Below are 50,384 nucleotides of genomic sequence, written 5' to 3' on the forward strand. Positions count from 1 at the left end.
CAGGTGCTGATGAGTGCAACTCTTTGATGAGTTTGCCGACACTCTCCTTCGCATCGCCTAGCATCATGGTCACCTTCTCCTTGTTTTCGTAGAGTGGGTTNGGNACNTTGGCATAACCTGGTTTGAGNTCGTAGTTACAGATGATGATCTTCTTTGCTTGGTCTACATTGAGTACCGGCATACCATAAATAGGGGTGCCCTCAGCCTCACGAGCCGCTGGATTGATCACGTCATTAGCTCCTACCACTACTACGAGGTCGGTGTTGCTGAAGTCATCATTGATCTGCTCCATCTCAAAAAGCTCCTCGTAGTCTACATCGGCCTCTGCAAGTAGCACATTCATATGCCCTGGCATACGACCAGCTACTGGGTGGATTGCATAGCGTACCTTAGCTCCATTCTCTTCAAAGGCTTGTCCAAGTTGCTTAACCTGATGCTGAGCTTGAGCCAAGGCCATACCATACCCTGGTACGATGATCACGCTCTTAGCAGCCTTCATCTCCTCACTTAGAGTGCTCTCTTTTGAAGCTTGAGGCTCTGCCTTAGGTGTTGGAGGTGGAGTAGAACTCTTTTTTGCTTGAGTTGGTGCAGATGTTTTGCCCAATAGAATATCAAGTAAGCTCCTATTCATCGCTTTGCACATCACTTGCGTGAGAAGCAATCCAGAAGCCCCCACTATACCACCTATCGCTACCAGCATTACATTGCCAATTGCCATACCTGCTATACCACCAGCTACACCGCTCAGAGAGTTGAGAAGTGAAATGGTTATAGGCATATCAGCACCACCTACTCGAAGAGTGAAAATCCATCCAAAGAGGCCTGAAACCACCACAGTAAGGAGTGCAATCCAAATGAAGTTATCGGTGTTAAGGAACCATCCACCCCATATAAGCATAACTAAGGATAGCACAAGTAATCCTAACATTATCAAACTATGAAAGGGTAATATGACAGGTTGTTGCTTTAACACTCGATGCAACTTTCCAGCTGCTACGAGGCTCCCAGTAAGTGTTACCATACCGATAACAATGGCAAGTACAGCAGTAAAAGCCTCAAAATGGAAGGTGGGTTGCTGAAAAAAACCAACAATACTAGCTGATACAGAAGTAACACCAAGTGTTACGATACCGACGAGTGCTGATGCAGCACCACCTAGACCATTAAGTAGCCCCACAGTTTGTGGCATCTGAATCATAGTCACTTTGCGTGCTAGCACAAGTCCGATAGCACCACCCAATAGCAAGAATAGACATGCAACCAAGATGGCTGTAAGACTACCACCAGAAAAAGCAACTAATATCGCAAGTATCATCGCAATGATACTCAATCGGTTGCCTTGTACTGCAGTGGGAACTCGACTCATCATCCATAGTCCCACAACAACGAGAATAGGAATAAGATAGCTTAGAAACACACTCATGACTTACCTCCTTTCTCTTTGCCTTTTTTAGACTTGAACATCCGGAGCATACGCTCTGTAACCCCAAAACCACCTACAATATTGATCATGGCCAAGAGAATGGCAATGCCAGAGATAATTATTGCTGTATTGATGATTCCAGCACCTCCAAACCACCTAGTCAGCTCTGTGAAGCCAACAAACTGAAGTAGGCTGATTATGGCACCAACTACTGTAATTCCAGAGAGAGCATTCATTCCCGACATAAGTGGGGTGTGGAGCAAACTTGGTATTTTCTTAATCACAAAGTACCCAACAACAGAGGATACTATGAATACCAGTACTAATAATATAGGACTCATATATAATAATAACAAAGTTAAAGGAGGTATACGGGCGGACATAGGTCCGTAGTATACCTCCTTTAGCGTGCATTAATTACTTATTCATTGCCTCAAGTGTGCCTTGATGTACGATCTCATGGTCACGAGTTACGAGGATCTTCTGACAAATCTCATCACTCATATCTAGAGCAATCTTGCCATCCTTGGTAAGGTACTTCACGAGGTTGTAAACATTTTGGGCAAACATCCATGTGGAGCTATTAGGCAGTAGACCAGGAATGTTTTTGATACCGATAAGAGTTACATTGTGCTTCCTCTCTGTCTCTCCTGGGGGGGTGATTTCGCAGTTTCCGCCTTGGTCGATAGAGATATCCACGATCACAGAGCCAGGCTTCATCTGCTTAACCATCTCTTCTGTGATAAGCGTTGGGGCAATCTTACCAGGAACAAGTGCAGAGCAAAATACGATGTCCATCTCCTTGATAGTAGGGAATAGCATCTCACGCTCCTTAGCTAGTACATCCGCTGGTAAACTATTGGCATATCCTCCTTCGGCAATTGCCAATTCAGCAGGTACGCCCGTTTCAATTGGCTTAGCTCCCAAACTAGTGGCTTGCTCCAGAGCCATAGGACGAATATCTGCAGCGTAGGTGATAGCACCAAGACGTCGTGCAGTGGCTAGTGCCTGAAGACCAGCAACTCCCACTCCTATAACCATTGCCTTAGCAGGTTTGATTTGACCTACAGCAGTAAACATCTGAGGCATAAAGTAGGCCAATTCATTAGCGGCTAATAAGATGCCCTTATACCCTGCACAGGTACTCATAGAGGTGAGCGCATCTAAGTTTTGAGCTCTGGATATGCGTGGAATGCCATCAAGCGTCAAAGCAATAACGCCCTGCTTAGCCAGCTTGCGTACCATGTCGTGATTTACAGGTGATGCAGGGTGTATGAAGGTAATCAACACCTGACCTTCATGCATCATATCTACTTCATGCTTTCCAAGTCTCTCATTGAATAGAGGCTCTTTGACTTTAAGAATAACATCTGCCTTTTGGTACAGCTCTTCAGTATCAGTCAAAAGCTGAGCACCAGCAGTTACATAGTCATTGTCGTGGTGAAATGAAGGCTCACCAGCACCAGCCTCTACATAGACTGTAGCACCATCGGCTACAAACTTCTCTACAGTTTCAGGAGTTGCAGATACTCGGCTCTCACCGTGCATTATCTCCTTTGGAATGCAAATAATCATAGTGGTCTTTTAATAGGTTTTGCTCATCGGAGAAGTATCAAAAGAGACCCGCTCCTAAGAGTTAGTTATTACTACAATGCTTTTCTCCACAAATGTAGGGAAAAGCCGACTATTTGCCAAGTACAATATGTTGTTTTTTTGCAATAACTATTTTGATATGCACATTGCAATACTCTTGATACCACATCAATCAAAAGAGTATTGTTTAGCCATTATTCCCGCTTTAATTAGATATTATCTACGGCAACCTTATCACAAAAAAATAAGGAAATGCTTGTCTGCACTCCCTTATAACCATATGCTTTTCTCTATATACTTTGAGCCGAAGACGGGACTCGAACCCGTGACCTACGCATTACGAATGCGTTGCTCTACCAACTGAGCCACTTCGGCAAACTGTTATGGTTTGTCTTTGACGTCGCAAAGATAATAAATTAATTAGAATTCATAATAATAATTGGTGATTATTCCTGGGTGAATAGATTTGATTGTAGGGGTATATGTTGGTGAAAATAGGTACATTTGCATCACAATTTGTAACATGTATGAAATCTAAGCGTAATCACTATATCTGTCTGACCTTTTCATCCAATGGGATAAGTGGTTTGTTGCAGTTCAAAAAAATACTATTTTGTTTGAACAGCACTCCACAGAGTCTTATTGTTTAGCACGGTAGATTAAAGTCGCAAAACAATGCAAAACTCAACTTTTTCGCCTTTTCGCACTTTTACTCGTAATGAATGGAGCCGGCTTGATAGCCATCCCGACTTTCCTTTTTCACAGATTGACTTGAGTAAATTAAGAGCTCTCAATGAACCACTAACTGAGTCTGAAATTAGTGATATATATCTGCCACTTTGCAGGTTGCTTCAAATTCATATCACTCACTTTAAGAGACTACACAATGAATATGATGAATTTTTCCATAAGCCGTCTCATAATGTCCCTTTCGTAATTGGGATTGCTGGAAGTGTCGCTGTGGGAAAGAGTACTACGGCACGAGTGCTTCAGAAACTACTCTCAATGGATCAGTCGTGCCCTAAGGTGGACCTCCTGACTACCGATGGTTTTCTCTTGCCCAATGCTGAGCTGGCGAAAAGAGGAATCTTGGATCGCAAAGGTTTCCCTGAAAGCTATGATGCAAAGCGATTGATCAACTTCCTTTTTTCAGTAAAAAGTGGTAAAAGATACTTGGAAGTGCCAGTGTACTCACATCTATTCTACGATATTATCCCAGATGAAGTACAGGTCATTGACCAACCAGATATATTGATCGTGGAGGGAATTAATGTATTGCAGGTAGATCCGGATAGAATGGAAGCCACGCAGCAAGTATTTGTTTCGGACTTTTTTGACTTTTCTATCTACGTGGATGCAGATGTGGAAAATATTAGAAGGTGGTATGTGGATCGATTTATCAAGCTTCAGCAAACAGCCTTCAATAATCCTGATTCATTTTTCACAAGATTTGCTGACTTGCCATTAGAGGAGGCAAAAGCAATAGCTAACCAGATCTGGGAAGAGATTAACCTTAAAAACCTATATGAAAATATTCTACCGACTAAGTTTAGGTCAAGCTTAATCCTTGAAAAAGGAACGGACCATGCTATGCGATCGGTTCGTCTTCGAAAAGTATAAGCCTACTCTCTGAACCTATACATAGTAGCATATCTAGGGCTGATAAATTTGGTTGAAACCCAAATTTGTATTCAAATACCTGCCAGTATCTTCTTGAAAAAAGATGATGCTGAGGTGTATAAAACTCCGTCAAAAAAATTGGTGAACCATCTTGAGTATGGACCAAAGGAGGGGTGTCAATACCAATTAACTTACAAAGTAAAGCTAACCAATCGTGATTGTAATCTACTAAGCGATGAGCTGGGTTGAAGACGTGCTCCCCGATTGATTCACAATAATGCTCCCAATATGGTGTGGAGCAATAGTTACTTCTAAGCATTTGCCACAATTTATTCCTCCATTGACCATGCTCGGAAATACAAACTTCGTATGTAGATGGTGATGGGTATCCAATCTTCTCTACTGGTATAGTGAAGGTTACCTTTCCGTTGGGGCCCATAAGGTTAGTCCTATTTCGAAAGGTTTGTTTCTCATACTGTTCACCCACATATATTCCACTGACCTTATTGTGAGCGAGAAGATATAAATAGGGTATGTTGGGCAAAAAGGCAGTTGGCAAAGTCATCATAGTCTAAATGATTTTATCATCTTGCCCTTAATCATCTTTGTCTTGATCCATTTCTCTTCACCTCCTATACGGACTTTGCACTTCTCCTTTGTGTGAGAGATGTATTCGGCAGGTGCTAGCTCCCCATTTGTGAGCTCAATGAGAATAATATCTCCCTCAACCTTTGGTTTTGACTGGATAGAGACGATTATCAAACTCTTTTGTGTCGTGCTATCACCTTCAATGTAATAGGTGCCAATGAAGAAAAACTTTATCAGGATAAGTAGGAACGCAAGGAAAATCAACCATAACCAAACTATGCCTGATGACCTATAGCTCTTATTTTTTTCTCTCCCCATCAATGTAGAGTGGTAAAAAATCTATTCCACCTCACACCACCTTTATCCTTATCCCAAGAGAGCCATACAAACATCGGTTTCCCGACTATGTGATCCTCTGGAACAAAACCCCAGCTACGAGAGTCTAGTGAATTGTGCCTATTATCGCCCATCATCCAGTAATAATCCATCTCAAATGTATAAGTGTCAGATGCAATGCCATCAATATAGATAATGCTATCTTTTACGACTAAATCGTGACCTTCATAATTTGTGATGCAGCGTTTATACAGCTGTAGGTTGTCGGGAGTGAGGTATATAGTAGCACCTTTCTTCGGAATCCATAGGGGTCCATAATTATCTCGAGTCCAACCTGTTTCCATGTCTATTGGGAAAGTGTAAAATTGATCCGCTGATGGAGAAGGTTCTACAATAATCTTGGTAACTATAGAGTGTCGCTCTAGCTTTTCTTTCATTTCCTTAGTTAAAGGGAAATGATACAATGCCCCAGAAGTGCCTAGAGTATCATTATCGAATACAAAGGTTTGATTTGCTAATAACACAATATCATCTTCATTAATACCCAAGTCTTGAAGTTCTTTTGCTGAGAAGTGATTACCATTAGTCTCAACGAAATAATTATACTGGAGTTTTTCAGGCTCTTTCATCAATTGCCCATTGATGTACAGCGAATTATTTATGATCTGAAGCGAGTCGCCAGGCATTCCTACAGCTCTTTTGACATAGTGGTCGCGCATGTCAACAGGCCTATACACCACCTCTCCAAACGTTTGTTTATCGCTCCATATTCGGTCTCTCCCATACTGCTTTTTAAGGGTATAGTAGTCGGGGTTCGTGACATTTAGAGCTACAGTATCTCCTACCGGGAAATTGAACACAACGATATCATTCATCTTTACCTTTCCAAAGCCTTTGACTCTATGATATTTCCATTGTGGTTTATCCAAATATGCTTTACCACCCCCAGGAAATTGATTGTGAAATAGAGGAAATGCCAAGGGAGTCATCGGAACCCTAGGACCATAACTTAACTTGCTTACAAAAAGATGATCACCGATTAAAGCTGTTTTCTCAAGGGAGCCTGAAGGTATCTTAAACTGCTGAAACACAAAAAGGTTTAGAAAGTGCACAATGATTAATACAACGATTAAATCCTCAACAAGTCCCATAATTCCCCTCACTACAGAACTTGAAGACTTCTCCCACCACCGCCACGGAATAATGCGAGTAACGTAAATATCAAAAATGAAAGGATAAACAATTAGGAAAAACCAAGCACTACTCACCCAGATCGAAAACAAAAGGATAATGACGCCCCAAATCGCAGCTTTAATCCATTGTTTCTTGGAAACTCCCTTCCAATCTATTCTTTTCTTCTCTTCCATAACAACTTAGTCTAATCGAATTAAATCCTCCATTCCATAAATACCCTTTTTGTCAACCACAAATTCGGCAGCTAATACGGCGCCAAGTGCTAGACCTTTTCTACCCTTTGCTTCGTGAGAAAGGGTTAAAACATCCTCTTCGCTCTCATACTTAACTACATGGGTGCCAGGGACACTATCTTTACGTATCGAGGTGATCAAAAGTTGGTCATCCCTATGAGTAGGGACTTTATTAGGTTCTAGATACGCTAAAGTCTCCGACTTCGAATCTAGATACTCAAGCATCTCATTGGCAATGGTGAGTGCAGTGCCGCTCGGATAATCTAGCTTATGGATATGATGTGTCTCTTCAACAGTTGGTAGGTAGTTGGGATAATGGTTCATCAACCTTGCCATATAGGTATTAATCAGTCGGAAAAGATAAACCCCTACACTAAAATTGGATGCGTAAAAAAGTGTGCCGTTATTCTGCTTCACGCAATCAACTGCTTTGCCCCACTGCTCTAGCCATCCAGTGGTTCCCGACACGATAGGAAGCCCTTGTTGGATACACTTAGTTATATTATTAAATGCAGCTTCAGGACGACTAAATTCAATCACAATATCGCAACTAGGGAGAGTATCCCAATCGGAGTCAACTGTAGCTACAATCTTATGCCCACGAGATAGTGCAACTTGTTCCACCTCGTGCCCCATTCTTCCATATCCTAATAAACAAATTCTCATATATCGGCACTAATCTAGTTTACATATAGGCAAAGATACAACTTTTACTATACTTCTATTCACTTCACAATCTATAAATCAGTCGGAAACGCCCTTTAATGCTTAGACTTGCTATAAAAACGCATTTGAATAGAAGATGCATAATCTACCAAGGCGCATCACTCCTATTATATAGATCCAAAAGCAAAATATTTTCGTAAACACTTGCCTGAGAAAACTATTATTGCTATCTTTGCAAACACGAAAAACGAGAGGATGCGGAGATTTCGTGTAATGCACGCAAAGCATCTATTTGATTGGTCCTGTAGCTCAGTTGGTTAGAGCACCTGACTCATAATCAGGGCGTCCTTGGTTCAAGTCCAAGCTGGACCACGTTAAAGGTATACATTTGGTAGCGACAAAAAATAATGGTACCTTTGCAATCGTTACGGGTAAGTCCTGCACGGCCAGCTCCTGGTGAACTCCCCCAGGGCTTGATCGCAGCAAGGGTAGCTGGTTGTAGCGGCGCGATGTAGATAGCTTACCCACCCGCCTCTTTAGCTCAGTTGGTAGAGCTCCTGATTTGTAATCAGACGGTCGCTGGTTCGAGTCCGGCAAGAGGCTCAAAGGGTGTTAAGGTGTGGATTTCAGCACTTTAACACCCTTTTTCTATTGTGAAATGAAGCCTATTTTGGAGGAGAGATATATGTGGTCTTTGTAGAGAGTCTTGGAAAAGATGCAGTGACTGCCAAAAACAAAAAGCTCTTTAATTTACCGATGAAAGAGGTAGATTGAAGAGCTTTAATATTGTCTCCTTCTGAAGGAGGACTGAAAACAAACTGTGATCTGCTTGGGGCTCGAACCCAAGACCCCAACATTAAAAGTGTTGTGCTCTACCTACTGAGCTAGCAGATCCCGCTTTCAAAGCTTTGCAAAGGTACATAAATATTTCAAGTATACAAAGAAATTACATTGGTTTCTCCTAATCCAACCTATTTCATAACCATTTTGCCATTAAAATGATATGCTTATAAGACTATTCTATAAATAACAGACGCTATCCAGATGAAAACGGAGACCCTATCTCGACGAAGTGACAACAATCAATAGAGGGGATAGGAATGACGTTCTTGGCGAACCTCTCTCTATTGGCTGAAAAAATGGGTATATTTACAAAATGAAATTAAGGAGGGTAGTGAATAGGGATAGAAGGATCATTTTTTGAAAGTGGCTTATGAGCGAGCAATTGGCACCATTGGCTGAGAGAATGCGCCCTACACAGCTGTCGGAGTATGTTGGGCAGGAGCATCTTGTGGCGAAAGGTGCTCCCCTGTACGAGATGCTGGAGAGTGGCCTGTTGAGGAGTTTTATCCTTTGGGGTCCTCCTGGAGTAGGGAAAACGACCTTAGCTCATATTATCAGTGAGCAGATGGGGCTTCCCTTCTTCACGCTTAGTGCGGTCTCGGCTGGGGTGAAGGAGGTTCGGGAGGTGATTCAGAAAGCCGACGAACGGCGGAGTGGCCTCTTTGGTGGTGGTAAGACACCGATCCTATTTATTGATGAGATACATCGGTTTAGTAAGTCGCAGCAAGATTCTCTGCTTCACGCTGTGGAGCGGGGAAGCATCACTCTTATTGGTGCCACAACGGAAAACCCCTCCTTTGAGGTGATTAGGCCGCTGCTCTCTCGCTGTCGGGTCTTTGTGCTGAAGTCGCTTGACGCCCATGCGTTGCAACAGCTTTTGGAGCGGGTGACGAAGGAGGATGTGGTGCTGAAGGAGTACCAGTTTGATATTCAGGAGACAGATGCCCTCTTTGCCGCTTCGGGTGGGGACGCACGGAAGCTCCTGAATATCCTTGAGCTACTAACCACTATGCCCGATGCATCCCAAAATAAGCGGGTATTGATCAATAACCAGTTGGTCGCCCATTATCTTCAGCAAAATCCAGCCGTCTATGATAAGGGTGGGGAGATGCACTACGATATTATCTCCGCATTCATTAAGAGTGTCAGAGGGAGTGATCCAGATGCAGCACTCTACTGGTTGGCAAGAATGATAGAGGGTGGGGAGGAACCCCGCTTTATTGCCCGACGGTTGGTGATATTGGCGGCTGAAGATATAGGCTTGGCCAACCCCAATGCCCTCCTGATTGCCCAGAGTGCTTTTGATGCTGTGGACAAGATTGGGTGGCCCGAGGGACGAATTCCTTTGGCCGAGGCGACCATTTACCTCGCTTGTAGCCCAAAGAGCAATAGTGCATACCTAGCTATAGACCAAGCACTGGCCTATGTGCGGAATCATACTGCCCACCCGGTACCTATGCACCTACGTAATGCACCTACAGAGCTGATGCAGGAGCTAGGGTATGGCAAGGATTATATCTACCCTCACGATTACCCTGGTCATTTCGTGGCCCAGCAATACCTACCTGATGCTCTGCTAGGAAGTAGTTTTTGGCAACCTGCCGATAACCCACACGAAGCGAGACTTGCGGAGGTGAGAAATAAGAATAAAAATCATTAGAATAAATATCATGCAGATACACAAAGGCTTTGAATTAAAGGGGCTCAACACCTTTGCAATGGCTTGCAAAGCGAGTTTTTACATTGAGCTCGAATCAAAAGAAGATATCCAGAAGCTATATCGCGACGAGTATTTCCGTACCTTGCCCATGATGATTAAGGGTGGGGGAAGCAATTTGCTCTTTATTGGCGACTTTAGGGGAGCGGTGCTGCACTACTCGGGGCAAAAGGTGGAGCTCTTGGAGGAAAATGAAGAGACCCTCCTCCTGAGGGTAGAGGCGGGTAAAAACTGGCACCAGTTGGTCCTCGAAACCACCGGAAAAGGGCTATGGGGCTTGGAAAATCTAGCCCTGATCCCTGGCGAAGTAGGGGCTTCGGCAGTCCAAAATATTGGAGCTTATGGGGCAGAAGCCTCTCAGGTGATAGAGGCGGTTCATAGCATCAATCTAGAGACAGGGGAAGAGCGTATATGGACTAATGAAGCGTGCCAATATGGTTATCGATACTCTGTTTTCAAGGAAAAGGCACAGCAGTTTGAGGTGATTTATGCGGTAGATTATCGGCTTTCAAGGTTGCCAAAGCCCGATCTTCATTATGCAGGTCTGCAGGCTCTTCGTGAGCTACCTTCTATCACTCCGAAAAGGGTTGTGGAGGAGGTGATTCGTATCCGAGAAAGCAAGTTGCCTGATCCTGAGGTGCTCCCCAATGGAGGTAGTTTCTTCATGAACCCAATTATTGATAAACCTCACTTCATTCACTTGATGCTTAAGTACCCAGAGATGCCACACTACGCTTTGCCCGAGGAGAAGTTCAAAATACCAGCCGCATGGTTGATTGAGCAGGTGGGGCTCAAGGGGGTAAGGGATGGAAAGGTAGGTACCTACCCACAGCAACCCCTCGTGATTGTCAATTATGGCGATGCCTATAGCTACGAGGTAGTAGACTTTGCCCAGCGGATCATTGAGGCAGTACGTAAGCAATTTGATATAGAGCTACACCCCGAGGTACGAATGGTGCGGAGCGGTGCACAGGAGAGCATTGGAAATATAGGAAGATAAAATGATGGGAAAGCTCACCTTTTTAGGAACCGGAACTAGTACAGGGATACCAGAAATCGGCTGCGATTGCCGCACCTGTACCTCACAAGACCCACGGGATCAGCGATATAGAGCCTCGGCACTGATTCAGTATGGGGGCGAGGATATCCTGATCGATTGCGGTCCAGATGTCCGTAGCCAGTTACTCAGCGTACAGTGCCACAATCTTGATCGTATCCTTCTCACCCACGAGCATTACGATCATACCGGTGGTATTGACGATATGCGTCCGCTCTTTAGGGATAAGCCTGAAGTGCCTGTCTATGCGGAGACCAATGTTATTCAGGCGGTCATGCGCCGACTTCCCTACGCTTTTGTAGATCACCGCTACCCCGGTGTGCCCCATATTGTGATGCACGAGGTCTCGGTGGGCACCCCTTTGGTGCTTAAGGATGGGAGTCGTGTGGAGCCCATCCGAGTGATGCATGGTAAGCTCCCAATAGTAGGTTACCTATTCGATAAATTGGCTTATGTCACCGATTGTAAAACCTTACCAGAGGAGACGATGGAGCGACTCAAAGGCATTCCTACCCTCGTGATCAATGCCCTGCGGCTCTATGAACACCCTGCGCACATCACCCTCCAAGAAGCGCTCCATTTCATTGAGGAGATAAAGCCCCAAAGAGCCTATCTTACTCACTTTGCTCATACCTTTGGCACGCACCAAGAGATCGAGAAGATGTGCCCCGAGGGGGTCTTCCCAGCCTACGACCGCTTGGAGCTGACCTTCTAAAGCAATATGAAGTCGCTCAACAGCCAAATAAATAGCCAAATACGCACTATCGCTATGGAGATGGGGGCCGATGCGGTCGGGTTTGCCCCTATTGCCCAGGTGGCAGATAGCGAAATAGCAAGGTACAAAAATTGGCTATCGCACGGCAACCACGCTAGTATGTCCTACCTAGAGCGATATATGGAGCAACGACAGCACCCCCAGTTGCTTTTACCCCAAGCCTCCTCGGTCATCATCTTGGCAGTTAGTTATTACCCCCCACAGAGGCAAGATGCAACGGCACCAAAAGTGGCTAAATATGCCCTCGGTCGAGACTATCATAAGGTGATGAAACGATTGCTCTTGGGGCTTGCCGATCGAATCCATTCTGAGGTTGCACCCCATACCTATCGGGCAATGGTAGACACCGCTCCCTTCCTGGAGCGGTATTGGGCTGAGCAGTCGGGGATCGGCTTTATCGGCCATCATCGCAACCTCATTGTACCGGAGGTGGGGAGCTTCCTATTCCTTGGGGAGTTGCTGACCTCCCTTAGGTTGGAAAGCGACCAAAGTTGCTCCCACTCCTGTCACGATTGCCAAAGGTGCCTCAAGGCATGCCCCACAGGAGCCCTCACCGAGGAGGGGCTGAATGCCCACCGATGCATCAACTATCTTACCATAGAGGATCGAGGTGCTATTCCATCAGAGCTGGCACAGCAGTTCGGACGTCGATTTTACGGTTGTGATACCTGTCAAGATGTCTGCCCCTACAACCAATCTCCTAAGCCCGCCTCACTATTCACCCCCTTCCCACAGCTCCTCCACCTCGATCGGAAGGACCTTGAGGAGCTCGATGAAAAGCATTACGCTACCCTATTCTATGGTACCTCAATGACGAGGGCAAAGCTCCCTGAGATGCAACGAAATACAGAAGTATATTTATCCAATAACCCAGAATGAAGAAAATACTATTCATACTGCCCCGAACTCTTCGCCTCCCCTTAGACCCATTAAAGAAGGCACCGTCATGACTTCTGAGCATCTGTAATTTAATAGTATTAGTGAATAATAAAGGCTACACTCAATTTTGGGTGTAGCCTTTAATCTATCTGTAGAACAAAACTGTACTGCTTAGTGGTCGTGCTCTTGTCCCTCTTCCATAGTGACGTGTATGGTTCCCTTTGGATGCTCTATAGGAGCATAGATGCTGTACAGTTTCATCGGCTTGTCACCGATGTTTTTCAAAAAGAACAAGCTAGCAATGATAACTATTTTAATATGAAGCAAATGCTTAAAAGACTTTGGGCTCAACCATTGTAAAATATGCCTGTAGTGATTTGCCCTTGAAATAATCGGTGAATTGGCTACACATAGTTTTTACCTTATTTTTGGAGAAGTCCAGCAAATCTATCGGGCAATCCTTTTCTGTTGGGAGATAATCTCTTTTTATCCGTATGCCTAAATTCGGCATAAGAGAGTATTATCTTTGCAAAAAGATAGACGTGGAATGAGGCTTCCCACATAGTGTAAGCCTCGAAAGTCAGATTCTTGATTACGATGAGAGTACTAGCGATAAGCGACACGCATGGGATGCATTGGAGAAGTGAAACACCTCCAGATGCTGATTTACTTATTCACGCAGGTGATTTTTCTATGATTGGAGCAAAGGAGGAAGCACTAGACTTCTTAGAGTGGTTTACCAACCTACCTCATAAGCACAAAGTATTCATTTGTGGAAATCATGATGAAGCACTGCTACGAGGTAATATAAATGGGTTGCCTTCAAATTGCCACTTTCTCAACTATTCAAGTGTGATTATCGAGGGAATAAAGATCTGTGGCATTCCATTTTATGTGGAGCCCTATGGTAGTAAAGAGCTCCCTCCTAGGCTAAAAGCTATTTGTGAGAATGATATTGATGTATTGGTCTCGCATCAACCACCTTATGGAATGCAAGATGTCTCAGAGTTATATGGTCATTATGGAAGCCATACCTTATTAAATATAGTAAAGAAGGTAAAACCGAAATTCCACATCTTTGGTCATATGCACGAAGATTATGGTGTGAAAGAGGAGGATGGTACTACCTTTATTAATTGTGCTTTGATGGGGGAGAGCTATGAGAGATGGACCAAATCCCCAATTCAATTTGAAGTAGGTAAATAGAGACTATTATGAAAAACTAACGGATAAGTTGCAGTGCTGTGTCTTTATTTTTAACCTTCTGATTTTCTGGTGTATATACAAGTGTTAGGATTAGTTGCATCTCGGTGATTGCTTTGTTGCAACTAAGTGATTGCTTTGTTGCATCTCGGCATTTGCTTAGTTGCAACTAAACTTTTGCTTTGATGCAACTCAATTTTATGAGCCTTCGTGCAAGAGTTTTTATTCACTCTATTACACCTTTGAAAGACACCCCCTAGGACAATTTCATTCACATAATAAAAAGGTCTCAAACATTAGCGTTTGAGACCTTTTTATTGGCTTTCTACTTTGGTCCGATAATGCAACTCCTATTATGGTGCTAGTCTTACGAGGGACCAGGTGCCATCTTGTTGGAGTTCGTATAGGAACCTATCGTGAAGTCGGCTCTCTCTCCCTTGCCAAAACTCGATTCTGTTAGGCGTGACTTCAAAACCTCCCCACGTATCTGGTCTGGGGACTCTTCTTAGAGTGCCAGTGTACTTTAGGCTCTCCTTGGCAAACTCTGCTACGATATAGGCACGGCTGGGGATCGGGTGGCTCTGAGGGGAGATCCGGGCTCCTACTCGGCTCATATAAGGTCGCTTGCTGAAGTAGGCATCACTCACCTCTGGGGCAACATGTTGGCAGATCCCTTCTACGTGAATCTGTCGCTCAAGCTGGTGCCAGAGGAAGGTGACCGATACGTGTGGGTTGTCGAGGATCTGTTGGCCTTTACGGCTCTCGTAGTTGCTGTAGAAAATAACCTTCCCATCCTTTAGCTCTTTGAGCAATACGGTTCGGGTGGAGGGGTGCCCATCGGGGGTAGAAGTAGCTACAATGATAGCTGTAGGCTCAATTACTTTTTGATGGATCGCCTCTTCCAGCCATTCCTCCATTTTCTTAATAGGGTCGGCGGGCATATCTTTTTTGGATAAGCTCCCTACTTTATAATCCCTTCTAATGTCTTCTACATGTAAGTCCATAGTAAAGTATTTCTTTAAAAGATCTCTATTTAGTTTCTCCAAAAGCTACGGTGTAGTAGCGTGATTACGGTGAATATCTCCAAGCGTCCGACCAGCATTAGGAATGAAAGTAAAAACGTATTGAAGTCGCCTAAGCTAGCATAATTGGAGAAAGGTCCGAAGGCACTGAGCCCTGGGCCTGAACTGGATATGCAGGCGATGGAGGCGGATACGGCATCGGTAAAGGAGTAGCCCTCTAGTGAAATGGAAAAGGTGGCGATAATGGATAGGGTGAGGTAGGCGTAGAAGAAGTTGTACACCTGTGTGATCACTTTATCCTTGACCACTGTGCCGTTATACCTTAATGGTACAATGGCTTGGGGGTGGGTGCGTCGGGTAAATTCATTGAGGAGATTGCGGGTGAGGATGCTGAACCTGATGGTCTTGAGCCCTCCACTAGTGGAGCCTGAACACCCTGCCACAAACATGAGGAATAGAGCAATGATCCAAAATGGTGCCCCCCAAAAGTTGTAGTCTTGAATCACATATCCCGTGGTGGAGAACAAGCTGACTACTTGAAATGTAGCGTGCTCCAATGCTTGAGGAAAAGAGGTGTAGTATTCACCGAAGTAGAGCCAAAGGGCTGAGGCAATAGAGATGACTACGATGATGGAAATGAACCAGCGGAACTCTGAATCTCGGAACAGCTTCTTGGGCTCTTTGCGAACGGTAGCGAAGTAGATCAGGGTGAAGCTGGTGGCACCAAAGAGCATAAAGATAGTAAGGACGATAATGATATAGTCGGAATTAACCTCGGCAATAGATTGATTGTAAATCGAGAATCCTCCGGTGCTGATGCAAGTGGCAGCGTGACAAACTGCTTCGTACAATGTAAAGGGACCAGCCCACAATAGGAGTACACAAAGGATGGATAGAATGATGTAGATAAACATGATCCACTTCGCCATGACGCCGATGCGGGGCACAAAACGGTCGTGGGTAATGCCGGTGGTCTCGTGGTCGTAAACTACGGAGGCACTTTCTCCTGCGAAGGGGACTAGGGCTACAATAAATACGATAATCCCGATGCCCCCGATCCACTGTGTGATACTTCTCCAAAGCAAGATGCTACGTGGGAGTGCTTCGATATCGGTGAGGATGCTGGCTCCAGTGGTCGAGAAGCCCGACATGGACTCAAAGAAGGCTTCTGAAACGTTGGGGATAAAGCCGCCTAATAGGTAGGGCATCATACCCAATAGAGATGTCAATACCCAGCTAAGGGTTACGGTGACCATACCCTCTCTTCGCCCTGTATCATAGCTATTCTGTCCTTTTCCATAGAGTGCTAGAGGCAATCCGACCACGAAATTAAGGCCAATGGTGGTGAGGAGTGCTTTGAATCCATCATCATGATAGTGCAAGGAGACGCCCAGGCATATCAGTAAGAAGATGGTTTGGAATAGGCTGAGTAGCCCTAGCACGAGGGCGACAAACTTGTAGTTGAAGCCTCGCTTGGTTTCGTATTCGTTGTGATCTATGAATGGCATATCGTATGAACTATCCAAAAAGCTTATTCAGATCCTTTGGAGAGGCGTTTTGGGAGAAAACCATCACCATATCGCCAGCTAGAATCTGAGTTTTACCTTCTACGAGTATTACTTGATCATCCCTCACCAAGCCGCCTATGGTAATTTCTTGTGGTAAATTAAGTTCCATCACCGGCTTGGTGGTGACTAATGACTTTTCACGTACGTTTATTTCGAGCACCTCACCTTGCCCTATGGATAGGGTTTTGGCATTGGAGATATCAATATTGAGTAGGTATCTGAATATGACGGAAGCGGCAATCAGCTTTTTATTGATGAGGTTGCCTATCTTCATCTCATTGGCTATGTCGAGGTAGTCGAGATTCTCTATTTGGCAAACAGAGATGGGCACCCCAAGCCTTTTGGCATTGAGGGTGGCGAGCATATTGCTCTCCGATGAACTGGTGAGGGACAAGAAGGCATCGGTTTTCTTGATCCCTTCATTGACCAATAGGTCGGGGTCCCTGCCATCTCCATGAATGACGAGGGTATGATCGGCGACCACTTCGGAGATTTTCATACACTTATCATAGTCTCGCTCTATAATCTTGATGTTCAGATCATCAGGGAGTAGCTGAGCCGTTTTGAGGGCGATTCTACTACCGCCCATGATGATGACTCTATGCACTTCTAGCTTATCCTGCCCGCAGAAGTTCCTCACCTGATCGAGGTACTTGGGCATAGAAGTGATGTAAAGGACATCATTGACCTCAATGCCATCCTGACCACGTGGTATGATGGTATGGCCATTCCGTACAATGGCCAAAATATGCATCACCTTATCCTCAAAGTCTGAGAGATTGATCAGCTTTTTCCCAACGAGAGGGGAGGAGGGAGTCACTCGAGCTGCAACGAGGTCTAGTTTCTTATCAAAGATGGTCCAATATTGCTTGGCCCACGGTAGACTAAGACTACTAACAATCTCTTGGGCGGCTAGCTGTTCGGGATAGATCATATCATCCACCCCAAGGTTGGTAAAGTGCTCTTTATAATTAGGGAGCAGGTATTCGCTATTATTAATTCTGGCTAAGGTCTTTTTGGCGCCCATAGTTTTAGCCATGTGGCAAGCAACTAAGTTGTCGCACTCCTCTGGGGTTACAGCTATGAATAGGTCGGTCCTTTCGGCACCTGCTGACTTTAGATCCTTGAAGGAAATCGGAGACCCTACGAATGGCATAATCTCCAACCTGTTATTGTAGACAAAGTCTAGATTGGTAGGCTCTGAATCGAGGAGCACAATATCATGATCCTCGTGTGATAGCATCTCAGCTAGGTGAGTGCCTACTTCTCCGGCTCCAACAATTAATATTTTCATAAGTTATTACTTAAACATCTGGATAGCTGTATCAATAAGTGATGAAGCATCCAAGCCGACATATTGATACTGAAGAGCCACAGCTCCTTGCTTAATAAACTGATCTGGTATGCCTATTCTTTTAATACGGATAGGAGTTCCCTTATCTGCATAATATTCTAGTAGGGCACTACCTACGCCACCTGCCAATGAGCCATCTTCGACCGTGATAATGGTGTCGTATTTCTCGGCTAAGTAGTCAAGCATCTCTGTATCTAGAGGTTTTACAAAACGGAGATTGACATGTCCTGGGTGATATCCGAGAGAATTTAGCTCTTTTACAGCGTGTTTGGCTTCATTGCCTACTGGCCCATAGGATACAAATGCTACCTTTTCTCCAGTTATGAGCTCTATGGACTTGCCAAGAGGTAGTTCCGAAAATGGCACTTTCCAATCTTTGCAAGCACCCTTTCCTCTTGGAAAACGTATCACAAATGGTCCTTCCTTATGATGCTTGTAGGCTGTGAACATCATCTGGCGGAGCTCTTTTTCATCTATAGGCGACATGATGGTGAGACCAGGAATGGTGCGGAGATAGGCAATATCATAAGCTCCCTGGTGTGTCATCCCATCCTCGCCCACGAGCCCAGCTCTATCTATGCACAGAATGATTGGGGCTGACTGCATCGCTACATCGTGGATTACCTCGTCATATCCACGCTGTAGAAAGCTAGAGTAAATATTGCAGAATGGTATCTCCCCTTTGAGTGCAAGGCCAGCAGCAAATGTTACGGCGTGGCCTTCTGCAATACCCACATCAAAGACACGATTGGGGTACTCGTGTTGCATAAAATTAAAGGAACTACCCGAAATCATGGCAGGAGTGATACCTACTACTCGCTCATCCATCTCTGCGAGCTCATGGAGGGTTTGCCCAAAAATCTCTTGGTATTTAAGTGGGGTGTCGGGAAGCTCAGGTGCCACATTCCTCTTACCTGTATTTGGGTCAAAGGGACCTGGAGCATGCCATACCACAGCACTCTCTTCAGCAGGTTTGTAGCCCTTGCCTTTGATGGTCTTGAGGTGAAGTAACTTTGGACCCTTGAAGTCTTTAATGCTTCTGAGGGTATTAACTAGTTCAACCACGTCGTGCCCATCAGTAGGTCCAAAGTACCGTATACTGAAGCTTTCAAAGAGATTCTTATCATTATTGATGAGTGCCTTCAGGCTATTATTGAAGCGGAGTAAATTTCTCTTCTTAGAGTCATCGATAAGCCGAAGCTTCTTCAATCCTTGATACCCCTTATGTCTGAGGCTATTGTATACTTTACTCGTATTGATTCGAACCAAATACTTACTGAGTCCACCAGTGATGGGGTCAATACCTATATGGTTGTCGTTGAGTATAATGAGTAAGTTATTGGGGTGGTTGGAGGCATTATTAAGTCCCTCAAATGCTAGGCCACCGGTCATGGCACCATCTCCAATAACAGCGACTACATTCTTCTCTTGATTTTGCAGTGATGCTCCTATAGCAATTCCTAAGGCGGCTGAAATGGAGTTGGAAGCGTGACCGGATATAAATGAGTCGTACCGACTTTCATTAGGGTGGGTAAAGCCACTTATACCTCCCCATTGGCGAAGCGTAGAGAAATCCTTTTTTCGACCCGTTAGTATCTTGTGTACGTATGACTGGTGCCCTACATCCCATACTATCTCATCATGGGGAATATCAAACACATAATGAAGCGCTACAGTCAATTCAACCACACCGAAATTGGCTCCTAGATGGCCAGGAACCTTGCTCAACGTCTCTAAGAGAAAGCACCGAATATCCTCACAGAGTTTGGGTAAGTCTGTGAGGGGCAGTTTCTTTAGATCGTCGGGTGAGCCTATTGTATCCAATAATGGGTAATTACTTTGCTCCATTTTTTATGTGTGTCAATAATAGATTGCGTTCTTATCATATATGCAAAGTTAGTCAATTCCACTCAATCTAGCACACTCGATAATTCGGGAATCGGTATTGAGAGTGTATTGATTATTTATTATCTTTGAATTATGGATAAAGGAATGATACTAAAGGACGAAATATTGGAGGACTACTATGAGTACCTCCTATTAGAGAGAAACTTGGCAAGCAATAGCATCCAAAGCTATGAAAATGATGTCAAGCACCTCCTTGAGTTTAGTGAAATGATAGGCAAGAGGTATTTGGACCTATCCTATGATGATTTGGAGCAATTCCTTTCCTATCTCGTAGATCTAGGGCTTGGCAAAAAGAGTCTTAGACGCATAGTTAGTGGTATCAAGAGCTTTTATCGCTTCTTGGAGTTAGAGGAGATTGTTACGGATAATCCTACAGAGTCACTTGAAGGGCCTATGGTATCAAGAGAGCTTCCGGAGGTTTTAACTGTAGAGGAGATTGATAGCTTGTTATCTGCTATTGACCTTAGCACACCGCATGGCGTTAGAAATGCTGCCATTTTGGAGCTATTATATAGTTGTGGGCTTCGCGTCTCTGAAGTGTGTGATATAACTTTTTCATGTCTCTTCTTGGAGGAGCGGTACATTAGAGTGGTAGGAAAAGGAACTAAGGAGCGATTGGTGCCTATGTCGGAGAGTGCTGTGGAGCGAATTAATGAATATCTACCAATTCGGCAAGCCATTATTCCAAAGTCGCCCTATCAGCATCACCTTTTTCTGAATAGAGTAAGGACAGGAATCAGTAGACAGATGATATTTATGATTATCAAAGACCTGGCTTACCAAGTTGGCTTGAAAAAGAAAATATCCCCACATACTTTGCGACATTCATTTGCAACCCATCTTTTAGAGGGTGGTGCCAACTTGCAAGCCATAAGGGATATGCTTGGTCATGCAGATATATCCACTACAGAGATTTATACCCATTTGGATAGGTCTACTCTTAGAAATGAGATATTACAGTATCATCCACGCAATCATTGATGTCCTGTTATATATTTCAGACTAATGATATCTATCAAAAATAACCCTAATAATTAAATAATCTAAAAATATGCCGAACTAATCAATATATCAAATATTTGCTCTATATTTGAAAGCGAAAGATTAGATGCCGTGGTATTGCTCATGCAGTAGTAGGTCTAGAGGGATTATTTGGTATCTATTTCTTAAGAGTTAGAAATTAATAGAAGTTATTATACACTTACATTTTAATAGTTGAAATTATGAATAAGACTGAATTTATTGCAGCTATTGCTGAAAAAGCAGAGCTTACTAAAGTTGATGCCAAAAAGGCTGTAGATGCAGGTATCGAGGTAATTACCAAAGAGATGAAGAAGGGTGAAAAAGTAGCTATCCTTGGTTTTGGTACATTCTCTGTTACTGAGCGTGCAGCTCGTGAGGGTGTGAATCCTCGCACGGGTAAGAAGATGAAGATTGCTGCTCGTAAGGTAGTGCGCTTCAAGCCAGGTGCTGCTCTTGACCTCAACAAAAAGAAGTAATGTGGTTTTAGAATCAACCACATTCAGTTACTTCTGATATAAGTGACTGATGGTTTATGCGAACTCTCACAGCATATTGATCTAGCTTTGAGGGTTCGCATTGTTTTGGCAAACCTTTTCTGTAGTCATTTGTTATACCATTAGAGACAGATATAATAAGCTATGACTTTTTCTGTGTTGGTTAGGGAAGCTAACCGAAACAGTAATCGTTGATGCTATCACTTAATAATAACATAAATGAGAAAATTATGAAGTTTGAACTTGTAAAACTACCTTATGCGCCTAATGCTTTAGAGCCAGTGATTAGTGAGAAGACTATAGGTCTTCACCATGGTAAGCACCTACAGACCTATGTAAACAATCTAAATAAGCAGATTGAAGGTACTGAGTTTGCTAATATGGAGCTCGTAGATATCGTGAAGAAGTCTGAGGGCGGTATATTCAATAATGCTGGTCAAACCCTTAATCACAATCTTTACTTCCTACAGTTTGCCCCTAAGGGAAGTGGTAAGCCATCGGCAGAGCTTCTTAAGGCAATAGAGGAGAATTGGGGTTCACTAGAGGAGTTTAAGAAGGCATTTGAAGCTGATGCAGCTTCTCTCTTTGGAGCCGGTTGGGCTTGGCTTTCTGCTGACAAGAGCGGTAAGCTCTCTATTGGGAAGTACACCAATGCAGGTAACCCTGTAGTGGATGGCCTAACTCCACTCTTGTGTGCTGATGTATGGGAGCATGCCTACTATGTAGATTACGAGAATCGTAGGCCAGAGCATCTATCTAAGATTTGGGAGATCATCAATTGGGATGAGATCAACAAGCGCTACGCGGATAGATAAATAGCTGATCACTAAGTGAATAATGGGCATATCTAGCGAAAAGCTAGATATGCCCATCTTATTTGTTTAGAACTGGCGTCTCTGCAAAGATGCCCCTCAAAAGACAGTGTTCTACAATAGCTGTTTTTTGGAAACTCTAGTGATTTGAAAGCTCTCAGAAAGTTGAGCCACTGTCTTATCGTCAATATTTCCTATCATCGACAGTGTGATAGGAGACTTTATAACCTTGTCTATATGAAAGTCAAGAACCTCCTGTAGGGTTATTGTTTTCAGGTTATCCTCAATAATCAAAGCAATATCCTTATTGTAGCCTTGACGTATATGCGAAGCAATTGTTCGGCTCTTCATCCTCATTGCTGGGTAAGTACTTCGGACATCGCTCCGCAGGGTATTTATAGCTATTTCAAGTCTATTAGGGTCATCAGGACTTCTATGTATCAGTTTATTGAGAAGCTCAATGACCTCTAGCAACTTATCAGTTTGCGTGCTTAGGTATACTAGTAAATCTGTTTGCCCGTCATGGATAGAGTGGGGTGCAAAACTTGCAAAGCTACTTACACTGTATGCTAAAGAACGATACTCACGGATTTCTTGAAATAGGAGTGAGCTCATTCCACTGCCTAGATAGGTCGAATAAACTCTGAGAATACTCTTTTCATAGTCCGATAGTACTCCCATAGGTAGATACCCTTTTATGACTACTTGAGTAGCACTAGGCTCATTGTGGAGTAGAATGCGATTGCCAGATGGGAGGACAGAGGGCACATAAAAGTAGCCCTCTCCACATTCTGATATGGCATCTAGATTGAAGCTACTCTTGATGCAAGAGGCGACCTTCTCTATCTCTAGCTTTCCAGTGTAGTGAATATCCAGTTCTGATTGTAGTAGATGGTGAAACTCTTCCACCATATCTTGGGCTTTCAGCTGCTTTATTTTAGACAGTGAAAGGTCTGCCTTGTAAGGTGCCTTTTCTCCATATCTTGCCAAGTCCAATAGTCGCTTTGAGAGCTCCGTGATATCAGCCTTTATCGCTCTATCTGAAATCTTCCTTGCCTCAATTAGCTTCTTAATCTGAGGCTTTTCTACCTTTATATCGTTCAAAATGGAGCCAACAAGTGCTATTGTCTCACTAAGGTAGTGGTCAAATCCAGAAATCCGAATACAGAAGAAACTAGGTTTGGACTCATAGGTGATAGTCGCCCCCAAACTTTGTAACCTTTGATTTAGCTCGTGTGCACTCATTTCGGCTCCACCAACTAAATCCAAATATTGCTCTAAATAAGTTTGGAGTGGGTGATAATAGGATTGACGGAAGAAGAGCAAATCGAGAGAAAAAAGATCATTAATCTCATTACCCACCTTATATAATCGAACCAGATCATTTGCCGACAAATCCCTCTGCTCCGCATCCTTTTTGAAGTCCAAATACTTCATAGGTAGCTTCGGGATTTCTAGCGTCTCTAGGTGTCGTGAAAATTCAGACTTCGCACCTTGATTCGGTGCTTTCACGGGCTGGTAGGGAGGCTTTGGTAGCTTTTCAACGGCATATCTTCCAGTTTGCTTCTTAACCTCCAGATAGTTGCCGTCCAAATATTTTTGTGCCACCTCCACCACCTCTTCCTTGCTTATTGAGCTAAGCAAATCCAATTCCCTCATCAGGTCACTCCACGTTTCATTCTGTGCAAAAAGTGACGAAAGAAGCTTAGCTTTCTGTTCGCTCGACTCTAATTGTAGGAGGTTGGCCTTGTACAGCGATTGTTTCACCTCCTCTAAAGCTTGAGTACTAAAATCCCCTCTTTTAATTCTATCGATTGCCTTTTGGACCCTTCTTTTAACTAGATAAGAGCTTTGGAGCAACTTTGGCATGATGTAGACCCCAAACAGCCCCATATCATTGAGTGCAAAGTTGATAGCCGCTGCCTCCATCACCTTTCCATCGATCGTAAGCCTATCCAGTAGCCCCGTTTTGCCATCGTTATTCAAAAGAGACTGTACCAAGGACAATGCTACCTGGTCCGGATGATTATTGGGTACCGTGTGCCAAATGAACCCCAGCCCCTTCACAAATGGGATAGGTACCTTTATGGTCATTTTCTCGTGTCCATTAAAAGGCATGGGCTGAGGGAGCTGCAAAGGTTTCCGACCACCCGATTTGATTCTTCCGAAAGTCCGCTCAAGCAGAGGTAGTAACCCCTCCTCCTTGATATCTCCAGTCAAGATCAGAGCCATATTCTCGGCATAGTAGTACTCTCTGAAAAATTCTTCCATCGCACGAATATCGGGCGATTTCAGAGCTTCAGTACTACCGATAATTGGATATCTATAAGGGTGGGGGGCTGCCAAGCGCTCCATAATTCTCTGAATCGGTTCTGTACTGATATTATTGGAGTACATATTCTTCTCCTCATAGACTGTCTCCAACTCACTTTGAAAGAGCCTAAATACAGGGGCAATCATCCGTTCACTATTCAGCTCGCACCAATGCTCCAGATACTGAGGCGAGAACGAGTTGTAAAATAGAGTATAGTCGTACGATGTGCCAGCATTCAGCCCACTCCCTCCATACTTCGAGATCAGGTGATTGAAGTCATTAGGGATGGCATACTTTGTAGCTTCAATATTAAGCTCATTAATTTTGCTTTGCACCTTCTCCCGTTCGGCACTATTTTTAGCTGTTTGTAGCTTTGAATATTGTTTGGTTATCTCCTTCAGAATAGGTGCTTCCTGCTCATAATCCACCGTGCCAATTCGTTGAGTTCCCTTAAACATAATATGCTCAAAATAGTGTGCTACGCCACTATTAGGGGTCTCCTTAGCACCAGCCCTTACCACCACCTGTCCATATACTTTAGAATCAGATGAGTCAGTAGAGATCCATACAGTCAGACCATTATGGAGAATAAACTCCTTAACTGATTCATTCATAAATGATTATTTCTCCCCTTCTAGGTTTAGGTGAATAATCACCACTTCGCTGAGAGTGCCAAGCAATATAGGTGAAGACGAAAAGCCCAATCCAGAGCTAGTAATATAATGCGTTACTCCTCTGTGTAGATATCCATAAGAGTTTTCAAAATTGAGCCATACTAACCACTTAAAAGGGATAAACTGGCCATCGTGAGTGTGTCCATGCAGAGCTAAGTCAATTCCTAGATCCCGCTCCACATCTGGTTCAATGGGTTGGTGATCAAGCAAAATGGTAGTGGCTCCCTCTGGTACCTGCTCCACAAGTGATTTCAATGGAAGTCGATTACTCTCATTATAGGCATCATCACGGCCGATCAGATAGAGGGAGTCCGATAGCTGCACCACACTATCCACAAGGAGCGTGCCCACCTCATCTAACCACTTCCGCTTAGGCTCATTATCTATATAATACTCATGATTACCGAGCACATGAAAGATACGCGACTTATCAGAGTGCAAGCTAAGGAGTAGCTCAGATATCTCAGGGTCCCGCTCCACGTAATCAAAGTAGTAATCCACCTGATCCCCACCTACCAATACATAGTCTGGCTGCTCATCTTGCACCATCTTTACCATCTTCTGTAGCACCTCCTTTTGCACCAGTTCACCTATGTGTAAGTCGGTAATAAAGGCCACCTTAAGTTCTTTCGGAGTTCCATTGTAGGGGAGTGTGATGTGGTAGTGCGTTGCCACTGGATTTATGGAGTTGTAATAGCCTTTAATACAGAGCGCTCCAGTAATAGGAAGCAACACGATGAGAAGCCAACTACGTAATTTTAGCCTTAGTTCTGCCTGCTTCACCACATTAAGTTTCCCCAAAAGCCAAATGATGAAGTAGCCACAGAGTAGGGGCATCATTAGGATCACTATAAATACATAGTAATTGGTAAATAGAGAGGTGCCCACTCTTAGATACTCACCCCTAGAGTGGTAAAGCACCTTAGATATCACGATCACCAGGAAGTATAGTAGTTCGAAAACAACCCAACCAATCGCTATCCTACGCCACTGAGAGCCTTTTTTAGTGGCCCACCATACGCAAAGTAGAAACAGAGCATTCAGTAGCACCTGTCCCGCCAGGGATATCAATAGCATCCTCATACTTTCTTTTCCTCTTTATGTTTCCTGAAAAATAGCACGATTAACGTTAAAGATATGGTAAAAGAGAGCACATCAGCCACCGGAGTTGCCAGCCAAACCCCTTTCAGCTCCCATATCATTGGAAGGAAGTAGATCAGAGGGATCAAAAAGGCTACCTGCCTAGAGATACTAAGGATCATTGCCTGCTTCGCCGAACCAATACTTTGGAAGAAGTGGACACAAGTTACCTGAAAACCAACAGCCCAAAACGCCATATTCTCAATCCTCACAGCCTCCTTAGAGACACGGATGAGCTCATCATCAGTAGTGAAGCACCGCACCAGCCCCTCTGTGAAAAGCTGAGTAATCACGATGCCCACCACTCCTATTATTACGTTGAGCCTCACCGTTTTGATAAAAGCTTCCTTCACCCTATGGATATTTCCTGCCCCAAAGTTATAGCCCACTACCGGTTGCATTCCAATAGCCAAACCGAGGATAAATAAAAAGATAGTGGTGCTAATACTATTAGAGATCCCATGGGCACCCACCGCATAGTCGCCTCCATAAGCTACTAGGCTACTATTCTTAAATAGGTGCACCATACTTGCTGCCAATTGCATCACAAAAGGTGCTACCCCAATACTCAGAATCCCCCATACATAGCCCCACTGGAGCTTGAAATTCTTAGCACGAATGCGGAGAAAGGCACCAGTATCTGTAAAGTGATGCATCACAAAGAGCATACCCACAAACATGCTCAGCACCGTAGCCCATGCTGCTCCCTTGATTCCCCATCCTAGTCCGAAAATAAATAGGGCATCAAAAGCCACGTTCAGCACCGCCCCAATAATCATCGTCACCATCGCTTTGCGAGGATACCCAGTCGCCCTCATCACCGAATTGTACGAAAAAGTGAGGTTCGCAAAGATATTCCCCGGGATCACTATCCCTAAGTAGTCCATGGCATAGGGAATCGTATCAGCCGAAGCGCCAAAGGCATAGAGCATCGGTTCCATCAGTAGGTAGCAGAGAGTGATGGTAGAGAGACTCAATACTACAGAGAGCACAAAGGCATTACCCAATAGATTTTCCGCTTCTCCTCGCTTCTTCTGCCCAAGCAAGATAGAGATCCTAGAGGAGGCTCCTACACCTACTAGGATCCCAAAGGCTTGTAAAAAGATAAGGATCGGAAAGGTGAGTGCCAAGCCCGAAATCGCCAAGCCTCCCACCCCTTGTCCAATAAAGATCCTATCCACCAAATTGTAGAGCGAATTGACCATCGTCCCCACAATCGACGGTACCGCATAATACCTGAGTAGCTGCCCAATAGGAAGCGTGCCCAGGTCATACGTCGTGATCGTGTTGCCTTTACCTCCGCCCATACTTTTATCCTAGCCTGCTAATCCGCTGAAGCTTCTCTTCATCTAGCACCTTAATCCGTCGCCCATTCAGAGCCACTACCCCCTCCTCCTGAAAGGAGCGAAGCGTCCGCACCGCATTGCTAGTAGTCATATTACTTAGGTCCGCCAACTCATTACGCGTCAGATAAGCCCTAATAGTCCGCCCGTCTGCCTCAGTGCCATACTTTCTCCGCAAAAGTAGAAGCGACTCCGCCAGCCGGCCCCGCGTGTGCTTTTGGGTCAGCGTAATCGTCAATTGATTGCGCTCCCTTAGTCGCAAGGCCAGGTCATTCATAAAGTAGAGCCCCACACTCGCATTGCTACGAATGATCGTCTCCAGGCTACGGATCGGTACCAAGCAAATAAGACTCGTCTCCACTGCCGTAGCACTCGTTAGCGGGTTCTCTCGTGCAAAGTAGGCTTCATAACCAAAAAACTCACGTGCCCTAACGAGACTGAGTATCTGAGTGCGGTCAGCCTCCTGCGTCACCTTCACCTGCCCATCCACCAAGATAAATGCATTCTGCGGAATCACCGTAGCATCATAGATCACCTCACCACGTTTATAGATATAGTAACTGCTCCAGATCAAGAGCTCCTCCCGCTCATGATCCGAGAGAAGCCCCCAAAGCTGTGGCATAATATTTGATAGGTGCGGGCTATGCTCCTTCTTTACTTCACTTCTTTCTTTCATCACATCTCTCTAAACCTCCTACAAAGGTACCAATTTTTTACCTCATCATACCTCTATGGCACAATGGTGCCAGAGGTCGCGTTGTACGTCGCACCTACCTAAGAGCAGACACCTGAGTACCAAGCGTTGAAGAGCTCATAGAGAGAGGGCTTGAATGGGCGTATACACAAAGGTAGATGAATAACGCTAAGGCCTTCATAAAAGCTCTATCCTAGTAGAGTGAAAAATGAGATGCAACTAAGCAATCGGCGAGATGCAACTAAGCATTTGCCGAGTTGCAACAAAGCAAAAGCTTTCTTGCAACTCAGTAAGCGATTTTATATAGTATTGAGTTTTAGGCAATTGCGACTAGGGTCTCTATGCCCCCTATTTTAGGTGGATTTTCACCTTGTTATGTGGGTCGAATATTGTAGAGACTGTTGCACGAAGGCGATCTATGGCGTTGCTATCGGAATTCGGGTTCGATCACGTACGTGAGTACGCTCCCTTCACCCTCATCCTCAGCGCCTTGCATCTCATCCTTCGTACAAAGTCTCGGCACATTTGAAGCAAATGTGCGAGAATGGCACTTCGTGCAACATTCTCATTGTAGTACCTCGTGGTGGTAAGTATGGATTTGGTACTGATATAGTTCCTATGACTGGTATTTATAATGCCCTTCCCCGCCACTCTCTCCTTCGTCAAAGTGGAACCTAATGTGAAAACCGAAAGGTTGGTTGGGGAAGGAGTGAGGCGAGATGGTGTCTTGCTATTTTCCCTAAATATTAAAACCTTGATGCACCACTTTACCTCCGAGGGTCTATTTTTTTTTGAAGCTTTAATAGTGAAACGGGTGTGGATCTCACTATTTATATATAAGTTTGCTCATCAAAAGGGTAGGTGACAAAGTGAGGGCAGATTGCTTTCGCTTAGTAGGTTGTCCTTTGAAAGTGTGAATAATATATATATGAGTATATGAATATGTTGAGTAATCAAGAGATGGGGCGGGAGTTTGAATTGTATGCACATAAGCATCTTGGGATTAATTCTCAATTGGTGAGTGACTATACTAAGATGGTTAGCAGCAGTGCTGTAGCGGAGGGGTATATCTCTCCCACCATTATAGAGGAGCGGCAGATGAATGTGGCACAGATGGATGTATTTAGTCGATTGATGATGGATAGGATTATCTTTCTTGGCTCCGGCATTAATGATTACGTGGCCAATGTGGTGCAGGCACAGCTGCTCTTCCTAGAGACGAGCGACCCTGGCAAGGATATTTCGCTCTACATTAATAGTCCTGGTGGCTCCGTCTATGCTGGCTACGGGATCTATGATACGATGCAGTATATCAATTGTGATGTGAGCACCATTTGCACTGGAATGGCGGCAAGTATGGGCGCGGTATTATTAGTGGCTGGTACAGAGGGAAAACGGTATGCGCTCCCTCACTCTAGGGTGATGATACACCAACCGCTGGGTGGTGCTCAGGGTCAGGCGTCGGATATGGAGATCACGGTACGGGAGATCATCAAGGTGAAGCAGGAGCTCTTTGAGATACTTAGTCGACATACTGGCAAGACGGTAGAGGAGATTGCCAATGATAGTGACCGCGACTACTGGATGACTGCCGATGAGGCGCTCGCCTACGGTGCGGTGGATAAGGTACTTCGGAAAGAAACTAAGTAATAGTCTATATTGTATCAATGGCAAAACGAAATCATTCGGAGCACAATCAGGAGGAGCGGTGTGATATCTGTGGGCGGCCTGCCAGTATGGTGGACTTCTTGGTGCCGGGGCCGGTGGGAAATCTCTGCGATGAGTGTGCTACTACGGTTCATAAGGCGGTAGAGGAGGTGCGGCATCAGCAAGCGCATAGGGGGAGGTTCGCTCTGCCAAGTATGGATGAGCTGCCTAAACCTCGTGAGATGGTTGCTTTTCTAGACCAGTATGTAATTGGGCAGGAGGAGGCAAAGAAGACCCTATCCGTGGCTGTCTACAATCATTATAAGCGACTGATCTACAACGAGCAAAATGCTTCGAAAACTAAGCTGAATAGTGGCGATGCTCATGATGTAGAGCTCCAAAAGAGCAATATCATGATGGTAGGACCTACTGGCACAGGTAAGACTTTAATCGCCAAGACGATTGCAAGGATGCTCAAGGTGCCATTTACCATTGTGGATGCGACTGTATTTACCCAAGCTGGCTATGTGGGGGAGGATGTGGAGAGTATCCTCTCGCGATTGCTACAAGTGGCAGACTATGACGTGCAGGCAGCTGAGCGTGGAATCGTCTTTATAGATGAGATGGATAAGATCGCCCGCAAGGCGGATAACCCCAGTATCACCCGCGATGTGGGGGGTGAAGGGGTGCAGCAGGGGCTCTTGAAACTATTGGAGGGGGCCGATGTGAATGTACCACCTGAGGGAGGTCGTAAGCATCCGGAGCAGAAGATGGTGCTAGTGAATACGGAGAATATCCTCTTTATCTGTGGAGGTGCGTTTGAAGGCATTGAGCGGAAAATCGCTAAGCGCAAGAATACTCGTGTGGTGGGCTATGCAAATAAAATGAGCCATCGTTACCTCGATAGTGATGACGAGAGCCTACTGAAGTATGTTGAGCCTGCCGACTTGAGGTCATTCGGATTGATTCCCGAGCTGATCGGTAGGGTACCGGTACTCACTTATCTGACCCCACTCGGTCGGGAGGCACTGAAGTCGATACTGACGGAGCCAAAGAATGCGATCGCGAAGCAATATCAAAAGTTGATGTCGCTAGAGGGTATCACTCTGGAGATAGATGATGCAGTGTATGAGCTGATTGTGGATAGAGCTATTGCTCTAAAGACAGGGGCTAGAGGGCTGCGCTCGATATTTGAGGAGCTTATGCGAGATGTAATGTATGAAGCTCCATCATCTTCTAAAAAGAAGGTGCGGGTGACGGCTAAGATGGCGGAGGAGATCTTGGGTGAATAGGGTATGCCCTTTTTGGGCGGTGCCTGATCGGACAGGTCTGACGACCGATAGAAGGTGACGCAAGGCTTTTTAATTTTGAGCCTGGTGGGGTGCCCAACTCACAAGGCGTCGAGGAAGATGGGGTATGGGGTTCTTCCCAGTTGGTCGGAGCTATCGCTCCTCCGACATGGGTGCTACAACAAATCGGATCTCCTCGGAGACCCTTGTAGTGGGGAGGGTGGTGGAGTTTATTTTTTTGAGTGGTGTGGTATTTGTAGGTGGTATCAACTTTTTTTGGTACCTTTAAGCATTGGAAGTTTTTAGGACTTATGAATTAAGTGTTTTTTAGGAGAACTCTCTATGAATGCTCTAGATACTATTGATAGCCAATTGAAAGCTAAATTGTTTAAGGTGTTGAAGCAGTTTTTTGGCTTTGATGCCTTTAAGGACTTGCAATTTGAAATCATCAGCAGTGTATTGGGGGGGCAAGACACCTTTGTCTTGATGCCCACTGGTGGTGGAAAGTCGCTCTGCTATCAATTGCCTGCTCTAGTATTAGAGGGGACGGCTATCATCATCTCTCCATTGATTGCCTTGATGAAAAATCAGGTAGATGCATTGCGTGCCAATGCAAGTGATGAGAGGATTGTGCATTTTATGAATTCCTCTCTCTCTAAAGCTCAGTTAGAGCAGGTGCATGATGACCTGAGAAGTGGGGTGACGAAGATGCTTTATGTGGCACCTGAGAGCCTGACAAAGAAAGAAAATGTGGATCTGCTGCATGAGATTAACGTCTCATTTTATGCCGTAGATGAGGCACACTGTATTTCGGAGTGGGGTCATGACTTTCGCCCAGAGTATCGAAGGATACGAGAGGTGGTGGAGGAGATTATGGTACGCCCGATTATCGCTCTTACCGCTACTGCCACGCCTGTGGTGCAGGAGGATATCATTAAGTGCTTGGAGATGAAGCAGCCCAATATCTTTATGAGCTCTTTTAACCGTCCCAATCTGTACTATGAGGTACGGAAAAAGGATGAGGATATTGATAAGGATATCATTAAGTTTATTAAAGCACATGAGGGTAAGACCGGCATCGTATACTGTATGAGCCGGCGTAAGGTGGAGCTATTTGCAGAGGTGCTGAAAACGAATGGCATCAAGGCGATGGCTTACCATGCGGGTATGGAGAGTGGGGTGCGTGCAGAGGCACAAGACTCCTTTATCAGTGAGGATATTGATGTGATTGTAGCTACCATCGCATTTGGCATGGGGATTGACAAGCCCGATGTGCGATATGTGATCCACTATGATATCCCGAAAAGCTTGGAAAGCTACTATCAGGAGACGGGAAGGGCGGGGAGAGATGGAGGCGAAGGAATTTGCATTGCATACTACTGCGATGAGGATATTCAGAAGCTCCGAAAGCTCTTACAGAGCAAAAACAAAAGTAATAATGAGCGTGAGGTGGGTCGCCAGCTACTTGATGAGATCACTGGCTATGCGACCTCTCCGATATGTCGAAGAAAGTATATACTACATTATTTCGGTGAAAAGTATCATTTTGATAATTGTCATAACTGCGATAATTGTTTGAGTCATAGAAAATCTGTGGAAGCAAAAAATGAATTACGATCTATTCTTCAGGCAATTAAGAGCTTGAAGGAGGAATTTAAGACAGAGTATATTATCAACTTTGTAATGGGTGTGGATAGTGCCGATATTGAGAACTTTTGCCACACCGAATTAGAAGAGTTTGGCTGCTGTAGTGATATGGAGGTGGAGGTGGTTGAAACGATCCTACAGCAAGCTCTGATTGATGGTTATATTGAGAAGGATGTAGAGCGTTTTGGCGTGGTGGAGCTCACCAAAAAGGGGAAAACCTTTATCAAGAGCCCAAAATCTTTCCAGATACATATAGAGGATGATGATGACTTAGAGATCCCCACAGAGGAGAGTGCTACTGGAGGCGCAGGAGTGGCTGATCCACAGTTATTCTCAATTCTAAAAGACCTGAGAAAGAAGATGGCGAAGCAGTTGGATCTGCCTCCCTATGTGATTTTTCAGGAATCGAGCCTACAGGATATGGCTACCTTTTATCCTATCAATGAAATGGAGCTCCAGAATATTTCGGGGGTAGGACTGAGTAAGGCAAAGAAGTATGGCAAGCCATTTTTGGAGGTCATTAGTGAGTATGTACATGATAATGAAATAGACCGCCCTGAAGATATCCGTATTCGTACGGTGCCTAATAAGTCGAAGCTAAAGGTCTCTATCGTGCAAATGATCGACCGAAAGGTATCCCTAGAGGATATTGCCAATACTTACAATCTCGACTTTCCCGAATTGCTCAGTGAGCTGGAGGCAATCGTATATAGCGGCACGAAAATCAATATCAACTACTTTATTAGTGATGTAATGGAGGAGGAGGCTATTGATGAGATCTTTGACTATTTCAAGCACTCAGTGACGGATGATATTGAGACGGCTATGAGTGAATTGGGAGTATATGAAGAGGAGGAGATAAGGCTGATTAGAGTGAAGTTTATTTCGGAGATGGCGAACTAAGTTATATGAAAGGAAATAGGGTAATTGGGGCGCTGGTGGGGACTTTATTGCTAGCCCAAGTTTCTTGTACGAAAAGTAAGCAGATTGATTCGCTTGACGGCTTGGTTACTTGGGAGGCTGTAGAGGCATCGACTGAGTATATTGACCCTTACGTGCTTGAAGAGTGGGAAGGCGATGATGCCATGCCATCGTGTAAAGTAGATATAAAAATGTCGTATCCGACTTTTTCGGATAATAACTATACCGAGATACAAGACAGCTTGGTAAAGTCTATAGCGCAGCGAATTTACCCGGCTCCTTTGGAAGACTTTTCAAAAGAGGGAGTCAAGGCTCATCTCGAAAAGTATGTGGAAGAGCAGGTGGGAGATTATAAGCTCGACTTAGAGCAGGCTAAAAAGCTCAACTTTGATGTTGGCTCCTACAGCGTTTTCAGCCGAGAGTATGAGTATAGCGATAGTATTACTTATTCGGAGCATGGTATTTTGTCTTTGATTTCGAAGACAATTGAATACTCAGGTGGCGCACATGCCAATCAGTTCGCTTCTACCCTTAATTATAATCTAAATGATAAGGCATTAATTACTGTTTCGTCGCTATTCAAGGAGCCTAATGATGAGGATTTGCTCGACTTGTTATTTAATGCTTTGATGCACTCTTTTGAGGTGGAAACACGTGAAGAACTTGAGTATAAGGGGGTCTTCAATTATCATGCCTTAGAAGTGACCAATAATCTCTATTTTGATAAGGATGGCATTACGTTTTACTACAATCCATACGAATTGGCTACTTACTCAACTGGTCCGATAGAGTTGCATCTATCTTACGACGAATTGGCCCCTTACTTTACTAATGAATACAAGAGACTTGGAAAGCATGGCGAGTGAAATAAGGGAGGTAATTGGAAGGTATTTCCCCAATCTTTCGGAGAAGCAGTGGGAGCAGCTGGAGGCACTTCCAGCACTTTATAAGGAATGGAACGAAAAGATCAATGTGATCTCACGGAAGGATATTGATAATCTAGTGGTTAATCATATTCTGCACTCTATGAGTATCGGTTTGTATACCGATTTCAAGCCGATGACCGCTATTCTAGACGTAGGTACGGGGGGCGGTTTGCCTGGAATTCCTTTGGCTATCCTGTTCCCCGAATGCCAATTTACGCTTATTGATAGCATCGGCAAGAAAGTGAAAGTGGCAACAAGTATTAAAGAGGCTATAGGGCTAAGAAATACTTTGGTGCTACAATCGAGGGCTGAAGATATGGGAGCAGGGTTCTTTGATTTTATCGTTAGTCGTGCAGCGATGCCTATGAAGAATCTAGTTCGTATTGGAGAGGATATCATTGATACGAGCGACCAATCTAATACCTTGAGAAATGGGGTGATTGCGCTCAAAGGCGGTGATCTTACGGAGGAGCTAAAGCCATTTCGCAAGTCGATTAAGGAGGTGGAACTGAGTACTTATTTGCCAGATTTGCCTTTTTTTGAGACGAAGAAGATAGTTTATTACCCTGTTAGATAATCTCTATTATGCTACAATATAAGCGGTTTACGGTGAATATGGTACAGGTCAATTCCTACCTTCTATGGGATGAGACCAATATTGCTTGTATCATTGACCCTGGCTTTTCGAATGAAAGGGAGTGCCAAATGCTCTGCAACTTTATGGAACAACACCAGTTGCAACTGGAGCGGTCGTTGGCGACGCACTTGCACTTTGACCATGTGCTAGGGGCAAGGTTTATAGAGGAGCACTTCGGGATTGAAACGGAAGCGACTTCGCTCGAGATTTCGCGTCTCCCTTCTATTGAGCAGCAATTAGTGGCCTTTGGTATTCCTGCCGAGGAAGGTAGTTTTTCTTTTACTCCAAAGCCGTTGAAGGGCTCTGTGCACTTCGGTAATACGACGCTGGAGGTGCTGAAGACCCCTGGACACTCGCCAGGGCATGTGACTTTTTACGACTCCACTAGTGGGGTAATGCTCTGCGGTGATGTGCTATTTAAGAATGGAATGGGGCGCTATGACTTATGGGGTGGAGATTATGGCACGTTGATGAACTCAATAGGCCAATTACTGCAATTACCAGAGGAGACGGTGGTGCTATCGGGGCATGGTCCAGAGACAACGATTAAGGCAGAAAGAGCTAATTTTTGAACACAACAATAAGAGGCCTAAATCTGTTATATAACTGATGACAAACAACACTTTACAAGATAAAACAAATGCGTATGAACACCAATGATTTTACAATTCGTCACGTGGGGGTAACCAACCACGATGATGAGCAGAAGATGCTGAAGAGCATCGGGGTAGAGAGCATTGATAAGCTCTTAGACAAAGTTTATCCTGCAAATATTAGGCTCAAAGAGGAGCTGGACCTACCTGAGCCTATGACGGAGCGGGAGCTGATAGAGCATATCAATGAACTCGGACAGAAAAACAAGGTATTTACCTCTTATATCGGTATGGGATGGTATGATACCTATACACCAGCTGTTATCCAGCGTAATGTGCTTGAGAATCCAGGGTATTACACCTCTTATACTCCTTATCAGGCAGAGGTTTCTCAAGGTCGCCTTGAGGCTCTATTTAACTTCCAGACCGTGATTACGGAGCTTACAGGCCTTCCTCTAACCAATTGCTCGCTACTAGATGAAGCTACTTCTGGTGCGGAGGCTGCCTCTATGTTGTTGAATATTAGAAGTAGAAAGCGTAAAAATGCTAATAAGCTGTTTATTGCCGAGGATCTATTCCTCTCTACGAAGGGTGTGATCCGTACTCGTGCAGCCCGCTGGAATGTTGAGGTAGTAGAGGGTAAGGCTTCTGACTTTAACTTCGCAGAGGACTACTTTGGTGCTATCGTACAATATACTAATGACCACGGTGAGATAAAGGACTATAAGGAGTTTATCGCAAAAGCTAAGGAGAAGGAGATTAAGGTGGCTGTGGCTGCAGACCTTATGTCGCTCGTGCTGCTCACTCCTCCAGGTGAGATTGGCGCGGACATTGTCTTTGGCTCAGCTCAGAGGTTTGGAGTGCCTATGTACTTCGGAGGTCCTTCTGCTGGGTATTTGGCTTCTACCGATGAGTACAAGCGTGTAATTCCAGGGCGTATTGTAGGTATCTCTAAGGATCCTAATGGAAAGAATGTTTTCCGCCTAGCACTACAGACGCGTGAGCAGCATATCAAGCGTGAAAGAGCCACCTCAAATATCTGTACAGCACAGGCTTTGCTCGCCACGATGAGTTCTTTCTATGCTGTGTATCATGGCCCTGAAGGCCTTAAGGATATAGCTGGCCGAATCCATACTTATGCTGTAGTACTCAGCAAAACACTAGCTAAAATGGGCTATACTCAGTCCAACAAGCAATTCTTTGATACCCTTTATATCACTGGGTTGAGCAAAGATGAGCAAAGCAAGATTAGGGAGATTGCTCTTGATTGCCAAGTAAACTTCAGGTACTATGAGGATGGGGCGATTGGTATTAGTGTAGATGAGACAACACTGCTATCCGACCTTGGTACTCTATACTATATTTTTGCTACTGCTAAGGGTATTGAGGTGCCTACGCCTGAGTTACCAAATGAGTACATTCAAGTGGAGGATCAGTTCCGTAGGACCAGCGACTTCCTACAGTTTGAGGTATTCCAAAAGTACCATACTGAGACGGAGCTGATGCGCTACATTAAGCGGCTAGAGAAGAGGGATATTTCTCTAGCACAGAGTATGATCTCTTTGGGCTCTTGTACTATGAAGCTCAATGCTGCTGCAGAGCTCTTTATCCTCTCTAATCCTCAATTTGCCTTTATCCACCCTTATGCTCCTGCAGATCAGACGGAGGGGTATATTGAAATGCTAGATAATACAGCCAGCTTGCTAGGTACTATCACGGGTCTACCAGGAGTGTCGTTTATGCCAAATTCTGGTGCGGCTGGTGAGTACTCAGGTATTCGTGTCATAACTGAGTATCTCAAGGCTCAGGGAGAGACTCAGCGTGACCTTATCATACTGCCAGCCTCAGCACACGGTACCAACCCTGCTACAGCATCATTGGCAGGTTATGAGATTATCATTGCCGATACGGATGCCGATGGTAATATTGATGTGGATGACTTCGTGAAGAAGGCTACGGATAATAAAGACCGCTTGGCTGCAACTATGATTACCTATCCTAGTACCCATGGTATCTTTGAGGCAGAAATACGTAAGTTGATTGATACGGTACATGAGTGTGGTGCCCTGGTATATATGGACGGTGCCAATATGAATGCACAGGTCGGTTATACCAATCCTGGATTTATGGGTGCTGATGTATGCCACCTCAATCTGCATAAAACCTTTGCTATACCTCACGGAGGTGGCGGTCCAGGCGAGGGTCCAATATGCGTTACTGAGAAGCTAAAGCCTTATTTGCCAAGCCACGCTGTAGCTTATGGGCACGACTTTATCCCTGTAGCTGCTGCTCCATTTGGTAGTGCTGCAATTGTGGGAATTACCTATGCCTACATCCGTATGCTAGGTCGTGAGGGTCTAAAGCGTGCAACCAGTACAGCAATCCTCAATGCCAACTATATGGCGTCTAGGCTGAAGGACACTTATGGTATTACTTATAGTGGACATACTGGCTATGTAGGTCACGAGCTGATTCTTGAGTGCCGCAAGGTGAAGGAGATGAGCGGTATTGACGAAAATGATATCGCTAAGCGTCTGATGGACTTTAATTACCATGCACCTACGCTATCATTCCCAGTTCACGGTACACTGATGATTGAGCCTACCGAGAGTGAGTCGCTTGCTGAGCTAGATCGCTTTATCAGTGTGCTGGAAACGATTTGGGATGAAATCCAAGAAGTGGCTAATGGTACTGCCGATAAGGAGGATAACGTTTTGAAGAATTCTCCTCACCCACTTTACGAGGTGGCTGGTGATAATTGGACCCATCCATATTCACGTGAAAAGGCTGCCTTTGCACTACCATATCTAAAGGATGATAAGTATTGGACTAATGTGGGAAGAGCAGATAATGGATTTGGTGACCGCAACCTTGTTGCTACCTATTCATGCTGTGAGTTTTAGTCCGTATCTTTGGACGTAATAACTATACTGATATTTAGGGGCAAGGCAGAAATGCTTTGCCCCTAAATTTGTTTATGCATTTTATTGAGCCCCAAACATTAGGCAATACAAGCTGAATTGAGTAACTTTGCACAATAATTGTAGGGGAGTGTGATTTTGTTTTTTCGGATGTAATAAATGATATGGAGTACAAGTTTACAGAGATAGAAAACAAGTGGCAACAGTATTGGAAGGAGCACAAGATATACAAGGTGACTGAGGAGGGCTCTAAACCTAAGTTTTATATCTTGGATATGTTTCCTTATCCCTCTGGAGCTGGATTACATGTGGGACATCCACTCGGGTATATTGCCAGTGACATCCTAAGTCGATATATGCGACATAAAGGGTATAATGTACTCCACCCTATGGGTTACGACGCCTTTGGTTTGCCAGCTGAGCAGTATGCTATTCAGACAGGGCAACACCCAGAAAAGACGACTCAAATTAATAGCAAGAGGTATCGTGAGCAACTTGATAGCATCGGCTTTAGCTATGATTGGAGTAGGGAGGTGATGACTTGCGATCCAAAGTTTTATAAGTGGACTCAATGGGCATTCATTGAAATGTTTGAAAGCTACTATGATAATGTCGCTGAAAAAGCCCAACCAATCACAGAGCTGATCAAGCACTTTGAGCAATGTGGTACGGAGGGGCTTGATGTGGCATGTAGCGAAGAGCTGAGTTTTACTTCAGATGAATGGCGTTCTAAGAGTGAAATCGAGCAGCAAGAGGTGCTGATGAACTATCGTATCGCCTATCAAGGTGAAACGATGGTGAATTGGTGCGCTGGTCTTGGAACGGTACTTGCCAATGACGAGGTAAGCGAAGGCCTTTCAGTACGTGGTGGCTTTCCCGTAGAGCAAAAGCTGATGAAGCAATGGCAATTGCGCGTATCGGCTTATGCCAATAGATTACTTGAGGGGCTGAACAAACTGGAATGGAGCAACTCTCTGAAGGAGACTCAAAGGAATTGGATTGGCAAGTCTTCAGGAGCGTTGGTGCAATTCCAGCTCCAAGATTGCTCGGAGGCTATCACAGTATTCACCACACGACCTGATACACTTTTTGGTGTGACCTTTATGGTATTGGCTCCTGAGAGTGAATTGGTAAGTAAGGTGACCACTCCTGAGCAGGCTGAGCAGGTACAGGAATACCTGGATAGGACCAAGAAGCGTACTGAGAGAGAGAGAATGATTGACCACTCTGTGAGCGGTGTCTTCAGTGGAGGGTATGCGATTCACCCAGTCACTAAGTCTCCTATCCCAATTTGGATAAGCGACTATGTACTGGCGGGTTATGGTACTGGTGCGGTGATGGCGGTGCCAGGCCACGATACAAGAGACTTTGCTTTTGCTAAGCACTTTGAGCTACCAATTATTCCTGTAGTGAAGCCTAAAGGTGTTGAAATCGCCGAGGATCCTAATGAGTGGGAGGAGGCTGTAGATAGTCAAGAAGGGGTGATGATTAACTCCGACTTCCTTAATGGTTTAAAGGTGAAAGAAGCGATCTATAAAATGATCGACTTCTTACAGGCACAGAAGATAGGATGCCGTAAGGTTAACTATCGATTACGTGATGCTATATTTTCACGTCAGAGATATTGGGGCGAGCCTTTCCCTATCTACTATAAAGAGGGGATGCCCTATGCTTTGGACAAGAGCAAGTTGCCATTAATCTTGCCTGAAGTTGATAAGTTTTTACCTACAGATAGTGGTGAGCCACCACTCGGTAGAGCCAAGAATTGGACTACAGAAGAGGGGTATCCGCTTGAGCTAAGCACTATGCCTGGCTTTGCAGGAAGCTCGGCATACTACCTCCGATATATGGACCCGCACAATGATACTGCTCTTGTTTCTAAGGAAAAAAATGAATATTGGAGGGAGGTAGATATCTATTTTGGTGGTTCCGAACACGCTACAGGTCACTTGATCTACAGCCGCTTTTGGAATATGTTCCTTTACGACTTAGGCTATGTCTGCGAGGAAGAGCCCTTTAAGAAGTTAGTAAATCAGGGAATGATCCAAGGACGCTCCAACTACGTTTACCGTATTAAAGGAAGCAATCAATATGTGAGCTTGAATAAAAAGAAGCAGTACGATGTACAGCCTATTCATGTGGATATCCATATTGTGCACAATGACCGCCTTGATATCGAAGCGTTCAGAAAGTCAAAGCCTGAATTTGCAGATGCAGAGTTTATCCTTGAGGATGATGGCACTTACATTTGCGGATTTGCCGTGGAGAAGATGAGTAAGTCGTACCTCAATGTGGTCAACCCCGATGATATTATTAGAGAATATGGGGCGGATACACTAAGAGTATACGAAATGTTTTTGGGGCCTTTGGACCAATCCAAGCCTTGGGATACCAATGGTATTGACGGCGTCTTCAGATTTCTACGTCGTACCTATGCACTACTCTTTGATTCCAGTGACCAGCTCTCAATTTCTGATGATAAGCCGACTTCAAAGGAGTTGAAGGTGCTACATACTTGTATTATGAAGGTAAATCAAGGGCTTCAAAGCTACTCTTTCAACACCTGCGTAAGTGCCTTTATGATATGTATCAATGACCTCACCGCTCTTAAGTGCAATAACCGTAAGATATTGGAGGAGTTCACTGTGCTATTAGCACCATTTGCTCCGCACTTAGCGGAGGAGATGTGGCATCTGCTAGGCCATAATGAGAGTATTGTAGATGCTCCATATCCAGTACACAACGATGCTTATCTTAAGGAGAGTGAGATACAGTACCCGATCTCTTTCAACGGCAAGGTGCGTTTTCAGCTCACTCTTTCAGCAGAGATGAGCAAAGAACAAATTGAGGAGGAGGTACGCCAATCTCCGGAGCTAGAAAAATACTTAGACGGCAAGGCGATCGCTCGCATCATTGTGGTGCCTGGCCGAATAGTCAATATTGTTACCAGTAAATAAATTAACTTTCATATCATAATAAGAACATGCAGTCGAAAAAAACTTGGTCCATAATCAAAGATTATGTGTTCATCACATTAGGATTACTGATCTATCTAGTTTCCTATTTTTGCTTTATCTATTACCACAAGATTACAAGTGGAGGCCTTGCTGGTATCGCATCAGTGATTAGCTGGGGTTTTGACATTCCCTTCTCTGTCCCTTACAACGCCATTAACTTTACACTACTATTAGTGGCTATCAAGGTACTTGGATGGCGCTTTAGCCTTAAAACTGTTTACAGCGTCGCTTTCCTAGGCCTTTCTACCACATCTATTGAGCAGTATATCCTACCTGCATATCATGATATGATCCCATTGCAAGATAATCCTGCTTTGGCGATGATTATTGGTTCAATAATGATCGGTATTAGCTTAGGAATTGTCTTCTCCATGAACGGATCTACTGGAGGTACAGATATTGTGGCGGCCATTATAAATAAGTATAGACAGGTCTCTATCGGTAGAGCACTGATTTACATTGATGTGATTACTATCACTGCCAGCTGGTTTATCTTCAAGAGCCCTGATAAATTGGTCTTCAGTATGCTACAAGTATTGATCACCAACTCCTCCGTTGATTATTACCTTAATGGGTCACGGCAGAGTATGCAGTTCTTCATCATTACAAGGAAACATCAAGAGATGGCCAATGCTATTCTCAAGGGTGTTAATAGAGGGGTAACCTTCTTAAATGGTGAAGGAGCCTACTCACACCAGGAAGTTAAAGTATTGATGGTGATTGCTAAAAAGACTGAGAGCATCAATATTTTTAGAATTGTAAAGGATGTAGACCCCAATGCCTTCATCACTCAGACACTCGTTAGAGGTGTGTATGGTCAAGGATTTGATGTGATCAAAGTGAATAATAAGAAGAAGATTCAGACACAGGCTCCAGATGGAGTGGCATTAAAAGAGTCTGAAATGGAGACTGTTAATCATCCAAGTGAGCTCAAAGGATGAAGCTGTTATTTGCTACTCATAACCCACATAAAGCCCAGGAGATAAGAGATATATTCTTATCTTCTGGCTCTGCTTTAGAAATTACCTCGCTCGTAGAGTTGGGGGATATGGAGGAGATAGTCGAGTCGGGTGATACTTTGGTTGAAAATGCTTTAATCAAAGCACGAGAAGGATATGCACGTCACGGCTTAGACTGCTTTGCCGATGATACAGGGCTAGAGGTAGAGGCCTTAAATGGCCGACCTGGAGTTTACTCAGCAAGGTATGCTGGTCTAGAGTGCAGAGCGGAGGATAACATCCAAAAGTTGCTAGGCGAACTGCAAGGTATTCAAAATCGTAGTGCTCGCTTTCGCACGGTGGTCGCCCTTATCTTGGATGGCAAAGAGCACCTCTTTGAAGGAGTTGTCAATGGTCAAATTATTGATCATAAAACTGGTGCAGAGGGGTTCGGATATGATCCTATTTTCCAGCCCAATGGCTATTCAATTACCTTTGGAGAGATGAGCGAGTCCGAGAAAAACAAGATCAGCCATAGGGGAATGGCCATCCAGAAGCTGATAGCTTTTCTTAAAAATCAAGAGGTTTAATTCATTATGGGATACGATGCACCACTTTCAAAGCCACAGCAACAAAGCTTCCAAGCAATAAAGCTTAGCGAACTATTGGGCTATGTCAAGGGGGTGCTTAATAATGCTCTTGGAGGGTACTACTGGATCACTGCCGAAGTCTCTAATATCAGCCAGTCTGCACATAATGGGCATGTCTACTTTGATCTTGTCGAGACGCAGAATGGCATTAAGAAAGCATTCGTAAGGGGTAATCTATGGTCGGGTCGTGCTTCGCAAGTATTGCCTCGTTTCTACCAAGTGACTGGTGGACCCATCACTTTCGGAATGGAGTTGATGATGCTAGTGAAGGTTGATATGCATCTTCAATATGGGCTTTCCCTGACTATTTATGATATTAATCCTGAGTACACTTTAGGACATCTGGAGCGATTACGTCAGGAGACCATCAACAAACTCAAGGCTGATGGTATATGGGATCTAAATCGCCAGCAGTACCTTCCAAGTCTTATCCAGAGAGTGGCGGTGATTACATCCGCTACAGCTGCAGGGTGGGGCGACTTTCAAAAGCAAATCTTCCAAAATCCAGTCGGTAGACTTCTTAAGATTACGCTGTTTTCATCAATGATGCAGGGTGAGGGAACCACCGCCTCTATTGCCAACTCACTTACCAAGATCGCAGAAAACCTTGAGGATTTTGATGCCGTAGTAATGATCCGCGGTGGGGGAAGCAAGATGGATTTATCTGCCTTTGATGATTATTTACTCTGTAGTCTTGTTGCCAATTTTCCGCTACCGATTATTACCGGTATAGGTCATGAAAAAGACCTCTCTGTGGCCGATATGGTTGCTCATACACCCCAAAAAACGCCGACCGCAGTTGCCGACTTTCTCCTAAGGCGAATGGAGTTAGTCGTTACTCAGCTATTTAATGCTGAGAGCAGACTTGAGGCTATCCTCACCGAGTCAATGGAGAAGTCAAGTCAAAAGCTAGACTACCTATCGCAGAGAAGCCAACTTATTTTAGGCCAAATCGAACGGAAATCACTACTCCAACTCAGCGACTTTAGCCACTCTCTTGAGAGAAATCTAAGCTTGCGTCTAAGACTTGAGACAGATAGAGTTCATTCTAATCAATTACACTTGGAGCATCTGCTACAGCTCCACAATTCAAAGAACCACCAAGGGGCGCAGATGATTACTTACCTTTCTCAGAGGCTAACTTCTTGGCTGAAAAACTTGCCTCGGAAAATGCTCGAAACTCAGGAGCAGTATGAGCGGATGGCTGAGCTACATAGTCCTCAAAATATTATGAAGCGCGGCTTTCTGCCAGTGTTGAAAAATGGTGAGCCTATCCAAAGTGTCCATTCATTAGAATTATCAGATAGCCTAAAGGTGTTATTACTTGATGGGGAGATTACCACAAACATTCAATCTATAGAGAAAAAAGAAGATGAATAACCAAGATACAGATATAGAGCTAACGTACGATCAGGCGGTTGCAGAGACAGAAGCGATCCTAAACGAGTTGGAAAGTCAGCAGTTACCTATTGACCAAATCCTAGCCAAGAGCAAAAGGGTGGTAGCTTTAATTGCCCACTGCCGAAAGGAGATCTCAAAGGTAAGCGATGAGGTGGATAATATCCTCAGTGAATTGAAACAAAACGAATCAAAAACCAATTCACAAGAGCAGTAATACCCAATTACTATGGATCTGATTACCTCCTTCATCTATAAAGCAATGTCTTTTCGCCTTCGTAAGATAGAGCGATACACTACAAAAAGCGACTCCATACAAATGGCTCAGCTAGCACAGGTGCTGAAGCGGTTGAATAATACAGCTTATAGCACAAAGTATAGCAAGAAGCCCATTCAATCATACGAAGAATTTAGCAAGAGCATCCCAATTGTGGAGTACGAAAATCTTCGCACCTTTGTAGAAGAGATGCTTAAGGGAGAGAGAGGGCAGCTCTTTTCTGAAAAGTGCCAGTGGTTTGCCACATCAAGTGGTACATCAGGTGGACGGAGCAAGTATCTACCAGTTCCCAATTCTCATCTTCGAAAATGTCACTATAGAGGTGCTTCCGATACTCTTTGGCTCTATTTGGATACACGGCCCGATAGCCAGTTTTTCAAACATAAAAGTTTAGTTATTGGCGGAAGTCATAGTCCCAGTCAGTATGGTCGAGGAACTCATACGGGCGACCTATCAGCTATCCTAGTCCAAAATATGCCATTGCTAGGCCAGCTTTATAGAGTTCCCTCCAAAAGCACACTGCTAATGGGCGAGTGGGTATCCAAGATGCAGAACATAGTGGAGGAGGTACACAGCGAGGACGTTGGTAGCTTATCAGGTGTACCGAGTTGGATGCTTGAGACCATTATGGCTATTTTAGAGAAGACCAATAAGCAACACCTTTCTGAAGTTTGGCCTAATCTCGAAGTATTCTTTCATGGTGGCATCAGCTTTGAGCCCTACAGAGATAAGTACCAATCCATTATCCCAAGTAGTAGGATGCAATATCGAGAGACTTACAATGCAAGTGAAGGCTTCTTTGGCATCCAAAACGACCCTTCGGATAAGTCTATGCTACTGATGCAAGACTACGGTATATTTTATGAATTCATCCCGATGTCGCACTTTGATGACCCAGAGAGATCGGCCATACCACTTTGCGATGTACAGAAAGGCGTCAATTATGCGATGGTGATCTCCACATTGGGCGGGCTTTATAGGTATGTGATAGGAGACACCATTCAGTTTACCGAGCTCAGCCCATACAAGTTCGTCATCACAGGTCGCACAGCCAGCTACATCAATGCTTTTGGAGAAGAGCTTATGGTGCACAATGCCAATGATGCTATCACCACAGTCGCCAGTGATATGGGGCTTACGGTGCTAGAGTATACTGCAGGTCCGCGATTTAACCTGGACAAAGCCAATGGTTATCACGAGTGGGTCATTGAGTTTGAAAAAGCCCCATCCGATCCCACTTTCTTTATGGACCAACTAGATAAAGAGCTCTGCAAGGTCAATAGTGATTATGATGCCAAAAGGTACGCCGATATGGCACTGCTAATGCCAAAGCTAGTTATTGCCAAGAAGGACCTCTTTAGAGAGTGGTTAATCAAAGAGGGAAAGCTAGGCGGACAGCATAAGATTCCCCGACTCAAAAACGATGCAACGCTTCTTGACCAGCTAATAGAACTGAATAAATAGACAAATATATAAAGAGACTTCTAGGATATTTCCCTATGAAGTCTCTTTTTTAATTGCTATGTCCAACTCTACTGCTCTTTTATTTCACCCAATTGGATGGCGATATACCACTTGGTGTCTAGACCATTGGGGTCGTAGAGTAGGTCTTGTATCGCTTGTTTGCCTTTCTCCTTGGCTTTTTCCCATGCCAGTTCGGGGATAGGCTCGGAGTAGTCGCACCTGAAGTCACCACCTTTGTAGTAGGCTTCGGGAAGAAAACAAACGCCAAGTATTGGTGAGGTGAGGCTTTGCTCCTCCTTGCTACAAGTTATCTCAATTTGATCGTAGTATCTTGGTACAAAGCCGAAGATGCCGTGGGCGTAAGCATCTAATCGGATCTCATCTTCAGCCAAAAGGTTGGGGTTGTTCAGGATAAGTTCTTCTTTGGACTCTCGTACATCAACGTAGGTGGGCATAGACTTTTCGTCTACCAACTTGTAGATGATGGTCACCTCTCCCTCTTTAATCTGGTGGTAGAGCTTTTCCCTCACCTCCACTTGCAGTGTATTGATGCTGGACTTGGATTTCTGAGGGGCGACAAACTTAAAGTAGTTGGGGCTAGAGGTCAATTCTTTGGTGACTAGGGGGTGATTCATCAATGGCCCTTTGAACCTTTTGCCATCCCACTCATTGGTCTTTAGATGCTGATTTGCTTCATCGATCATCTCCTGAATGGTGAGTGGTACTCTTTTGAATGGTCTATTCTCTTTCTTCATATACTTATATCTTTTCTATCAATTAATAGTTGGGATGGGACTTGCTTATTCGTCCCAAAAGTCAGTCCAATCGTCGTCGTTATCCACGTCATCAAACGAATCAATAAACCAATTGGGATTTGTTTCGCTTTGTATAAACTCCTCAAGGTCTCGGCGCTCTTTTTTAGTTGGTCTGCCGGTGCCTTTTCGTCTGCCTGCTTGGCTAGTCATTCTATGCAGCTCCCATAGGTCATATTCGCTCTGTGGGGTCAGGTTCCTTTGGTAGATATGCACTAGCTTTGGTCCGACCCTATTATTCAAAAGCTGAAGCACCTCAAGCGAAAGGGTCATGGGCGGTTTCCTCACCTCTATTCTGTCACCCACCTTGATCATAGATGAGGGTTTCAGAGTACGTCCAGAGATAGATACCCGCCCTTTTTTGCAAGCATCAGCCGCGATAGAGCGTGTCTTGAATACTCTAGTAGCCCATAGCCACTTATCAATTCTCTGTAGTTCGCTCATCCTCTCTCCTCTTCTTCTTTGAGTGGGTATTGAATTGATTCATTGTCCGCTCTAGCCCTGCCAAGCAAAATGAACGAACTATCTCAGCTCCATTCTTGCAGATCTCGGGTAAGAGCTGCTGCTCCTCATCATCAAACGTCCCGAGCACATAGTCAATTTGAGCTCCCTTGGGATAATCACTTCCTATGCCAAATCTTAGTCGGGCATAGGCCGAGGTGCCTAGCGTGGCTTCAATATGTTTAAGACCGTTGTGCCCACCTGCACTTCCTTTCCCTTTGAGACGAAGCGTGCCAAAGGGCAGTGCTATTTCATCGACAATTACCAGCAGACGCTCGAGTGGCACCTCCTCCTCTTTCATCCAATAGCGAACCGCATTGCCACTTAGATTCATAAAGGTAGAAGGCTTGACGATGACTAGCTCTTTATTCTTTATCTTCACTCGAGCAACACTTCCATATCGCAGCGATTGAAATTTTAAGGGATCACCAACGAGTGCATCAGCAATCATAAAGCCGGCATTGTGCCTTGTCCCTTCGTACTCCGAGCCAATATTTCCTAGCCCAACGATTAAAAACTTATTGGGATTCATCTCTCCTTTTTTCTTTGTTCTGAAAATAGAGCTCAGCTTGCTCCACAAGTTGCTCATACCATTCTTTTCCATAAGCTCTAATAAGAGGTTCTTTCAAAAATTGATACACCCTGAGGTTTAGCTTGCGACCCAACTCGCGTGCTGGTTCGCATATGGGCACCCACCTTGAGTAGTTGAGTGCTTTCTTGCCATCCCTTAATTGCGATACCCTGATTGGATAGAGATGACACGATATTGGCTTGTAGAAAGACCGATCAATCCCCTCTGTATAGCACTTCTCAAAAGCACACCGCACGGAGTGGTCCCTCTCAAGGCATGTAAATACACACTGCTCTCCGTCGATGATTTGTGTGACCAAGTCGCCATCGACATCTTCGTACATTAGCCCATGCTCTTCAATATACTTTAAGTGCTTTTCAGGTAAAAGCCTCTGGACGTTGGGGAAAGCATTGCAGATCATCTCCACCTCCTCTCGCTCAATGGGGGCGCCAGACTCTCCCTCGATGCAGCATGCCCCGTGGCAAGCCTCGAGGTCACAGCAGAAGAAGGTCTCTAACACTTCCGAGCTAACTATGATATCTCCAACAATGATCATCTATTTAATATAAAAAAGACGGGGCAAGTAGCATATACTCGCACCCGTCTTTTCGCTTATCTGTAAATGATTTCTTGAGATGCGATTACTCTGCTGATTGTGCTGCGTCACCAGATTCTGCAGACTCCTCAGTTGTCTCCTCATCTTCCTCCTCAACGCTACTAGCAGCAGAGCGAGAAGTACGAGTGACACGTACGGCACAAACTACAGCATTCTTAGAGTTGAGCAATTCAAGATTGTCGAAAGATAGATCCCCAACCTGAATGGTCTTGCCAATCTGAAGTTTAGACACGTCGATGTGTAGACGCTCAGGGATATTCTCATAAAGCGCTTTCACACGTAGTTTACGCATATCAAGAGTGAGGTTACCACCGGCACGTACACCGACAGCGTGGCCATCAAGCACCACAGGTACTTCCATAGTGATTGGCTTCTCCTTTGAAACCTCTAGAAGGTCAATATGAAGAATATGATCAGTAACAGGGTGGAACTGAATATCCTGAAGGATACATGTGCGTACTCCTGCACCTGTATTGAGCTCAATGACAAAAATATCAGGAGTGTATACAAGATTTCTCAAATCCTTCTCCTTGACGGTAAGCATTGTAGCCTCTTTGCCATCTCCGTAAATCACTGCAGGAACTAGACCCTGCTTGCGAAGTGCCTTCGCCTCTTTCTTGCCTTTGCTCTCGCGAACTTCGGCGGCTAGTTGAAATGTTTTCATTTCTAATGATAAATTAATGTGTTACTCAAAATTAGCCTCTTCACTAATTTCCCATCACACTGGGAGCTTTCCTGAAAAAGCACTGCAAAGGTACTAATAATCTCGCATATCTGCCATAGATCTGCTGTGACCTCAATTCCGCAGGCTGAGTTTTTATTGCTTTAGTCGGGTACTTATTGATTGTTTTTTCTTGTGTCCCGACTTTTTTAGCAGACTAAAGGCTTTATGTAGAGGTCTGCGTATTCTCTATTTATCTCTTTATGATGTATTCATTGCGTTGTTTTGTGTAAATCCTACGTCTTTTGGCACTCCTATTGCCATCTTAAGATGCCATTGTCTTAAAGTGGTCATGTGCTTGTCTTGCCTGTCTATCAGCCTTCTCCTACCCATCGCACATCTGTTCTACATACCATCGCTGTAAA

General features: G+C 44.5%; 42 protein-coding genes and 4 tRNA genes. 24 read left to right on the top strand and 22 right to left on the bottom strand.

Annotated elements, in window-relative coordinates:
* The 4 genes from A3GK_RS0103920 to A3GK_RS0103935 all read right to left on the bottom strand — a co-directional run.
* Positions 1 to 1,423: NAD(P)(+) transhydrogenase (Re/Si-specific) subunit beta (locus A3GK_RS0103920; RefSeq protein WP_026161703.1), on the bottom strand; the 1,423-nt coding region annotated here is incomplete at its 3' end.
* Positions 1,420 to 1,764, bottom strand: coding sequence for an NAD(P) transhydrogenase subunit alpha (locus A3GK_RS0103925; protein WP_026161704.1), 345 nt, complete (start codon positions 1,762 to 1,764; stop codon positions 1,420 to 1,422). The genes A3GK_RS0103920 and A3GK_RS0103925, both read right to left, overlap by 4 nt.
* 76 nt (positions 1,765 to 1,840) lie before the next feature.
* The gene (locus tag A3GK_RS0103930; RefSeq protein ID WP_018028183.1) at positions 1,841 to 2,998 is read right to left on the bottom strand and encodes an NAD(P) transhydrogenase subunit alpha; all 1,158 of its coding nucleotides are present in this window, start codon (positions 2,996 to 2,998) and stop codon (positions 1,841 to 1,843) included.
* 320 nt (positions 2,999 to 3,318) lie between these two features.
* Positions 3,319 to 3,391: transfer RNA gene (locus A3GK_RS0103935), tRNA-Thr, on the bottom strand.
* A gap of 300 nt (positions 3,392 to 3,691) precedes the next feature.
* On the opposite strand from A3GK_RS0103935, the gene coaA reads away from it, so the two are divergent.
* A complete protein-coding gene (gene coaA, locus A3GK_RS0103940; protein WP_018028184.1) occupies positions 3,692 to 4,636 on the top strand; it encodes a type I pantothenate kinase in 945 nt (314 codons plus the stop codon).
* On the opposite strand, the gene A3GK_RS0103945 is transcribed toward coaA, so the two are convergent.
* The 4 genes from A3GK_RS0103945 to dapB are packed head-to-tail and all read right to left on the bottom strand — an operon-like array spanning position 4,605 to position 7,653.
* The gene (locus A3GK_RS0103945; RefSeq protein WP_018028185.1) at positions 4,605 to 5,204 is read right to left on the bottom strand and encodes a WbqC family protein; all 600 of its coding nucleotides are present in this window, start codon (positions 5,202 to 5,204) and stop codon (positions 4,605 to 4,607) included. The genes coaA and A3GK_RS0103945 overlap by 32 nt on opposite strands.
* Complete coding sequence (locus A3GK_RS0103950; RefSeq protein ID WP_018028186.1) at positions 5,201 to 5,542, bottom strand: hypothetical protein; 342 nt, start codon at positions 5,540 to 5,542, stop codon at positions 5,201 to 5,203. Before A3GK_RS0103950 ends, A3GK_RS0103945 begins: the two co-directional genes overlap by 4 nt.
* Positions 5,542 to 6,927, bottom strand: a complete 1,386-nt coding sequence (locus tag A3GK_RS0103955) for a S26 family signal peptidase (protein ID WP_018028187.1) — start codon at positions 6,925 to 6,927, stop codon at positions 5,542 to 5,544. Before A3GK_RS0103955 ends, A3GK_RS0103950 begins: the two co-directional genes overlap by 1 nt.
* 6 nt (positions 6,928 to 6,933) lie before the next feature.
* On the bottom strand, positions 6,934 to 7,653 hold the full coding sequence (dapB, locus tag A3GK_RS0103960; RefSeq protein ID WP_026161706.1) for a 4-hydroxy-tetrahydrodipicolinate reductase: 720 nt from the start codon (positions 7,651 to 7,653) through the stop codon (positions 6,934 to 6,936).
* 298 nt (positions 7,654 to 7,951) lie between these two features.
* On the opposite strand from dapB, the gene A3GK_RS0103965 reads away from it, so the two are divergent.
* Together A3GK_RS0103965 and A3GK_RS0103970 are read left to right on the top strand one after the other, a co-directional pair.
* Positions 7,952 to 8,025: transfer RNA gene (locus tag A3GK_RS0103965), tRNA-Ile, on the top strand.
* A 158-nt stretch (positions 8,026 to 8,183) separates the two neighbouring features.
* Positions 8,184 to 8,256: transfer RNA gene (locus A3GK_RS0103970), tRNA-Thr, on the top strand.
* 218 nt (positions 8,257 to 8,474) lie between these two features.
* Here the strand turns inward: A3GK_RS0103970 and A3GK_RS0103975 are convergent.
* Positions 8,475 to 8,547: transfer RNA gene (locus A3GK_RS0103975), tRNA-Lys, on the bottom strand.
* A gap of 319 nt (positions 8,548 to 8,866) precedes the next feature.
* On the opposite strand from A3GK_RS0103975, the gene A3GK_RS0103980 reads away from it, so the two are divergent.
* From A3GK_RS0103980 to A3GK_RS10400, 5 genes are all read left to right on the top strand, one after another.
* Positions 8,867 to 10,156, top strand: coding sequence for a replication-associated recombination protein A (locus A3GK_RS0103980; RefSeq protein ID WP_018028189.1), 1,290 nt, complete (start codon positions 8,867 to 8,869; stop codon positions 10,154 to 10,156).
* Between the two features lie 10 nt (positions 10,157 to 10,166).
* Complete coding sequence (gene murB / locus A3GK_RS10395; RefSeq protein ID WP_018028190.1) at positions 10,167 to 11,213, top strand: UDP-N-acetylmuramate dehydrogenase; 1,047 nt, start codon at positions 10,167 to 10,169, stop codon at positions 11,211 to 11,213.
* A 1-nt stretch (position 11,214) separates the two neighbouring features.
* The gene (locus tag A3GK_RS0103990) at positions 11,215 to 11,985 is read left to right on the top strand and encodes an MBL fold metallo-hydrolase (protein WP_018028191.1); all 771 of its coding nucleotides are present in this window, start codon (positions 11,215 to 11,217) and stop codon (positions 11,983 to 11,985) included.
* A 6-nt stretch (positions 11,986 to 11,991) separates the two neighbouring features.
* Positions 11,992 to 12,924, top strand: coding sequence for a tRNA epoxyqueuosine(34) reductase QueG (gene queG / locus A3GK_RS0103995; RefSeq protein WP_026161708.1), 933 nt, complete (start codon positions 11,992 to 11,994; stop codon positions 12,922 to 12,924).
* A 597-nt stretch (positions 12,925 to 13,521) separates the two neighbouring features.
* A complete protein-coding gene (locus A3GK_RS10400) occupies positions 13,522 to 14,130 on the top strand; it encodes a metallophosphoesterase family protein (protein ID WP_081605311.1) in 609 nt (202 codons plus the stop codon).
* Positions 14,131 to 14,480: 350 nt separating this feature from the next.
* On the opposite strand, the gene pdxH is transcribed toward A3GK_RS10400, so the two are convergent.
* From pdxH to dxs, 4 genes are read right to left on the bottom strand one after another with little or no spacing between them, the layout of a single operon-like run.
* Complete coding sequence (gene pdxH / locus A3GK_RS0104015; protein WP_018028196.1) at positions 14,481 to 15,131, bottom strand: pyridoxamine 5'-phosphate oxidase; 651 nt, start codon at positions 15,129 to 15,131, stop codon at positions 14,481 to 14,483.
* 29 nt (positions 15,132 to 15,160) lie between these two features.
* Positions 15,161 to 16,657 carry a TrkH family potassium uptake protein gene (locus A3GK_RS0104020; RefSeq protein ID WP_018028197.1) on the bottom strand — a complete coding sequence of 499 codons (1,497 nt, stop codon included), beginning with the start codon at positions 16,655 to 16,657 and terminating at the stop codon, positions 15,161 to 15,163.
* A gap of 10 nt (positions 16,658 to 16,667) precedes the next feature.
* Positions 16,668 to 18,011 carry a Trk system potassium transporter TrkA gene (trkA, locus tag A3GK_RS0104025; protein ID WP_018028198.1) on the bottom strand — a complete coding sequence of 448 codons (1,344 nt, stop codon included), beginning with the start codon at positions 18,009 to 18,011 and terminating at the stop codon, positions 16,668 to 16,670.
* Between the two features lie 6 nt (positions 18,012 to 18,017).
* On the bottom strand, positions 18,018 to 19,919 hold the full coding sequence (gene dxs, locus A3GK_RS0104030) for a 1-deoxy-D-xylulose-5-phosphate synthase (RefSeq protein ID WP_018028199.1): 1,902 nt from the start codon (positions 19,917 to 19,919) through the stop codon (positions 18,018 to 18,020).
* A gap of 132 nt (positions 19,920 to 20,051) precedes the next feature.
* Between dxs and xerA the strand changes: the two genes are divergently transcribed.
* The 3 genes from xerA to A3GK_RS0104045 all read left to right on the top strand — a co-directional run bounded on the left by xerA (position 20,052) and on the right by A3GK_RS0104045 (position 22,311).
* On the top strand, positions 20,052 to 20,960 hold the full coding sequence (xerA, locus tag A3GK_RS0104035) for a site-specific tyrosine recombinase/integron integrase (protein ID WP_018028200.1): 909 nt from the start codon (positions 20,052 to 20,054) through the stop codon (positions 20,958 to 20,960).
* Positions 20,961 to 21,184: 224 nt separating this feature from the next.
* Positions 21,185 to 21,478 (top strand): HU family DNA-binding protein, encoded by a 294-nt coding sequence (locus A3GK_RS0104040; protein WP_316928560.1) that lies wholly within the window; start codon positions 21,185 to 21,187, stop codon positions 21,476 to 21,478.
* A gap of 248 nt (positions 21,479 to 21,726) precedes the next feature.
* Positions 21,727 to 22,311, top strand: coding sequence for a superoxide dismutase (locus A3GK_RS0104045; RefSeq protein WP_211205455.1), 585 nt, complete (start codon positions 21,727 to 21,729; stop codon positions 22,309 to 22,311).
* 111 nt (positions 22,312 to 22,422) lie between these two features.
* Here the strand turns inward: A3GK_RS0104045 and A3GK_RS0104050 are convergent, their stop codons facing one another.
* The 4 genes from A3GK_RS0104050 to A3GK_RS0104065 are packed head-to-tail and all read right to left on the bottom strand — an operon-like array spanning position 22,423 to position 28,455.
* Positions 22,423 to 25,236: a M16 family metallopeptidase gene (locus A3GK_RS0104050; RefSeq protein WP_018028203.1), complete on the bottom strand. Its 2,814-nt coding sequence runs from the start codon at positions 25,234 to 25,236 to the stop codon at positions 22,423 to 22,425.
* A 6-nt stretch (positions 25,237 to 25,242) separates the two neighbouring features.
* Complete coding sequence (locus tag A3GK_RS0104055) at positions 25,243 to 26,379, bottom strand: metallophosphoesterase (RefSeq protein ID WP_018028204.1); 1,137 nt, start codon at positions 26,377 to 26,379, stop codon at positions 25,243 to 25,245.
* Positions 26,376 to 27,743, bottom strand: a complete 1,368-nt coding sequence (locus tag A3GK_RS0104060) for an MATE family efflux transporter (protein ID WP_018028205.1) — start codon at positions 27,741 to 27,743, stop codon at positions 26,376 to 26,378. Before A3GK_RS0104060 ends, A3GK_RS0104055 begins: the two co-directional genes overlap by 4 nt.
* 4 nt (positions 27,744 to 27,747) lie before the next feature.
* A complete protein-coding gene (locus A3GK_RS0104065) occupies positions 27,748 to 28,455 on the bottom strand; it encodes a Crp/Fnr family transcriptional regulator (protein ID WP_018028206.1) in 708 nt (235 codons plus the stop codon).
* A 960-nt stretch (positions 28,456 to 29,415) separates the two neighbouring features.
* On the opposite strand from A3GK_RS0104065, the gene clpP reads away from it, so the two are divergent.
* The 13 genes from clpP to A3GK_RS0104140 all read left to right on the top strand — a co-directional run bounded on the left by clpP (position 29,416) and on the right by A3GK_RS0104140 (position 46,798).
* Positions 29,416 to 30,123, top strand: coding sequence for an ATP-dependent Clp endopeptidase proteolytic subunit ClpP (gene clpP, locus A3GK_RS0104075; RefSeq protein WP_018028208.1), 708 nt, complete (start codon positions 29,416 to 29,418; stop codon positions 30,121 to 30,123).
* Positions 30,124 to 30,140: 17 nt separating this feature from the next.
* Positions 30,141 to 31,412, top strand: coding sequence for an ATP-dependent Clp protease ATP-binding subunit ClpX (clpX, locus tag A3GK_RS0104080; protein WP_018028209.1), 1,272 nt, complete (start codon positions 30,141 to 30,143; stop codon positions 31,410 to 31,412).
* 339 nt (positions 31,413 to 31,751) lie between these two features.
* A complete protein-coding gene (gene recQ, locus A3GK_RS0104090; protein WP_018028211.1) occupies positions 31,752 to 33,959 on the top strand; it encodes a DNA helicase RecQ in 2,208 nt (735 codons plus the stop codon).
* A gap of 5 nt (positions 33,960 to 33,964) precedes the next feature.
* Positions 33,965 to 34,843: a DUF3298 and DUF4163 domain-containing protein gene (locus A3GK_RS0104095; protein ID WP_018028212.1), complete on the top strand. Its 879-nt coding sequence runs from the start codon at positions 33,965 to 33,967 to the stop codon at positions 34,841 to 34,843.
* Positions 34,809 to 35,480 (top strand): 16S rRNA (guanine(527)-N(7))-methyltransferase RsmG, encoded by a 672-nt coding sequence (rsmG, locus tag A3GK_RS0104100; protein ID WP_244860721.1) that lies wholly within the window; start codon positions 34,809 to 34,811, stop codon positions 35,478 to 35,480. The genes A3GK_RS0104095 and rsmG overlap by 35 nt, the downstream gene beginning before the upstream one ends.
* An 8-nt stretch (positions 35,481 to 35,488) precedes the next feature.
* Complete coding sequence (locus A3GK_RS0104105; protein WP_018028214.1) at positions 35,489 to 36,112, top strand: MBL fold metallo-hydrolase; 624 nt, start codon at positions 35,489 to 35,491, stop codon at positions 36,110 to 36,112.
* Positions 36,113 to 36,186: 74 nt separating this feature from the next.
* The gene (gene gcvP / locus A3GK_RS0104110; RefSeq protein WP_018028215.1) at positions 36,187 to 39,036 is read left to right on the top strand and encodes an aminomethyl-transferring glycine dehydrogenase; all 2,850 of its coding nucleotides are present in this window, start codon (positions 36,187 to 36,189) and stop codon (positions 39,034 to 39,036) included.
* Between the two features lie 182 nt (positions 39,037 to 39,218).
* Positions 39,219 to 42,011: a leucine--tRNA ligase gene (leuS, locus tag A3GK_RS0104115; protein WP_018028216.1), complete on the top strand. Its 2,793-nt coding sequence runs from the start codon at positions 39,219 to 39,221 to the stop codon at positions 42,009 to 42,011.
* 26 nt (positions 42,012 to 42,037) lie between these two features.
* Entirely contained in the window at positions 42,038 to 43,012 is a 975-nt protein-coding gene (locus A3GK_RS10405; RefSeq protein WP_018028217.1) for a YitT family protein, read from the top strand.
* A complete protein-coding gene (gene rdgB, locus A3GK_RS0104125) occupies positions 43,009 to 43,599 on the top strand; it encodes an RdgB/HAM1 family non-canonical purine NTP pyrophosphatase (RefSeq protein ID WP_018028218.1) in 591 nt (196 codons plus the stop codon). Before A3GK_RS10405 ends, rdgB begins: the two co-directional genes overlap by 4 nt.
* A gap of 6 nt (positions 43,600 to 43,605) precedes the next feature.
* Positions 43,606 to 45,039 (top strand): exodeoxyribonuclease VII large subunit, encoded by a 1,434-nt coding sequence (xseA, locus tag A3GK_RS10410; RefSeq protein WP_018028219.1) that lies wholly within the window; start codon positions 43,606 to 43,608, stop codon positions 45,037 to 45,039.
* Positions 45,032 to 45,274 (top strand): exodeoxyribonuclease VII small subunit, encoded by a 243-nt coding sequence (xseB, locus tag A3GK_RS0104135; protein ID WP_018028220.1) that lies wholly within the window; start codon positions 45,032 to 45,034, stop codon positions 45,272 to 45,274. Before xseA ends, xseB begins: the two co-directional genes overlap by 8 nt.
* A gap of 12 nt (positions 45,275 to 45,286) precedes the next feature.
* Entirely contained in the window at positions 45,287 to 46,798 is a 1,512-nt protein-coding gene (locus tag A3GK_RS0104140) for a GH3 auxin-responsive promoter family protein (protein WP_018028221.1), read from the top strand.
* 68 nt (positions 46,799 to 46,866) lie between these two features.
* Here A3GK_RS0104140 and A3GK_RS0104145 read toward each other — a convergent pair whose 3' ends face one another.
* From A3GK_RS0104145 to A3GK_RS0104165, 5 genes are all read right to left on the bottom strand, one after another.
* Positions 46,867 to 47,553: a hypothetical protein gene (locus A3GK_RS0104145; RefSeq protein WP_018028222.1), complete on the bottom strand. Its 687-nt coding sequence runs from the start codon at positions 47,551 to 47,553 to the stop codon at positions 46,867 to 46,869.
* Between the two features lie 45 nt (positions 47,554 to 47,598).
* Positions 47,599 to 48,054, bottom strand: a complete 456-nt coding sequence (locus A3GK_RS0104150; protein WP_018028223.1) for an RNA-binding S4 domain-containing protein — start codon at positions 48,052 to 48,054, stop codon at positions 47,599 to 47,601.
* A complete protein-coding gene (gene pth / locus A3GK_RS0104155) occupies positions 48,032 to 48,643 on the bottom strand; it encodes an aminoacyl-tRNA hydrolase (RefSeq protein WP_018028224.1) in 612 nt (203 codons plus the stop codon). The genes A3GK_RS0104150 and pth overlap by 23 nt, the downstream gene beginning before the upstream one ends.
* Positions 48,630 to 49,238, bottom strand: coding sequence for a DUF3109 family protein (locus tag A3GK_RS0104160; RefSeq protein ID WP_018028225.1), 609 nt, complete (start codon positions 49,236 to 49,238; stop codon positions 48,630 to 48,632). Before A3GK_RS0104160 ends, pth begins: the two co-directional genes overlap by 14 nt.
* An 85-nt stretch (positions 49,239 to 49,323) precedes the next feature.
* Complete coding sequence (locus A3GK_RS0104165; RefSeq protein WP_018028226.1) at positions 49,324 to 49,962, bottom strand: 50S ribosomal protein L25/general stress protein Ctc; 639 nt, start codon at positions 49,960 to 49,962, stop codon at positions 49,324 to 49,326.
* Positions 49,963 to 50,384 lie beyond the last annotated feature (422 nt).

Origin of the sequence: Porphyromonas somerae DSM 23386, assembly GCF_000372405.1 — a bacterium.
In the GTDB taxonomy this organism is placed as follows: Bacteria; Bacteroidota; Bacteroidia; order Bacteroidales; family Porphyromonadaceae; genus Porphyromonas_A; species Porphyromonas_A somerae.

What these genes read in the sequence shown, in the direction of transcription:
- murB (WP_018028190.1), top strand. Translation starts at nt 10,167, where the DNA reads ATGCAGATACACAAAGGCTTTGAATTAAAGGGGCTCAACACCTTTGCA.
- clpP (WP_018028208.1), top strand. Translation starts at nt 29,416, where the DNA reads ATGTTGAGTAATCAAGAGATGGGGCGGGAGTTTGAATTGTATGCACAT.
- A3GK_RS10405 (WP_018028217.1), top strand. Translation starts at nt 42,038, where the DNA reads ATGCAGTCGAAAAAAACTTGGTCCATAATCAAAGATTATGTGTTCATC.
- rdgB (WP_018028218.1), top strand. Translation starts at nt 43,009, where the DNA reads ATGAAGCTGTTATTTGCTACTCATAACCCACATAAAGCCCAGGAGATA.
- queG (WP_026161708.1), top strand. Translation starts at nt 11,992, where the DNA reads ATGAAGTCGCTCAACAGCCAAATAAATAGCCAAATACGCACTATCGCT.
- recQ (WP_018028211.1), top strand. Translation starts at nt 31,752, where the DNA reads ATGAATGCTCTAGATACTATTGATAGCCAATTGAAAGCTAAATTGTTT.
- A3GK_RS0104050 (WP_018028203.1), bottom strand. Translation starts at nt 25,236, where the DNA reads ATGAATGAATCAGTTAAGGAGTTTATTCTCCATAATGGTCTGACTGTA.
- A3GK_RS0104060 (WP_018028205.1), bottom strand. Translation starts at nt 27,743, where the DNA reads ATGGGCGGAGGTAAAGGCAACACGATCACGACGTATGACCTGGGCACG.
- coaA (WP_018028184.1), top strand. Translation starts at nt 3,692, where the DNA reads ATGCAAAACTCAACTTTTTCGCCTTTTCGCACTTTTACTCGTAATGAA.
- A3GK_RS0104165 (WP_018028226.1), bottom strand. Translation starts at nt 49,962, where the DNA reads ATGAAAACATTTCAACTAGCCGCCGAAGTTCGCGAGAGCAAAGGCAAG.
- A3GK_RS0104150 (WP_018028223.1), bottom strand. Translation starts at nt 48,054, where the DNA reads ATGAGCGAACTACAGAGAATTGATAAGTGGCTATGGGCTACTAGAGTA.
- A3GK_RS0104020 (WP_018028197.1), bottom strand. Translation starts at nt 16,657, where the DNA reads ATGCCATTCATAGATCACAACGAATACGAAACCAAGCGAGGCTTCAAC.
- pdxH (WP_018028196.1), bottom strand. Translation starts at nt 15,131, where the DNA reads ATGGACTTACATGTAGAAGACATTAGAAGGGATTATAAAGTAGGGAGC.
- clpX (WP_018028209.1), top strand. Translation starts at nt 30,141, where the DNA reads ATGGCAAAACGAAATCATTCGGAGCACAATCAGGAGGAGCGGTGTGAT.
- A3GK_RS0103990 (WP_018028191.1), top strand. Translation starts at nt 11,215, where the DNA reads ATGATGGGAAAGCTCACCTTTTTAGGAACCGGAACTAGTACAGGGATA.
- rsmG (WP_244860721.1), top strand. Translation starts at nt 34,809, where the DNA reads ATGAATACAAGAGACTTGGAAAGCATGGCGAGTGAAATAAGGGAGGTA.
- A3GK_RS0104140 (WP_018028221.1), top strand. Translation starts at nt 45,287, where the DNA reads ATGGATCTGATTACCTCCTTCATCTATAAAGCAATGTCTTTTCGCCTT.
- A3GK_RS0104065 (WP_018028206.1), bottom strand. Translation starts at nt 28,455, where the DNA reads ATGAAAGAAAGAAGTGAAGTAAAGAAGGAGCATAGCCCGCACCTATCA.
- A3GK_RS0103945 (WP_018028185.1), bottom strand. Translation starts at nt 5,204, where the DNA reads ATGATGACTTTGCCAACTGCCTTTTTGCCCAACATACCCTATTTATAT.
- A3GK_RS0103980 (WP_018028189.1), top strand. Translation starts at nt 8,867, where the DNA reads ATGAGCGAGCAATTGGCACCATTGGCTGAGAGAATGCGCCCTACACAG.
- xerA (WP_018028200.1), top strand. Translation starts at nt 20,052, where the DNA reads ATGGATAAAGGAATGATACTAAAGGACGAAATATTGGAGGACTACTAT.
- trkA (WP_018028198.1), bottom strand. Translation starts at nt 18,011, where the DNA reads ATGAAAATATTAATTGTTGGAGCCGGAGAAGTAGGCACTCACCTAGCT.
- A3GK_RS0103950 (WP_018028186.1), bottom strand. Translation starts at nt 5,542, where the DNA reads ATGGGGAGAGAAAAAAATAAGAGCTATAGGTCATCAGGCATAGTTTGG.
- leuS (WP_018028216.1), top strand. Translation starts at nt 39,219, where the DNA reads ATGGAGTACAAGTTTACAGAGATAGAAAACAAGTGGCAACAGTATTGG.
- A3GK_RS0103930 (WP_018028183.1), bottom strand. Translation starts at nt 2,998, where the DNA reads ATGATTATTTGCATTCCAAAGGAGATAATGCACGGTGAGAGCCGAGTA.
- A3GK_RS0104045 (WP_211205455.1), top strand. Translation starts at nt 21,727, where the DNA reads ATGAAGTTTGAACTTGTAAAACTACCTTATGCGCCTAATGCTTTAGAG.
- dxs (WP_018028199.1), bottom strand. Translation starts at nt 19,919, where the DNA reads ATGGAGCAAAGTAATTACCCATTATTGGATACAATAGGCTCACCCGAC.
- A3GK_RS0104105 (WP_018028214.1), top strand. Translation starts at nt 35,489, where the DNA reads ATGCTACAATATAAGCGGTTTACGGTGAATATGGTACAGGTCAATTCC.
- gcvP (WP_018028215.1), top strand. Translation starts at nt 36,187, where the DNA reads ATGAACACCAATGATTTTACAATTCGTCACGTGGGGGTAACCAACCAC.
- xseB (WP_018028220.1), top strand. Translation starts at nt 45,032, where the DNA reads ATGAATAACCAAGATACAGATATAGAGCTAACGTACGATCAGGCGGTT.
- dapB (WP_026161706.1), bottom strand. Translation starts at nt 7,653, where the DNA reads ATGAGAATTTGTTTATTAGGATATGGAAGAATGGGGCACGAGGTGGAA.
- A3GK_RS0104055 (WP_018028204.1), bottom strand. Translation starts at nt 26,379, where the DNA reads ATGAGGATGCTATTGATATCCCTGGCGGGACAGGTGCTACTGAATGCT.
- A3GK_RS0103925 (WP_026161704.1), bottom strand. Translation starts at nt 1,764, where the DNA reads ATGAGTCCTATATTATTAGTACTGGTATTCATAGTATCCTCTGTTGTT.
- A3GK_RS0104160 (WP_018028225.1), bottom strand. Translation starts at nt 49,238, where the DNA reads ATGATCATTGTTGGAGATATCATAGTTAGCTCGGAAGTGTTAGAGACC.
- pth (WP_018028224.1), bottom strand. Translation starts at nt 48,643, where the DNA reads ATGAATCCCAATAAGTTTTTAATCGTTGGGCTAGGAAATATTGGCTCG.
- A3GK_RS0104145 (WP_018028222.1), bottom strand. Translation starts at nt 47,553, where the DNA reads ATGAAGAAAGAGAATAGACCATTCAAAAGAGTACCACTCACCATTCAG.
- A3GK_RS0103955 (WP_018028187.1), bottom strand. Translation starts at nt 6,927, where the DNA reads ATGGAAGAGAAGAAAAGAATAGATTGGAAGGGAGTTTCCAAGAAACAA.
- A3GK_RS10400 (WP_081605311.1), top strand. Translation starts at nt 13,522, where the DNA reads ATGAGAGTACTAGCGATAAGCGACACGCATGGGATGCATTGGAGAAGT.
- A3GK_RS0104095 (WP_018028212.1), top strand. Translation starts at nt 33,965, where the DNA reads ATGAAAGGAAATAGGGTAATTGGGGCGCTGGTGGGGACTTTATTGCTA.
- xseA (WP_018028219.1), top strand. Translation starts at nt 43,606, where the DNA reads ATGGGATACGATGCACCACTTTCAAAGCCACAGCAACAAAGCTTCCAA.